The organism is Pseudarthrobacter sp. AB1, from assembly GCF_014926485.1.
Taxonomy (GTDB): domain Bacteria; phylum Actinomycetota; class Actinomycetes; order Actinomycetales; family Micrococcaceae; genus Arthrobacter.
This window is the reverse complement of the sequence record NZ_PZKO01000058.1, coordinates 1-56,996: the sequence shown is the minus strand read 5'-3', so window position 1 is coordinate 56,996 and position 56,996 is coordinate 1. Positions and strand designations below refer to the sequence as shown.

The window sequence follows — 56,996 nt, the reverse complement described above, 5'->3', positions numbered from 1 at the left end:
AGCGGCCAAGGCCGTACCTCCAGCAACCGGCTCAGCGAACCCACGGAAGACCAGCCCGGCGATGGCCGCGCCCGCCAGGGGAGCAACCCAGAAAAGCCACAGCTGCTCAAGGGACCAGCTGGAGCTGAAGAGGGCCGAGGCAGTGGCGCGGGCGGGGTTGAACGGTGCGTTGCCCACGGAGAGGCCCAGCTGCAGCAGGACGGCGACAGCGAGGCCAACAGCAACTGCAGCTGCCGTTTTGTTGATGTTGTTGCGCGCGGTGGTGCCTAGGAAGACTGCGACCAGGATGGCGGCGCCGAGTACTTCCAACAGGAGCACGCCAGCGAGGGGCGCCTGGATGATGGAATGTTCGCCGAATCCGGCGGTCACGGTGTCGAACGCCGTGCGGCTGTCCTGGATGCCCGGCAGGGTCCGCAAGATGCCGAAGAGGGCGAGGGCACCGAGGAGCCCGCCCACCAACTGCGCGCCGATGTACGCGGCCGCGTCACCGAGCCGGATCCGGCCGGCGACGGCGTGGCCAACAGTCACCGCCGGGTTGAAGTGTCCGCCGGAAACATAGCCGAAGGCCAGCATCGCCGCGGTCACCGCGAGGCCTGCTGCGAGCGCGGCAGGCAGCGGGCTGGACTGCGGGATGGAGAACAGCGGGACGCCCAGCCCTGCCACCACGATGAAAAGGCTGCCGAAGGCTTCCGCAGACAGCCTGGACACCAGCCCGTGCCGGATCTCGGCACCGCTGCCGGCAGTCAGCCCGGAGGCGGGAACACGGTGGACGGGCACAGGCGTGGTCATGGTGGGGCAATCCTTATCGTTGGGGTTGGGTGCCTTTGCATTCTGCCAAGGGAGTCTGGGCGTTGGCTGAGTCCGAGCTTAGTGGACGGACGGCGTGGCACCTCCGGCGCGTTCCACCGCCGCCCCACGGTAAATTTACTGTCATGAGCATTGAACCGGGCGCCGTTGCCGCACCCCCGCTGAAGTCCCGCATCCACGGCTGCCTCCTGGGCGGCGCCTTAGGAGACTCGCTGGGCTACGCGGTGGAGTCCGACTCAATCGAGGCCATCCGCCGGCGCTTCGGCCCGGCGGGCCTGACGGACCTGGCAGGGCTCGACGGCGGCAGCCACTTTTCGGACGACACGCAGATGACGCTGTACACCGTGGACGGACTGGTGGAAGTGCTCGAATGGGCCAATGACGGCGTGGGCGCCGATGCGAACGCCTGCGTGTGGCTGGCCTATCTCCGCTGGTTGGATACCCAGGGTGAGTCTGCGCCGCCGCATGCTCCGGCGCAGCCGCCGCGGTGGATCGACGGCAACGAGGTGCTGCGGCACCGCCGCGCGCCGGAAGAAACGTGCATCAGCGGGCTGGCCACCGGTGAAATGGGAACGGTCTACCGGCCCGTGAACTCGGACTCGAAGGATCGCGGAACGGTGATGCGGTCCGCACCGTTCGGCCTGATTCCCTACATCGCGTCCGACGCCGTCTATAAGTTGAGTGCCGACGCCGCCTCTCTGACACACGGCCATCCATCCGCCCGGCAAAGTGCCGGCAGCTTCAGCCTGTTGATCCACCGGCTGGTGGCCGGTGACACGATGGCGGACGCCGCGACGGCGGTCCTGGAGGAGGTGCGTGGCCTGAAGGATGTGGCGGCGGAACTTCCCGAGCGGCTTTCAGCGGCCATCCGCTGCGCGGGAAAAGGCATCCTTACACCGGAGGAACTGGTTCGGCAGCTCGGCGGGGGCCGGGCCGCGGAGGAGGCGTTCGCCGTCGGGCTTTACGCGGTCCTGGCGACAGCGCCTGGTGCGGACTCCACACTGTCGCCGCAAGACCATTTCCGGGCGGCGATTGCCTTGGCCGTCAACCACAGCGGTGGCAGTGATTCCACGGGATCCATCGCGGGAAACATCCTGGGCGCCTACTACGGCGAAGAGTGCCTGCCCCCGGAATGGCTCGACGCCCTCGAAGGGCCGGACGTCATCCGCGGCATGGCCGATCTGCTGGTGGGCGTTACGGCCGCCTAAGCTGGAGGTTGTTGCAGGCCTCGCAGATGTCCTCCGGGATCAGACCCCGGCGCTGCAGGACTCCGAAGATGACGCAGCCCAGGCAGAATCCGGCGAAGGCCTCCAGCGAGGCAGCCGCAATGAGAATCGCGAGCGTAATCCAGGCTGCGGGGGCGGCGCCGGAAAGGAACAGGATCAGCGCCGTGGTGGACACCACCGTTCCCACGCCCTGGGCAAAACGCTTGGGCGGTCCGGGAACCAGGCGTGCGCTGCCCAGCCGCGGCGCCAGCACCTTGACGGAGAGCAGGGCCAGCGGCGAGATCCGTGGCCCGAAGAGAACCCGCAGCCAGAAACCTGCGGCGATCACCACCAGTCCCCACACGGACCCGCTCAGCATTGTGGCGCCTGCCAGCAGCACCACCAGGCCGGCGGTGATCCGGGCGGCGTACTCGTTGACGGGGTTGGGAAAGGCGAACACGGCGGACCAGTTGATTCCGGTTGTTTGGCCGTGCATTAGTTTGCTCATCCTGTAAGGCTAGGAGCCGGGCCTCCCGCAGGGAAGATTTGTTGCGCCGGATGAACGCCGGGCCGGGCCGCGCAGCCAAAATCTCCGCAGGCGGACGACCAGTGCGGCTCAGCCGCCCACCATCTGCAGGAACTCGCCTTCGGAGAGCACTTCAATGGGCTGGCCGCGGTCGTGGAGCTCCAGGACGCGCCGTGCCTTGCCGGTCAGCCTGCCGGACCTCAGGTCCGCGGCCACAAAGCCGTCACCCACCACCAGCACCGTGGTGCGGGCCGTCACCCGGCTTTCCGGCCGGGCACCCAGCTCGGCTGAACGCACCTTCGCTTCCGGCCGGGCCATGGAGAGCTCGCCGGTGAAGACAACGGTCTGGCCGTACAGCGGATGGGAGGGTTCGGCGTCGGCATTGGGCACTGGGTTGTCGCCCTCCTCCGGCCACCCGGACAGGAACGGGCGGACCAGCGCTGCGCTGTTTCCACCAGCGGCGCCGGCAAGTGCGGTAAGGCTGGCTTTGGACAGGACATCGTGCGCCGGGTCAAAAGCCTCCTGATGCGGCAGCACCAGACCCAGCGACAGGTAGAGCTCGGCGATGCTGTTGGCATTGTTCCGCCCAGCGATATCGATCAGGATGCCGGCGCAGGCCCGGGCGTCCTCTGCAGCGTCGTGATGGTTGACCAGCGGCACGCCGGCTTCCTCCGCGGCGAACGGCAAGGAATTGGAGACCAGGGAGTAGCAGCGCCGGGCCAGCATCACCGTGCAGACGTAGTCGTAGGCAGGCCCGGGCAGGCCGGAGACCTCAAGCCCGGACCGGATCACGCCCAGGTCAAAGGCCGCGTTATGCGCCGCCAGGATGTCGCTCCCGATAAAGGCACCAATCTCCGGGAACAGCTCACCGAAGCGGGGACGGCCGGCCACGTCCGTGGCCTTGATGCCATGGACCCGGACGTTGTGGTACTCGAAGTGGTCGTGGTTGACCGGCGGACGCATCAGCCACGACGCCTCATCCACCACCCGCCCGCCCCGGACTTTAGTCAGGCCAACAGCGCACGGTGAACCCCGGAAGCCATTGGCCGTCTCGAAGTCGATCGCCGTAAAGTCCAAACCCACGGCCCATACTTTACCGCCGGACAGGGCCGCTCCGTGTCACCGGGGCGGCCCTGTCGCGCAGATCACGCGTCCGACGCCGGGACGCCCAGGTGCGTCAAGTACCCTGAGGAGGTGAACTTTCTTGCGATCAGCGACCTTGCCGCGCCCATGCTGGGTGGTGCAGGACCGGTCCAGCCGCAGCTGGCCTCCTTCCTGCCCGACTGGCTGAACCCCCAGATTTTCCTGGCCGATCCCGCACTCGCGCCCTGGGTGGTGCTGCTGGTCTGCGGAATTGTCTTCGCGGAGACGGGCCTGCTGGTGGGATTCTTCCTTCCCGGGGACTCGATGCTGTTCACGGCAGGGCTGCTGGTGGCAACGGACACCATCCAGTTCAATGTCTGGCTCCTGGCGCTCCTGATCACCATTTCCGCCATCATCGGCAACCAGACCGGCTACCTGATCGGCTCCAAGGCCGGCCCCGCCATCTTCAACAAGCCGAACTCCCGCCTCTTCAAGCGCGAAAACGTTGAGAACGCCCACGCTTTCTTCGAAAAGCACGGCGGCAAGGCCCTGATCCTGGCCCGCTTCGTGCCGATCATCAGGACCTTCGTGCCTGTGATCGTCGGCGTGGCGCAGATGGACAAAAAGAAGTTCTTCCTGTTCAACGTGATCGGCGCGGTGCTGTGGGGCAGCGGCGTCACGCTGTTGGGCTACCTGCTCGGTGACAGGGTCCCGTGGGTCCGGGAGAACCTGGACATCATCTTCATTGCCATCGTGCTGGTCTCCGTGATTCCGATCGGCATCGAAGTACTTCGCGGCCTCTCGGCCAAGCGCCAGGCCGCCACATTCGGCACCGATGCCGTCGACGAATTCATTGAGGAACACGCTCCCCACGAAGAGCGCAAGACTAACCTGGACTAGCTTCCTTGCAGCGCTGCCGGGCGGCGCTGCATCCAAGGCAAAGCTAAGGGAGCCCCACCATAGTGGGGCTCCCTTAGCTGTTAAGGCGTTTTCCGGTAGGGCTTTACTGCCGCCCCAGTGCGTCGACGATGGCCGGCAGGAGGGCCCGGAAGGCCTGTCCTCGGTGGCTGATCGCGTTCTTTTCAGCCGCCGACAATTCAGCGCAGCTGCGGTCCTCACCGGCCGGCTGCAGCACGGGGTCGTAGCCGAAGCCGCCCTCACCGCGGGGTTCGCGCAGGAGGGTCCCCTCAAGCTGGCCGTACTCCACCACTTCGCTGCTCCCGGCACCGGGTCCCGGAACCGCCAGGGCCGCAGCGCAGACAAACGCGGCCCCCCGGTGCCCGTCCGGGACATCGGCGAGCTGGTCCAGCAGGAGCCTCAGGTTGGCGGCGTCGTCACCGTGCCGGCCAGACCAGCGCGCGGAAAAGATTCCCGGCGCCCCGCCCAGCACGTCCACGGCCAGCCCCGAATCATCGGCAATGGCCACCAGGCCTGTAGCCTCGGCCACGGCCCGCGCCTTCAACAGCGAATTCTCGGCGAACGTCACACCGGTTTCGACGACGTCGGGCGCCCCTGCCGCCGCGGCGTCCACCACCTGGGTGTCGACGTCGAGCCCGGGGACCTGCCCGCGCAGCAACTCTCGGAGCTCCTTGAGCTTGCCCTTGTTGTGCGTGGCCAGGACGAGGCGAAGCACTGGCGCGCTAGCGGATTCTGCGTTCACGGCGTTCGGGTTCACAGTGCGTCTGCGAGAGTTTCGCGCTGGATCGCCGCCAGCGCCGTGGTGCCCAGGAGGGCAAGGTCCAGCAGCTGGTCCAGCTCGTCGCGGTCGAAGGGTGCGCCCTCGGCGGTGCCCTGGACTTCAACGAATTTCCCGGAGCCGGTGACCACCACGTTCATGTCGGTTTCGGCGCGGACGTCCTCAACGTAGGGCAGGTCCAGCATGGGCACGCCGTCGATGATGCCCACCGAAACGGCTGCGATCGTGTCGATCAGGGGCTGGGCGTTCCTGGCGATCAGTTTGTTGTCGCGGGCGAACCGGATGGCGTCAGCCAGGGCCACGTAGGCGCCGGTGATGGCCGCGGTGCGGGTTCCGCCGTCGGCCTGGAGGACGTCGCAGTCCAGGACAATCGTGTTTTCGCCCAGGGCCTTGGTGTCAATGATGGAACGCAGCGATCGTCCGATCAGCCGGGAAATCTCGTGAGTCCGCCCGCCGATTTTCCCCTTGACGGACTCGCGGTCCGAACGGGTGTTGGTGGCCCGGGGAAGCATGGCGTACTCGGCCGTGACCCAGCCGCGGCCTTCACCTTTGAGCCAGCGCGGCACTCCCGCCGTCAGGGACGCCGTGCACAGGACCCTGGTGTTGCCGAACTCGATGAGGGCCGATCCCTCGGCCTGCTTGGACCATCCGCGGGTGATGCTGATGGGGCGGAGCTGGTCGGGGGCGCGGCCATCGGCGCGCACTACGGGCACTGCGGTTGATTCAGAAGTCATGCCTTTAGCTTATCGACTCGCGGCGAGCAGCCCCGCCGCAGCCAGGGCAGCCGACCACGCAGGGCGGCGGACCGGAGAAGTATTGGATCAGACGGTGTAGTGCACACCGGCCACGGCAACGGCCACATCGCCGCCGAATACGGGGCGCGCTTCGGCCATAACAGTGGTGGGCGATGTCCAGACGGGGATGTGCGTGAGCAGCAGCCGGCGTGCGCCTGCGCTCTCCGCCGCCTGACCGGCGCGCTTTCCGGTCAGGTGGACGTCCTTGATGTCGTCGTCGCGGCCTTCTTCAAACGCGGCCTCGCACAGGAACAGGTCAGAGTCCTTTGCCGCTTCCTCCAGCCCGGCACATGAATCGGTATCCCCGGAATACGTCAGGACCCGGCTGACCGGGTTGCCCTGCTTGTCCGGTTCGGTCACTTCCACCCGCAGGGCGTAGGCCTCCTCCACGGGGTGGTTCACCGCGAACGGCGTCACCGTGAACGGCCCCACGGTGACGGACTCCCGTTCAATCCAGTTCGTGAAGTCGAATTCCTCGCGCATCCCCGGATCCAGCTCCAGGCCGTAAGCGGTGGCCATCCGGTCCGCCGTCGCGGCCGGCCCCCAGACCGGAATCCTGCCGCGTCCCCAGCCGCCGGGCTTCCAGCGGACCGCCACGTGCAGCCCGCACAGGTCCATGCAGTGGTCCGGGTGCAGGTGGGTGAGGAAGATCGCGTCGATGTCTTCAAGGTCTGTGTAGCGCTGGATGGCGCCCAGCGCTCCGCTGCCCAGGTCCATCACGATCTTCCAGGTCCGCTCGCCGTCGGTGGCGGTCAGGAGGTAACAGGACGCCGGCGAGCCGGGGCCGGGAAAGGAGCCGGTGCAGCCGACGATGGTGAGCTTCACAGGACAGGACCTCCGGCGCGGCGGGCGCCGACAAAGTTCGAAATCCTGGGTCCCGACGACGACTGCCGGGCGCTGGCGGCCTGCGCGGCGGCGATCATCTCGGGGGTGATCCGCGCCAGGCTGCCGGTGGGGTACTGGGCCGCCACGTGGTCCACCTGCCGGACGGACAGGACCTCCGGGCCCAGGAACCGGCGGGCCAGCGTTTCGAACTGGCCAGCGTCACCGGTGGCGATGAAGTGGTGTTCCGGGGGTGTCGCGGCGGTACGCTGAAGATCGTGGGTGGCAAGGGCCCGGTACACGTCCTTGGCCGTTTCCTCGGCGCTGGACACCAGAGTTACGGCGTCGCCCATCACGAAGGAAATGACGCCGGTCAGCAGCGGATAGTGCGTGCAGCCCAGCACCACGGTGTCCACGCCGGCTGCCTTCAGCGGCGCCAGGTATTCCTCGGCGATGGCCAGCAGTGCGGGTCCGGTAGTGATCCCGGCCTCCACGTAGCTCACGAACTCCGGGCAGGCCACGGACGTGATCGCCAGATCCGGCGCGGCGGCAAACGTGTCTTCATAAGCCCGTGAACCAACGGTGGCAGAGGTACCGATGACGCCGATACGCCCGCTCCTGGTGGCGGCGACGGCCCGCCGGACGGCCGGCTGGATCACCTCGATGACGGGAATGCCATACTTCGCGGTGTACCGCTCGCGGGCGTCCCGCAGGACCGCGGCCGACGCCGAGTTGCAGGCAATGGTCAGCAGCTTGACGCCGGAGTCCACCAGTTCGTCCATCACGCCGAGCGCGTTCGCACGGACTTCGGCGATGGGCAACGGCCCGTAGGGTCCGTTGGCGGTATCCCCCACATAGAGGATGGACTCGTTGGGGAGCTGGTCGATGATGGAACGCGCCACAGTCAGTCCGCCGACACCGGAATCAAAGACGCCGATGGGGCGGGACCCCACCTGGCCGGTGGTGCTGCTGGCTGCAGAGTCCGATGCGACTGCGTCTGACGGATCCATGCTCGAGGCTGTAGTCATGATTATTCGAGGATAGGTCTTCCCCGGGGCCTCAGCCATCACATTGTGGCGTCCGACTCATGTCAAATTTGTCACATTGGCGGTGCTATCCCGGAACGGGACAGCAGCTCAGGCCCGGGAATCCAGGGACTGGAGCATGGCCTGGACGAGGGATTCCTGCAGCCACGTGGTGAAGTTGTACACCAGGGCGAGGTAGCTTTCCACGTCCTCGGCCTGGGACCAGTCCTGCATCAGGTGCACGTGCTGGGCGTCCTCTTCATCCCGGATGTCCAGGCGCTCCGCCAGCACCAGGCGCACATCGTTCAATGCCATGGACCAGAGCCCGGCCCCTTCTGCGGTGAGGACCACCTCGTCCTTGTCCAGGTCCAGCGCGGCGGCGCGCAGCGCGCCGATCTTGGTTTCCCGCAAGGAGCGCTCGGTGAGCTGGCGGAACTCCAGGGACGCACCGTCGTCGTTCTTCATCACGTTGGGCAGCAACCGCTTAACCGCACGGTCCGTCGGTTCCTGGACGTCCATGTCCAGTCCGATCAGGGCGGCCAGCGGATCCTGGCTGGCGTGTTCGGCCGGCTGGAGCATGGAGATGACGTCATCGATCAGGCTGCGGAGCAGTTCACGTTCGGCGGGTTCCAGGAACCCGGTGATGCCTTTGAGCCCGTATTTGAATGCCTTAGCCACGTTTCCCCTTGCCCTGCCCGGACCCGCCGGATTTTCCTGTGTTTCTGGAGTTTCCACCATTCCCGCCGGCGGCCTTCTCCACGGTGGCCCAGAGGCCGAAACCGTGCATGGCCACGGCATGCCGCTCCACCTGTTCCTTGCTGCCGTGGGCAACAATGGACCGGCCCTTTTTGTGGACTTCCATCATCAGCTTGTTGGCTTTGGACTCGGAGTAGCCGAAATAGCTTTGGAAGACATAGCTGACATAGCTCATCAGGTTGACGGGATCGTTCCAGATCACCAGGTTCCAAGGGATGTCCGGGGCGGTCAGGGAGTCGGTGGACGACTCTGTCCCGGTCCGGGTGCCCTCCTGTGTATCAGGGCCGAGCGCAACGCTTAAGGTCATCTGTCCATTCTATGGGGAGTATGGGCCCACGCCGGATGGGCCCACGCTGGCGAGGGCCCCGCGGCCAAGCGAAGCGAGACGGGGGAGCCGGTGGGGAGGGCCCCGCGCGGCCAAGCGAAGCGAGACGGGGGAGCCGGTGGGGACTAGAGTGAATTTCGTGAGTACCTCCGCCGGCTGGGACCATCCCCGCACGTCCTTTTACACAGACCACTACGAACTGACCATGCTGCAGGCGTCCCTGCATTCGGGCGCCGCGCACCGCCGGTCCGTCTTCGAGGCCTTTGCCCGACGCCTGCCCGACGGCCGGCGGTACGGGATTGTGGCAGGGACGGGCCGCCTGCTGGAAGGCATCGCCGACTTCCGGTTCGGCGAAGCGGAGCTGGACTTCCTGGGCCGGACCGGCGTGGTCAACCAGGACACCCTGGACTACTTGGCGAACTACCGGTTTTCCGGTGACATCTGGGGCTACCCGGAGGGCGAGGCATACTTCCCCAACTCCCCCATTCTGATTGTCGAATCAACGTTTGCCGAAGCCTGCATGCTGGAGACGTACCTGCTTTCGGTCCTGAACCATGACAGTGCCATCGCCTCCGCCGCATCCCGCATGATCACCGCGGCCGGCAATCGGCCCTGCATCGAGATGGGGTCCCGCCGCACGCACGAGGAATCGGCAGCCGCGGCCGCCCGCGCCGCCGTCATCGCCGGCTTCGACAGCACCTCCAACCTCGAGGCCGGCATCCGCTACGGCATCAAAACGGTGGGCACCGCCGCGCACTCCTTCACACTCCTGCATGACACCGAGCGGGACGCCTTTGAGGCGCAGATCGCCTCCCTCGGTCCCGGCACCTCGCTGCTCGTGGACACGTACGACGTCGAAGCGGCGGTGCGTGCCGCCGTCGAGTTGGCGGGCCCCAAACTGGGCGGCGTCCGGCTGGACTCCGGGGACCTCGTGGCCCAGGCCCAGTGGGTCCGGCAGCTGCTGGACGAGCTCGGCAATGTGAACACTAAGATTGTGGTTACCTCGGACCTGGACGAATTCGCCATCGCCGCACTGCAGTCCGCACCGGTGGATTCGTACGGGGTGGGCACGTCCCTGGTCACCGGCTCCGGGGCACCCACAGCGAGCATGGTCTACAAGCTCGTCAGCCGGACCGACGACGCCGGCAACTTCGTCTCCGTGGCGAAGGCGGCCAAGAACAAATCCAGCAAGGGCGGACGGAAGTATGCACTGCGCAAGCTAAACGAGCGGGGGGTGGCTACCCAGGAAATTGTGGGCATCGGCCACCGTCCCGAAGACGACGGCAACGACCGGCCGCTGCTTCAGCAGTTTATGAAGAACGGCGAACTGCTGCCGGGCTGGACCGGACACGAGGGTGTGGTCCGCGCCCGCCAGCGGCACGCGGACACCATGGCCGAACTGCCCGGCGTCGTCAACCGCCTGCAGCGCGGCGAACCTGCTATCCCTACTCTCTATGAAGAAAACTGAGGAGAACTGATGTCCCGCGCCCTGATCATCGTTGACGTGCAGAACGACTTCTGCGAGGGCGGCTCCCTGGCCGTGGCCGGCGGTGCCGATACTGCCGGGGCCATCAGCGAGTACGTGGACGCCCACCACAACGAGTTCGACCACATTGTTGCCACCCAGGACTGGCACATCGATCCCGGGGCACATTTTTCCGACACGCCCGACCTCAAGGACAGCTGGCCCCGGCACTGTGTCGCCGGCACGCGCGGAGCCGAACTCCATCCGGACCTGGACACCGAATACATTCAGGCCTACTTCCAGAAGGGCCAGTTCACCGCGGCGTATTCCGGCTTTGAGGGCCTGCTGGCCCCTGAGGACGCCGTCCCCACCGGCGAACGCCAGCCTGGTGCCATGCCCGCTGACGCAGCTGCCTACGCGCCGGCGGAGAACGCCATCGGGCTGGACGACTGGCTGCAAAGCCATGACGTTGAGGATGTTGTCGTAGTGGGGATCGCCACCGACTACTGCGTCATGGCCACCTCGTTGGATGCGGTCCAGGCCGGCTACTCCGTCACGGTCATCCGTTCACTGACCGCCGGCATCGCCGAGGACCTGGAGGATGCCGTCGCCGAGATGGAGCTCGGCGGCGTCGAAGTCTCCTGACGCCTGGCACCAGCCGCCTGATACAGGACCTACAACAAGCGTGGCCCGGGATGCAGAGCACCGGGCCACGGCTGTCTCTTGGGCCGCTATTTCCGGCCGATGAACCAGTCCTGGAGCTTGCGCAGCCTGGACTGGAGCTGCTCCTCGTTCGCCTGCGCCACCGGCGGGCCGCCACAAACCGTCCGCAGCTTCGTGTGCACCACACCGTGCGGGGTTCCGGTCCGCGCCGACCAGGCCGCAACGTTTTTGGCCAGCTCGTTGCGCAGGTCCATGAGCATCCGGTGGTCCGGTATGGCCGGAGCCGCGGCGGCCGGCTCGGCTGCCGGTGCGCGCCTGTTTTTGCGGTTGAGCTGTTCGTGCTGTCGCTGCCGCAGCAGCGTCCCCACCTGTTCGGCGTCCAGCAGCCCGGGGATGCCCAGGAAGTCCAGTTCGTCTTCCGAGCCCACCTCTCCCCCGGTGCCGAACTCGCCGCCGTCGAACAACACGCGGTCGAAGGACGCCTGCGAGTCGAGGGCCTCGAACGTGCCCTTGGTGAGGCTGTCGGACGCCTTGTCCTCCCGGTTGGCCTCTTCCATCAGTGAGTCCTCGGGATTGAACAGGCCGTCGCTGTCCTCTTTCTCGGGGCGGTCCAGCGCGTGGTCGCGTTCGGCCTCCATCGAGTTGGCCAGGGCCATCAGCGTCGGCACAGACGGCAGGAAGACCGAAGCCGTTTCGCCGCGTTTCCGGGCACGCACAAAGCGGCCCACCGCCTGGGCAAAGAACAGCGGCGTGGAAGTGGATGTCGCATAGACGCCGACGGACAGCCGGGGCACGTCCACACCTTCTGACACCATCCGGACGGCAACCATCCACCGCTTCTCGCTCATGGTGAATTCCTCGATCTTGCTGGAGGCCTTGGCGTCGTCGGAAAGAATCACAGTTGGCGATTCGCCGGTGATCCGTTTCAGCTGCCCGGCATAGGCCCTGGCGTCGTCGTGGTCCGTGGCGATGACCAGCCCGCCAGCGTCCGGAACCGTGCGGCGCACTTCGCTTAGGCGTTTGTCCGCCCCCGCCAGGACAGCGGGAATCCATTCCCCGGCCGGGTTCAGCGCCGTCCGCCACGCCTGCGACGTGATGTCCTTGGTGACCGCGGACTCGCCCAGGGAGGCCGCCATCTCCTCTCCGGCACTGGTTCGCCAGCGCATCTGGCCCGAGTAGGCCATGAACATGACCGGGCGCACCACGTGGTCACGCAGGGCGTTGCCGTAGCCGTACGTGTAGTCAGCTTTCGAGCGCCGGATGCCGTCCTTGTCCTGTGCGTATTCAACAAACGGGATGGGCGAGGTGTCGGAGCGGAACGGCGTCCCGGTCAGGGAGAGCCGCCGTGCCGCAGGGTCAAACGCTTCGCGGAGACCGTCGCCCCAGGACAGGGCTTCGCCGCCGTGATGGATTTCGTCAAGGATCACCAGCGTGCGGGCGGCCTCGGTCTTGGCCCGGTGCAGCATGGGTTTGCTGGCCACCTGGGCGTAGGTGACAGCCACGCCAACAAAACCGCGGCCGTGCTGGCCGTCGGAGTTCTTGAAGTTGGGGTCGATGGCGATGCCCACCTTGGCCGCGGCGTCGGCCCACTGCCGTTTCAGGTGGTCCGTGGGTGCCACAATGGTGACCCGGTTGACCGCCCCGGATTCGATGAGCATCGAGGCCACGCGCAACGCGAAGGTGGTCTTGCCGGCGCCGGGAGTTGCTACGGCCAGGAAATCGCGGGGATCGGTCCTGAAGTAGAGGTCAAGGGCTTGCTGCTGCCAGGCACGGAGTTTCTGGGCGGTTCCCCAGGCTGCGCGTTCCGGATAAGCCGGTGGCAGGGTGGGGCCGCCAAAGAGCGTCTCCGTCACTATTTGTTGTTGCCCGAGTCCCCTCCGGGACCCTTGCCGCCGTCGTTGCCCGGGCGGAGGCCGTCATAAACCTCTTTGCACATGGGGCACACCGGGAACTTCTGCGGATCCCGGCCCGGCGTCCACACTTTGCCGCAGAGGGCAATGACAGGATCACCCGTCAGCGCGGATTCCATGATTTTTTCCTTGCGCACGTAGTGCGAGAAGCGTTCCCGGTCACCGGGCTCCACTTCCTGGCGCAGCTCTTCGCGCTCGATGGTTGCCGTGGACGTTCCAGCCCCGGAAAGCTCGCGCATCGGGTCGTTCTCGAGAGGGTCCGTCATGCTAGTCATGGCATCCATCTTAGCGTCCCGGGAGGGCTGACGTTCGACGGCGGGAGGACCGTTTTGCACTCACCGCACCGTCCGGCGTCGCCCGTTCCGCGCAACGCCGGTACCCGCCCGCCCGCGGTGTGTGGCCGGAATTACAGCTCCTGCCAGTCAGGTTTGTGTTCGTACGTGTGCCGGTAGAAGTCGGCGAGCTTAAGCGACGACGCCGCCGCCTCATCCACCACGATGGTGGCGTGCGGGTGGAACTGGAGGACCGAAGCCGGGCAGATGGCGGCAACGGGTCCTTCCACGAAGTCGCGGACCGCCGGCGCCTTCTGCGCCCCGGTAGCGATGAGGACAACGTGCCGTGCCTCAAGGATGGTGCCCAGACCCTGGGTGACCACGTGGTGCGGCACCTCTGCCAGGCTGGTGAAGAACCGGGCGTTGTCGCGGCGGGTCTGCTCGATCAGCGTTTTGATGCGGGTCCGGGATGCGAGCGAGGATCCGGGCTCGTTGAATCCGATGTGGCAATCCGTACCCACGCCCAGGAGCTGCAGGTCCACCCCGCCCGCTGCCCGCATGGCATCTTCGTAGACCCGGCAGGCGGCGGCCAGGTCCTCGGCCGCACCGTCGGGAGTATGGACGTTGCCTTCGGCGATGTTGACCCGGCTGGTGAATTCCCGCCGTATGACTTCCCGGTAGGACTCCGGATGCCCGTGTGCCAGCCCCACGTATTCGTCCAGGGCAAAGGCATGGGCATTGCTGAAGTCCAGCCCGTCACGCTGGTGCCTGGCCGCCAACTCGTCGTAGACGGGCAGCGGCGATGACCCCGTGGCGAGGCCCAGTACTGCGGCGGGCTTGCGCCGGAGCAGGGCCTCGATGGCATCGGCGACGAGCGGTCCGATCTGTTTGCTGCCCTGGACGATAACGACTTCCATGTCCGGCCGCCTTTCTGTTGCTTTACGGAATCAACGGTTGACGGTCAGTTGGGCCAGCATTTCCGGGCCACGGGCCTCGAGCCAGCGGCCACCTACCCTGATGCCGACCACAAAAAGTACCAGTCCCAGGACGGGGCCTATGGCAAGGTTCAGCCATCCGAAGACGGGGTTTCCAGTCACACTTTGGGCAATGATCAACCCGGCTTCCGGAAGCACCAGGAGGGACAGGACCCCCATGCCGCCAAACTGCACTGCCATGGTCTGGCCGACGCTGCCGGGTGGCTTCTTGAACGGACTGTCTCCGGGCAGTGGCACTGCGACGTTGTACCGCGCCGAGACTACCGACGAGAGGCCAAGACCGGTCAGCAGAATTCCCACCGACAGTCCCAGCACGCCGGGCAACCATTCCCAGCTGCCGGTGAACATAAACGGCACCACTGAGAAGGCGAGCACCACCGGTACGGCGAGAATCAGGCACGCCAGGGCCCGGCCCAGCCTGTCCGGGACACCCCGCACGCCGGCGGCAAGGTGGAGCGCGAACGCGGTGTTGTCGTAGGAAACATCGGCGGAGATTGACCAGGCCATGAGGAAAGCGGTCAGGGGGCCCAGCATCGTGAGGATGCCGAAGCTGTCCCCCTGGCTCGCCTGGAAGAACATCACCACGGCCAGCAGCGGAATCACGAGGAGCGATCCGCCGTAACGGGGATCCCGCAGCCAGTAGGTCAGGGCACGAGCTGTGACGGCACCGGTGGGCGTGGCGGGCAGGAGCGAGAACAGCCCCAGCTTGCCGCCCTTCCGGCTCCCGCTCCCTTGATATGGCGGGTTAACCAGGGCACGCTCCAGAAGGACTTTCCAGCACCAGGCAAGTCCCGCGAGGGTGAGCAGTGAAATGAGCAGCTTCACGGCGGCTTCGAGGGGCCGTCCGGCGTCGACGTCTCCGCCCAAGGACCAGGCGGCGCCCAGCGGCGTCCAGGCAAGAGTCCGGGCAAATTCAGGCAGGAACCCGGCGGACGCTGAGATCCCCTGCAACACTCCTGCCACGATGGGGCCCATCAGGATCAGCGGAACCATAAAAACAACACCGCTGACGTCCTTGAAGCGCCGCGACGCCGCCAGGCTGGCCGTGGCGGTGGTGACCACTTTGGACAGCACAATGCACGTCATGACGCCGAGGGCTGCTCCCAGGAGTGCGGTCACGGCAGGAACGAAGCCGCGCGCCCACGTGCCCACGGTGGCCAGCGCCACAAGCGACGTGGCCACCCCCGGAATTCCGATCAGGCCGCCCAGGGCCAGGCCGGTCAGGAGCTGCCGCATGGGGACCGCAAATGTGGTGAAGCGGGCGGGATCGAGGGTCATGTCGGTGGCCGAAACCGCCACCGGGATGATCCCCCAGCCCAGGATGGCCGCGGAACCGCCAAGCACTACGGCCGTGTAGGCGAGCTCGTGGTTTTCCTGCCGCAGCATCACCAGGGCCACGACCAGCGCGCCCACGATTCCGAGCGCATAGAGGCCGCCGAACGCCAGGCCCACGAGCTGCCAGGGGCTGCGGCGGAGACCGTTCCGCAGCAGGGTCAGTTTGAGCCTTAGGAGGTGCGCAACCATTCCAGGCCCTCCGTGTGGTTTCGTCCGCCGACAAGCTGGACAAATCTTTCTTCCAGCGTTGCCCCGGCGCGTACTTCGTCCACGGTCCCGGCAGCGAGGAGCCTTCCGGCCGCCACCACGGCGACGTGGTCGCACATGCGCTGGACCAGGTCCATAACGTGGCTCGAGACGATCACCGTCCCGCCGGACGCTACATAACTGTCCAGGATGGACCGGATGTTGGCCGCCGAGACAGGATCCACGGACTCGAAGGGTTCATCGAGCACCAGCAGCCGCGGCGCATGGATCAGGGCCGAGGCCAGGGCGATCTTTTTGGTCATGCCGGCGGAATAGTCCACCACGAGGGTCCCGGCGTCCTGGTTCAGGTCCAAGGCGGACAAGAGCTCGCCCACGCGGGAGGCCACCACGTCTTTGTCCATGCCACGCAGCAACCCCGCGTAGGTGACCAGCTGTTCGCCGGTGAGCCGGTCAAAGAGGCGCACGCCGTCCGGGAGGATGCCCATCAGCTTCTTGGCCTCCAGTGGCCGGGCCCAGACGTCAACGCCGTGGACAATGGCCGTGCCGAAGTCGGGCCGCAGCAGCCCGGTGGCCATGGACAACGTGGTGGTCTTGCCGGCGCCGTTGGGGCCCACGATGCCAAAGAACGAACCCGCCGGGACGTCGAGGCTGATGCCGTCCACGGCGATTTTTCCGCCGAAACGCTTGGCGAGGCCGCGGATGGACAAGGCAGGAACGGGCCCGCTGTGCGCCACCGGATCAGAGTGGGGATCAGGATGCGGAGCAGTCATAACGCCAGCCTAGACCCAGGGCCCTGTCGACGGGGTCCACCCGCAGGAGTAGGGCCAAAGGCGTAGGGAAGCCTAGAACGAATGCCGCGGCAGGGCCCGTTCGTACTGTGGCGCCCAGGGGAGGTCATGCCCAAGTTCAAAAGCCGCCCGGAGCCACCAGTGCGGATCCCGGAGCGCGGCCCGGGCAATAAACACGCCGTCGGCCTGCCCGGTGGCCACGGCATGCTCCGCCTGGCCCGCGGTGGTCAGCAGGCCCACGGTGCCCGTGGGGACGCCGGCCTCCCGGCGGATGCGTGCGGAGAACTCCGTTTGATATCCCGGACCCGGATTGATGTCCTGATGGGCCACGGCATGCTCCGCCTGGCCCGCGGTGGTCAGCAGGCCCACGGTGCCCGTGGGGACGCCGGCCTCCCGGCGGATGCGTGCGGAGAACTCCGTTTGATATCCCGGACCCGGATTGATGTCCTGATGGGCCACTGCCCCTCCGCTGGAGACGTCGATGAGGTCCACCCCGCGCTTCGCCGCCTGGGCGGCCAGCCGGACCGAAGCCTGGGCATCGACGCCGCCCGGCGCCCAGTCGGTGGCTGAAATCCTGAGGAGCAGGGGCATGGATTCGGGGATGACGTTGCGGACGGCATCTACGACGGCGAGCATCAGCCGGTTGCGGCCAGCCTCGTCCCCGCCCCAAAAATCGGTCCGGGTATTGATCAGCGGGCTTTGAAACTGGTGCAGGAGGTAGCCGTGCGCGCCATGGATTTCCAGAGTGTCGAAGCCGGCGTCAACCGCCCGCACCGCGGCCGCCTCGAAATCGGCAATAACGTCATGGATCTGCGCCTCGGTCATCGCGACAGGTCCGGCGTAGCCGTCGAAGGCAAGCCCTGATGGTCCCCCCGTGGGCCAGCCGCCGTCGGATTCCGGGACGCTCCCCCGCTGCCCGGCGAACGGCCAGTAGGTGGACGCTTTCCGGCCGGCGTGCGCGAGCTGGGCACCGATCTTCGCTTCCGCGGCACCGTGCCGGTGCACAAAGGACGTGATCCGCTGCCAGGCCTCGGCCTGCTCGTCGTTGTACAGCCCGGCGTCACGGGGGCTGATCCTGCCGGCTGCATTCACGGCAGCCGCCTCGGTGAGGATCAAAGCGGCGCCGCCCGCGGCGAAGGAGCCCAGATGCATCAGGTGCCAGTCGTTGGGAACCCCCGGGGCGCCGTCGGGACCGCAGCTGTACTGGCACATCGGTGAGACCCAGCCGCGGTGCGTGAGCTTCAGGGAACGGAGCTTGAGCGGCTGGAAGAGGGCCGGCACTAGAACAGGACCCTGGCGAGTCCTTGGCGCGCCTTGGCAACGCGGGGGTCGGAGGTGCCCACCACGTCAAAGAGCTCCAGGAGCCGTACCCGTGCGGTCTCCCGTTCCGGACCGAAGTTCCGGCCGATGAAGCTGACCACGCGGCTCAGCGCGTCCTCCACATGGCCGCCGGACACATCCAGGTCCGCCACGCCCAGCTGGGCGGCCAGGTTGTCAGGCTCGTTGGCGGCGACGATACGCAATGCTTCCGAGTCCTCGGCGGACAGCGGCTGGAGCCGGGCCATCAGCTCCACCTGGGCCAGCCCGGCCTTGGCCTCGGCGTCTGCGGGCATTTCCAGCAGGGCCTGGCGGTAGGCCACGGCTGCTGCCTCGTAGTCGCCTGCCTCAATGGCGTCGAAGGCGGCCAGGTGCAGCGGCGGAAGGGGTGCCGGTTCGGATTCCGGCGGCGTACCGCCCCCGCCGAGGCTGCCCGTGACGCCGTTGGCGGCCGCCACTTTGAGCAGTTCATCCAGGAGGGGCCGGATCTGGGCTTCCTCGGCGCCGCCCTGGAAGAGCGGTACGGGCTGGCCCTTGAGCACGGCGACGGCGGTGGGGACGGCCTGGACCTGGAATGCCTGTGCCAGTTGCGGGAAGGCTTCAATGTCCGCCGCACCCAGAACGAGGCGGCCGCCGTAACCGTTGATGACCTGCTCCAGCGAGTCGAGCATCGCGGCGGATTCCGGCGAGTACGCCGCCCACAGCGCGAAGACCACCGGCACCTGGGCGGAAAGCTCCACGAGCTCCTGGAAATTCCCCTCGGTGACAGTGACCCGCAGCGGCGACGCGCCGCCGTCGGGCGCTCCGGCACCTGCCTCCGGGTTGGCGCCTGTGTCCCCGGGAACAGGCGAATTGCCGGGAGCGGCAGGAGGTGCCTGGCGCTGTTTCAGGGATGAAAGGTCGACGGCGCCACGCAAGTTAAGCAGGCTGGCAGCGGCTGGAGGGACTGGGCGGGAAGCTGGCGAACTCATGCTTTCCACTCTAGCCACTCCGGCCGCTGCCGGGGGTACTGCTTCAGGGTCTGGACCCTGCGTGCCTATTTGAAGCTTGCTCCTACCAGCCCGCGCGTCGCGGCCACCAGCTTGATGGGATCCGTCGAACCTGCCGGCGGGACGTAGACAGCCATTGATTCAGCAAAGTTCAGCACCATGCCGGTGGTGGTCTCCTTGCCGCCGGCGAGCGCCGCGGCGTCGTCACCGATGGTGAGCTTGTCACCGGAGGCCTTTGGCGTGCCGTCAAAGGCGAAGTTGATCCTGCCCAGCACCAGCGCCCCGCCGTCAGCCGTCCGGAACACCACAGTGCTTTCCGGCACCACCTTGTGAGTAAAGGAGAAGTTGCCGTTTTCTCCCGACTTCACTACCTCGGCCTGGTACGACAGCGTGTCGGCGATGTAAGGCGAAGAAGTGCCCTCCACCAGCTTGTCCTTGAAGCTCGACTCTGCGTTGCTCAGGCGGTCGGCCAGCCCGGCCAGGGCTTCTTCGCCGCTGTACAGCAGGCCTGATTTGTCATTGGCGGCCAGGGTATCGGTGCCGTCCCGGCCGATGGCGGGGAACGTGGTTCCCGGCTGCAGCGGGGTGGTCTCGGTGAGCTTGTAGTTCTCCCGGGGCGAAGGCTGGACCAGGGTGAGGAGCTGCGGGACGACGTTGCCTTCGCCCTGTGTGACCGCGAGGACAGAACGGGGCCAGGTCCGGTCGCTGGTGACCACGGTCGTGAGGAGCTTGGTGGAACGGACAGGCATCCGGGCTTCATAGGTACCCACCTGGGAACGGATCTTGTAGTTCTGGGTACGGACCTCAAGCTCCGTCCCTGCGACCCGCTCTGCAAGCTTGGCTGCATCCTTCGCGGCGTCGCCGGCGTCGGTGGCGCTGGAGACCTGCTCCAGGATCCTGCGGAACTGGGCATCCAGGAGGACCGGCGCGGCCGTCTGGGCGGCCTCCGGTGTCGCAGATCCGGTGGTGGGAGCCGGGGCGGGTGTGGTGGCCGCGTTCGCAGCAACACCCGTTCCGGCCACAACAAGGGCGGTCACTGCGGCGGTGACCATGCCGCCGGAAACCATGCCGAGCCGTGCGGAGGACTTTGCCTCGGCCTTGGCCCGGGCACGCCGGGCGAACAGGCTGCCCTGGCCGGTACCTTCACCGTCGCGCTTGCGGGCGGACATAACCATCAGGGCGATGCCGGCCAGGATCAGCAGGCCGCCAAGCGACATGAGCGGGATGGCCCACGGGGTGGAGGTGTCGTTGGGGAACGTCATTGAGATCGACGAGGGTGCGGGCTTGGTGCCATCGGACGCCAGCAGCAGTGACCATTCGCCGTCGGCCGGCGGCGTCCACGAGTACTCCAGCTCACCGCTCGAGTTCTCAGTGGAAACCCAGAGATCGGATCCGGACGGATTCGGCGCCGTGGCGTCGCCGTCGGTGTGCTCAACCTGCAGGGATTTGTTGTCCTCCGAAACCCCTGTGATGGTGTTGCGGGCCGTCGGGCCCACCCAGGCATCCACGTCGTCAGGCCGGCCGACCGCGAGCAGGAAGTTGCCGTCGCCTTCGATCTTGATCGTCACCGGTCCGCCCTGCGCGGTGCGCAGGTTCTGGTCGATGACGGTCAGTGGCGCCTCCGCGGCATCTGCCGGGGCGGAAGCCGTAAAGGTCTCGGAGGGAGCCCAAACTGTCTTCTGGCCGATTCCGGCCAGAAGTGTCAGGAGGCCGAGCAGCACGAGTGCAACTGCAGTCTTGAAGCGCAAAGGAAACACCTATCATTCGCGGGAGTTTACTTCCAATAGTAACCGTTTTGTTACCAGAACCCCCGTTCGGGCGCCGACGGAGTCCGAAAACAGCGTCGCCCGGGCGGCCCGGCGGGCGCCCACGCTCCTGTTGGCAAGGCTGCTGATAGTGTTTGCGATGATCATCACACCGGCCCGCAAACGCGGCGCCACGCACGGAACAGGCCCCATAAACCAGTGACTGACAAGACGGAAGAGTCCTCCCCGGGACACGAAAATCAACCGGCCGCTGACACTTTGGAATCCTCGCCGGACGTCCCTGCCGCGGCGAAGCGACGAGGGTCCGCCGCTGCGGCCCTTGGCCAGCTTGTGCAGCGCCTGCGCCAGCCGCTGCCGGGCGCCCAGCCCAGGCTCCGGTTTGAGTTCCCGCCGGAATACAACCACACGAAAGAATCTGCCGCTACCGAAGTCGACGAGACCGCCGGGACGCGCGAGCAGTTCGGCCGTCCGGGTCCACAGATGTCGATGCAACATCCCCTCTATATGGGCTTCATGGGAACTGTAGGCGTCGGCCTTGCCCTGCTGGTCTACTGGATCGGATCCAACACCACGCAGCTGCTGCTGTGGATTGTGGCTGCCCTGTTCATTGCCCTCGGCCTGGAACCCGTCGTCGGCTGGCTGGAGAACCGCCGCGTTCCCAGGCCGGCCGGCATTCTTCTTGCAGTCCTGGTCCTGGTAATGGCTGTAGGGGGGTTCTTCGCCACCCTGATCCCCACGATCGTGGAACAGGTCACCCAGATCGTGGTGCAGGCACCCACCTGGGTCCGGGACTTCATCGACTCTGAATTTTTCCGCACCGTGGACGACCAATTTGGTGTGCGCGACCGCATCAACGAGGAACTCGACAAGTTCGTCAAAAACCCTGATGCGATGGGCGGGATCTTCGGCGGCGTGGTGGGCTTCGGTTCCACCCTGGCCAATGGCCTCTTCGGCACGTTGATCGTCCTGGTCCTGAGCCTGTATTTTCTGGCAGCCCTTCCGGCCATGAAGAAGTGGGGCTACCGGCTTGCCCCACGGTCACGCCGGCACCGGGTGGAGGCCCTTTCCGGGGAGATCACCCGGTCCGTAGGCAACTACGTGATCGGGCAGGCCTGCGTGGCATTGCTCAATGCCACGTTTGCGTTCATCGTGATGTCCATCGTGGGTGTCCCGTTCGCCCTCTTGCTGGCCTTCGTGGTAGCCCTGCTGGCCTTTATCCCCCTGGTGGGCGGCATGATCGCCGGCGTCGTGGTCGTGCTGATCGCCTTGACGGTCGGGTGGCAGACGGCCGCCGTCTACGGCACCTGCTACTTCGCCTACCTCCAGTTCGAGGCCTACTTCATCTCGCCCCGCATCATGCAGAAAGCCGTGGCCGTGCCTGGAGCCGTCGCCGTCATCTCCGTGATTGCCGGCGGCAGCCTGTTGGGGGTCCTGGGCGCACTCATCGCCATCCCGACGGCGGCCGCCATCCTGCTCCTGATCAAGGAGATCTACATCGTCCGCCAGGACAAGCACTGACGGACAGAAACCAGTGCGAGCGTGCTAGGCGGCTGAGGTAGCCACCGGACCGTTCCACACCTGCGGCAGGCCCTCGGGACCGGAGCCTGCTTCCGTCACGTCATCCACGATTTCATTGAGCACGCGGGAAGCGTACTTTTCGCCCACCCAAAGGTGCTTGGCGCCGTCCACCCCCACCACCCTGGCCAGCGGCACCAGGCTGAAGCGTTCAGCGGCGGCCTCGGGCTGCAGGTAGTCGTCATGCTCCGGAACGAGCACGGTGAGCGGCTTCGCGGAGTCTGCCCAGAGGCGCAGGTGGGCGTCGGTGGCACGGTGCAGCGGCGGCGACAGCAGCACGGCCCCTTCAATTTGGCTGGCCACCGGCTCAACGGCACCGTACATCAGCGCCAGCTCGGTACCGAAGGACCAGCCCACCAGCCAGCGGTTGGGCAGTTGGCGTTCGACGGCGAAACGCACCGCCGCCTCAACGTCCTGCCGCTCGCCGATCCCCTCTTCGAAGGAACCCGCGCTGGTTCCCCGCGGCGAACCGGTCCCGCGCGTGTTGAAGCGAAGCACGGCGACGCCGGCGAGGGCAGGAAGCCGGTAGGACGCCTTGCGGTACACGTGCGAGTCCATAAAACCGCCGTGCGTCGGAAGCGGATGCAGGGTGATCAACGTCGCAGTGACCGGGCCGGACTCGGGCAGCGCCAGTTCCCCCACCAGAATGTGGCCATCCTCGGTGCGCAGCTCGATGTTCTCCCGCCGGGCCGGCAGCACCGTTGAAGCGCGGATGGGGGCGGGCCCTGTTGGCTGGCTGAATTCGTACGACGCCGGATCAAAAGTCATGCCTGCCAGCTTAGCGACTCCCAGCGTCCCCAGTCGCGGTGCTCCGGGCTGTAACGCGGCTTTTCCGGGGCGCCGTTCCGCGGGCTATTCAGAGTCAGCGGTAACGGTAGGTCCGGGACAGCCAACAGTTTGTGTGCCAGTGCCGGCGCTCGGCCAGGCCTGCCGCAGCACCGAAAATATGATCGTCTTTCCACACCACCAGGTGGGCGATGCCGGGGACAACAGCGGTGGAGCATCCGGGGCAAATGTATGTCTTTTCCGCGTTTCTGGCGGTCATCGTCCTGACCATCCACTCGCCGTCCGGCGCGCTTTCCCGCCGGGCGATTCCAGCCCGTGCCCGCTCCAAATCCAGCTCAGGAACGTCGCTGTTGCCCTTCTTGCCGGCCGGCTTTCCGGCAGCTACGCCCGGCCTTCCGGTGGCAGGTCGGCGGGGGCGGTTGGAACGCGGCATGCCTCCATTCTGCCCCAGCCCCGGTAGTGTGTAGGCGTGCGACTTGTCATAGCCAGATGTTCAGTTGATTATGTTGGCCGGCTCAAAGCCCATCTCCCCCTTGCCACCCGGCTCCTGCTGGTCAAGGCCGACGGCTCGGTGCTGGTTCATTCCGACGGCGGCTCGTATAAGCCGCTGAACTGGATGAGCCCGCCCGCCACCCTCCGGGTGTCCTCGCCGGAGGACATTGACCTGGAGCTTGGCGTCACGGAACAGTGGACCGTCCAGTCTGCCAAGACCGATGACCGCCTGATCATTAACATCCACGAACAGCTGCACGAGTCCTCCCACGACCTTGGGGTGGATCCCGGTCTGATCAAGGACGGCGTCGAAGCTGACCTCCAACGCCTGCTCGCCGATCAGATTGAGACCCTCGGCTCAGGCTTTTCACTCATCCGGCGCGAATACTTCACGGCCATCGGCCCGGTGGACATCCTGGCCCGCGACGCCAGCGGGGCCACCGTGGCCATTGAGCTGAAGCGGCGCGGCGACATTGACGGCGTGGAGCAGCTCACCCGCTACCTTGAACTCCTGAACCGGGACCCGCTGCTGGCCCCGGTCCGTGGCATCTTCGCTGCCCAGCAGATCAAGCCACAGGCCAAGGTGCTGGCAAACGACCGCGGCATCGACTGCATCACGCTGGACTACGATGCAATGCGCGGTGTGGACGACAGCGATTCCCGGCTTTTCTGAGGCCCGCAAACCGCATTTCTGACGCCGGGTCTCGGCACCGGCGCCGGGGTTCGGCCGCTGACAAGGGGATTCATCCGTCTTATCGGCAAAATTTGCGGTATTGACAGTTCAGGGGCGTTGACCTGACGGAATCGGCGTGAAATTCTTAGATCAGTCTTTGTGTAGGTGTTTTTCATGCTCGCAAGACATGTTGCGAGCGCGAAGCTCCTGCAGCGCATGTTCCCAGGAACGGCATTGAAGGATTCTTCTCGCGGAGTGACCGAGTCCGGCACGAGGTGTGCCGGACTTAGACAAGTTCCATAATGAGGAGAAATAAATGGCACAGGGAACCGTCAAGTGGTTCAACGCTGAAAAGGGCTTCGGCTTCATCACCCCGGATGATTCCGATGGCGATGTCTTCGTTCACTACTCGGAAATCCAGACCGGTGGCTTCAAGTCCCTCGACGAGAACCAGCGCGTTCAGTTCGAAATCGGCCAGGGTGCCAAGGGCCCCCAGGCTACCGGCGTAACGCTGGTGTAGTCCCCCGCCCAGCGGCCGCCATCTGCGCGGCCTCCAGCGAAGAGAAGATCCCCGGCATCCGTGCCGGGGATCTTTTCTTTGTCCACGGGTTCTTTGTCCACCGTGATTGTCCAGTCGCAAAAGTCGTTCGGGCCGCTGCGAGGATCAGCTTCCCTGGCCCACCAGGCCCCGAATCAGCCGGGCCCCCTGCCGCAGCGAAAGGCCGGGCAAATAGGCCCGAGTGAGCGCCCGTCCGATCGCCGGCAGCTGCAAAGGATCCTGATAATACAAGTAAAGCGCCCGGTACTCAGGTTTGAAGCGTGATTTGAAAGCGGCCAGGGACCGGAACCCGTAGACCGGTTCGAGGGCGTGGCCTACTACATCGAGGATCCGGACGAGGTTCTCTGCCTGCACCGGCTCCCCCGGCGTTTCGTCGCCGGGCCGGCTGGCGAGCGGGGACCCGGAGAGCGAGATCACCTCCACGGATTCGCGCAACTCCAGGACTGCCGACGCAATCAGGAACTCCATCACCCCGGGGAATCCGTCGGCACCCCGGCGCATGACGTCGAGCGTGCGGCTGACCAGCGTGCCGCCGTCGTAAACGGGCAACCAGCTCGTTACCCCGTGCACGTGACCCTCGCCGTCCACGGCGAGGCAGCAGAGCACTTCGTCGTCCATCAGCTCATCCATGCCGCCGAGCGTGAATCCCATTTCCGGAACTGATTTGCCCGCCGCCCATTCCTCCGACACTTCGCTGAGCCGGGCACGGAGGGCGGAGGGAAGCCCGTGGTAGGTACCCCAGACGGCTTTGACGCCCATCTTGGCGGCGCGGTTGCGCGCAGTCCTGACGTTCTGCCATTCCTTGCCGGTGAATTCGAGTTGCCTGACGGACAGCCTGGTTTCCTGCGCCACGGACACTCGCTGGAACCCCCGGTCCTGCAGGAGTGGCCACAGCGTGTCATCGCACGAGTAGAACGCCGGGCTGAGCGCGCGGTTGCCGCAATACGAGAGAAACCCTTCTGCGGTCTGCTGGCGGGCATCCGCCGCGCCGAAGGGGCCCGCCAGCGTCAGGGCAACACTGCCGTGCAGCTGGTAGGCCACCGCACCGCGTCCATCCGGGTTAAACCAGTACCGGTTGGGCTCCCAGAGGGCCATCCACGACAGCGAATCGCCGCCCTCGCGCAACAGCGTCCGCGCTGCCGTCCTGTCATCGTGGCCCGAATCACTCCCATGGTGCCGGCCCAGGAGCACGGACCAGACTCCGGCCAACGCAACAAGCCAGAAGACCGGTCCGGAGTAGCCAAAAATCAGGGACTCGAGGCCGTCCCGTTCAGCAAAAACCCGGTGGTAGAGATTCGGCAGTGGAACCGGAAGATACTGCCTGGAGAGTTCAGCAAGCAAGCCCAGCAGGCCGCCGTCGCGCGTCATTCCCCCAGCGGCAAACCAGACCACTGCATAGCTCCCGGCCAGCAGGAGCCAGACGCCGCCTACCACCGCCAGGAGCCGACGGCGGGCGGCCGGGATTGTCTCGACGCGGAACTGCAGGCGGTTGGCCCAGAGCAGGACCGCCAGCAGCAGTGGGACTATCACCAAAGGCAGGATGTGAACAAAGCCCGAACCCATGGCGGCAGTATGAGGACGCGCGGGGTAGTGCGGGATCAGCGCGAACAATGCCAGGTAGACGGCCGCCATCGCCGTGACCGCAACTTGGAGCGCCAACGTGATGCGCAGTGCCATGCGGCGGCCCCGGCGCATTCCGTCAGCACAGATGAGGAGCAGAACCACCGGTACTACTGCCAAAGCGAGGCCGAAGGGGCCGGCAAAGCCCGTCCGCCCCATCTCCAGGCAGGATGCCTCCACTGTTGCTCCACAGTTAGCTTCGAGTTGCCCGAGTGTGGGCATGGGGTTCAGCACCACATCCCGAAGCAGCGCCAGAGGGCCGGTGGGAGTCCGGGCAACGGCGGTAAGGATGGGGCCCACGGCGAACACAGCCACAGTCAGGGCGAGGAGGTTCCTGGTTTCCCTGCCGCTCAAGCGGGGCGGATGCAGCTGGCCGTGGTCGTCCTGGTTCCACCAGCTGGCTGCGAGACCCACCGCGGCACCTACCAGGCCGATGACGGTTTCCGCATGCCCCACGTACAGAACCAGCAGCAGCGACACCGAAAGCAGCGCCGTCCGCAACCGGCGCCGCCACAGGAGACCAATCCTGCCGCTCGCGGCGAGCGAAGCCGCCAGGACAGCGGCGTAGGGTCCGATCAGGCTGTAGTCCGCCATCAGCCCCAGCCAGCCGTCTCCCGCGTACCTCGCCAACTGGGTCAGGAGCAGAAAGACGGTGACAGCTGCAAACTGGCCACCGAGGAAAAACGCAGCCGTCTGAAGGGACCCAAGGTTCCTCTCGGCCAGGCCAAGCAGCAGCAGGATCATCAGCGACGCCACCAGGTAGGCCAGCGGATTCGTGGCAAAGAACAGTGACGTGACCAGAACCCACCAGTTGCCGGCCTTCAGGCCAGGGGCGCTGACGCCCGCGACGGAAAGAAGTTCCTCCGGCGGGCCGCTGAGGAAACTGCCGGTCGCCGCACCGACCAGCAGGAAAATACCGAGGATGCTGAGCGTCAGCGGCACCGACCGCAGATAGCCCCACATTCTTCCGCCAGCCGGACGCACGACCGTGGACCAGAGCAGGGCCGGCGCACGGGTTTCCCCAGCTTCCCTCATTTCGCCCAGCCCCAGTGTGCAGCCAGCAACTCAAGTCCGTTGCCCATACCGGGAGTCAGGACGTCCCACGAATGGCCGGTGCGCGCCACCACATCCGAGCCCACCGTGAAACCTGCGCCGCTGGCGGCTGCCTCAAGGGACCGCAGATTTGCCACGAACTCCGGATCTGTGGCCCCGGCCGCGAAGTAGGCGACGCTGCCAGGATACTTGCGCTCCTTCAACAGCGTCAGCGGTACCTGGGCATCAAACGCGGCAGTGTCGCCATGGAAGGCAGCGTCAACGGTCTTCTGGCGTTCCTTGGCCAGCGCGGGCTCGCTCTCGCTGGAAAAAGCGAGAACACCCGTGTACAGCTCCGGGTGGCGGGTGCCCATCTGAACTGCACACGTGGCCCCATAGCTGAAACCGCCGATGGCCCATTGCCGGTGATCGGTGTCCACGTCCAACATTCCTGAGATCCATGCGGGCACGTCAACGGCGAGGTACGTGTCCGCCTTGGCGATGGCGCTGTCCATGCAGAGGTTGTTCGCTGACTGGCTGCCGTTGGGATCAACCACCACAACAACGGGCGCCACTCCCCCGTGCCGGGCGGCGAAAGTATCCATGCGTGCCCTGAGCGACCCGCCGGTCAGCCAGTCGGCGGGACCGCCGGGCTGGCCGGGCACCAGAACCAGCACCGGAAGGCTGGGACGGTTCGAAGCAAAGTAGGCCGGCGGAAAGTAGATGTAGGAGTCGCGGGTCTGGAGGCCCGAGACGGTTCCTGGAATGGATGCAGTGCGGAGAACGCCATCGGCAGGGAGCTCAGTGGCCGGTTTCCATCCGTCCAGAGATATTGCCGGGCCGTTGGGCTGGCGCAGTAGCTCCTGTTCCAGGGCCGGGATGCGGCTCAGCGCCGTTCCCGTCAGGTCCGCAACTGTCCGGTTGAGGCCGAAATAGGCGTTGATCTGCACCGCGGCCAGCAGCACCACTGCCAGGAGGGCAAGCACATCCAGCGCACGGCGGCACCACGACGCCGTGCGAAGCCGGAGCACCACCAGCAGAAGTGCGGCCACAGCGGGAAACACCCACGCCAGGACGTCGAACGGCAGTTCTTCGGGGAAGGTCGAGGCCCAATAGATGAGGACCCAATGGACCAGGAGCACTGCGACGGCTGCAGCAGCCACTGAGGCGGCAACACTGAGGAACCAGCGGCGGCGGCCAAGGGCGCGCGGGCGCCAGATCAGGGACAGTGCGGCGGCGGCACCAAGGACCCAGGCGGCCCAGTACACCGGTCCGTCGGTCAACCGGATATCAGAAATCCAATCCACGTGGCTAGCGCCAGGTACCCACGCCGATGACCGGCCCGGCTTCCAGCCAGGAGGACAGTCCTGTGTAGGCATCGAATTTCATGGCCAGCCGCAGATCCTGGCCTTCGTATCGCAGCTCGACAATCACTACGTCCGGCTGGACCTTCACAGCCTCGGCCTCGGTGGGTTTGCGACGGCCCAGCAGCTCCAGGGAGCTGCGTTTGAACTTGTGTTTGGGACGCACGCTCAGGGAAAGCAGCCGGAACCACTCAAGGTCGTTGTCCTGATAACGACAAACCCCCATCTGCCAGCTGTTTCCAGCGATGCAAATGGAGGCGTCCACCGTGCCGAGGGCGCGCCGCAGATTGAAGCGGCGCACCCCCGAAAGGCACAGTGCGAAAATCAGCAATCCGAAAACGATTGCCAAGGCGATGAACGTAAAAGTCGGCGCGTCCATCAGGGTCGTGCTAGCGGATCCCAGCAGTAGCCGCGTCACCCAGTTGGGCGTTGTCAGCAACAATCACCACGCGGTTGTTGTCGACGGAGAAGAATCCGCCGTCAACAGCCACGGCAATGCGGTTCCCGGAAACCGGCTCAATGGCCAGTTCACCTTCGGCCAGGATCGCAAGCAGGGGCGAGTGGCCGGGCATGATTCCGATCTCACCATCGCTGGTGCGGGCCTTGACCATCTTGGCCGCTCCGGACCACACGAAGTGATCCGCTGCGACAATCTCAACCTCAAGCTCAGCCATATTACTTGGTCTGTTCCTGGATCTTGGCCCACTGGCGCTCAACATCGTCCAGGCCGCCGACGTTGAAGAACGCCTGCTCTGCAATGTGGTCAAGCTCGCCGTCGCAGATAGCGGTGAAGCCTTCAACCGTGTCCTTGATGGTGACGGTAGAGCCCTCGACGCCGGTGAACTGCTTGGCGGTGTAGGTGTTCTGGGAGAGGAACTGCTGGATACGGCGTGCACGCGACACAACGATCTTGTCCTCTTCCGACAGTTCGTCGACACCGAGGATGGCGATGATGTCCTGGAGTTCCTTGTTCTTCTGCAGGATCTGCTTCACACGGACAGCCGTGTTGTAGTGGTCCTGACCGATGTACTGCGGGTCCAGGATGCGGGACGTCGACGTCAGCGGGTCAACGGCCGGGTACAAACCACGGGAAGCAATTTCACGGGAAAGTTCCGTGGTTGCGTCGAGGTGTGCGAAGGTCGTCGCCGGGGCCGGGTCGGTGTAGTCATCTGCGGGAACGTAGATGGCCTGCATCGAGGTGATCGAGTGGCCCTTGGTTGACGTGATGCGCTCCTGGAGGAGGCCCATCTCGTCAGCCAGGTTGGGCTGGTAGCCCACGGCCGACGGCATGCGGCCGAGGAGGGTGGAAACCTCGGAGCCTGCCTGCGTGAAGCGGAAGATGTTGTCGATGAAGAGCAACACGTCCTGGTTCTGCACATCGCGGAAGTACTCCGCCATGGTCAGGGCAGACAGTGCAACGCGCAGACGCGTTCCCGGCGGCTCATCCATCTGGCCGAAGACAAGGGCGGTGTCCTTGAGGACGCCCGCCTCTTCCATTTCAACCCAGAGGTCGTTACCTTCACGGGTACGCTCGCCAACACCGGCGAATACAGAGGTACCACCGAAGTTACGGGCCACACGGGTGATCATTTCCTGGATCAGAACCGTCTTGCCCACGCCGGCGCCGCCGAACAGGCCGATCTTTCCACCCTTGATGTACGGGGTGAGAAGGTCGATGACCTTGATGCCGGTTTCCATCATCTCGGTGGAACCCTCAAGCGTCGCAAAGGCCGGGGCCTTGCGGTGGATGGGCCAGCGCTCGGTGATCTCGAGTTCGGCCTCCGTCACGTCAAGCGGCTGTCCGAGGACGTTGAAGATGTGTCCCTTGACGACGTCGCCGACGGGCACGGAGATCGGGGCACCGGTATCCACCACAGCGGTACCGCGGACGAGGCCGTCGGTTGCCTGCAGGGAGATGGCGCGAATCACGTTGTCGCCGAGGTGCAGGGCAACCTCGAACGTGATGGTCTTGGTCTCACCGTTGAGGGTAATCTCGGTGGTGAGTGCGTTGTAAATCGAGGGGATTGCGTCAGCCGGGAATTCGACGTCGACAACCGGGCCAATAACACGTGCAATACGGCCGGTAGCACCGGTCGTCGCGGCTACGTGTTCGGTAGCAGTGGCAGTCATCTCTCTCACTTCACTCAGTAGATGGCGTGGGGTTAAGTTTGTTCTTTAGTGCAGGTACAGCTGGACCGGACCGGGCTAGGACGCGTTCAAGGCGTCGGCACCGGCAACGATTTCAGAAAGCTCCTGCGTAATTTCAGCCTGTCGGGCTGTGTTGCGCAGACGCGTGTACTTCTTGATAAGGTCCGTGGCGTTGTCGCCGGCAGACTTCATCGCCCGCTGGCGGGCTGCAAGCTCGGAAGCTGCGGCCTGCAACATGGCGGCAAAAATGCGTGACTCGATGTAGCGCGGCAGCAGGGCATTAAGGACATGCTCCGCCTCCGGCTCGAATTCGTAGAGCGGCAGGAGGTCCGACTCGGACGCCGCCTGCTCTTCAACAACCTCGAGCGGAAGCAGACGGATAACCGTCGGCTCCTGCATCACCATGGACTTGAAGCGGGTGTAAACGACATGGATCTCGTCCACGCCGCCCTCTTCATAGTCTGTCGCGAAGGCTTCGAGCAGTGCCGCGCCGACTTCACGTGCAGTTCCAAACTCGGGCGCATCGGTGTTGCCGGTCCACACCCGCTCGTAAGGAAGGGTGCGGAAGTCAAAGTACGCCTGCGCCTTGCGGCCCATCACATACGTCTTGACTTCTTTGCCCTCTCCGCGGAGCAGCTCGTTGAGGCCAACCGCCTGCTTAAGCACGCTTGCCGAGTAGGAACCGGCAAGGCCGCGGTCAGCACTGATGACCAGGACGGCGGCCCGGCGGATCTGCTCCGGTTCGGTGACCAACGGGTGGTCGATTTCGCTCTGGCTCGCGACAGCAGAAACGGCACGCGTAATCGCGTTTGCGTAAGGCAGTGAAGCCGCTACGCGTGCGCGGGCCTTGCCAATGCGCGAGGTAGCGATCAGTTCCATCGCCTTGAAGATCTTGCGCATCGACGTGGTCGAGCTGATCTTCTGGCGGTAGACCCGAATCTGGGCTCCCATACTTTTCCTTTCCTAAGATCCCGATGGCCGGGACTGCCGGAACCTCAAAGGTCCCGGCAGTCCCTGCCAGCGAAACTAGCGCTTCTGCTTGACGATTTTTTCCTGGTCAACGTCGCCCTCGGAGATAGCGTCGTGCTCCTCGTGGCCGGCGCCTACCAGGCGGTTGTCACCTTCACCAAAGAAGCCCTTTTTGAAGGCCACGATTGCAGTCTTCAGTGCTTCGGCGGTGTCATCGTCCATAACGTTGGTCTGCGCCAGCGTGGTCAGGATGGAGGACTTGTGCTTGAGGTGCTCCAGGAATTCGGTTTCAAAGCGGTTGATGTCCTCAACCGGAACCTCGTCGAGGTAGCCGTTGGTACCGGCCCAGATGGACACAACCTGGTTCTCGATCGGGAACGGCGAGTACTGGCCCTGCTTGAGCAGTTCCATCAGGCGGGCACCACGGGTCAGCTGCTGGCGCGATGCGGCATCGAGGTCCGATGCGAACATGGCGAAAGCCTGCATGTCGCGGTACTGGGCCAATTCCAGCTTCAAAGTACCGGAGACCTTCTTCATGGACTTGACCTGTGCAGCACCACCAACGCGGGACACAGAGACACCCACGTCGACAGCCGGACGCTGGTTGGCGTTGAAGAGGTCCGACTGCAGGAAGATCTGGCCATCGGTAATGGAGATCACGTTGGTCGGGATGTAGGCAGAGACGTCGTTTGCCTTGGTCTCGATGAGCGGCAGGCCGGTCATCGAACCGGCACCGAGCTCGTCAGAGAGCTTGGCACAACGCTCCAGCAGGCGGGAGTGCAAGTAGAAGACGTCGCCCGGGTAGGCTTCGCGTCCCGGCGGGCGGCGCAGCAGCAGTGACACTGCACGGTAGGCCTCGGCCTGCTTGGAGAGGTCATCAAACACGATGAGGACGTGCTTGCCGCCGTACATCCAGTGCTGGCCGATGGCCGAACCGGCGTACGGTGCCAGGTACTTGAAGCCTGCGGGGTCAGACGCGGGGGAAGCCACAATGGTGGTGTATTCCAGTGCGCCGTTGTCCTCAAGGGTCTGACGGACAGCCGCAATGGTGGATGCCTTCTGACCGATTGCCACGTAGATGCAACGCACCTGCTTGGTCACGTCGCCGGAAGCCCAGTTGGCCTTCTGGTTGATGATGGTGTCGATCGCGATTGCCGACTTGCCGGTCTGGCGGTCACCGATGATCAGCTGACGCTGGCCGCGGCCGATCGGGATCATGGCGTCGATAGCCTTCAGACCGGTCTGCATCGGCTCGTGGACCGACTTACGCTGGGTCACGCCGGGCGCCTGGAGTTCCAGTGCACGGGTGGTTTCGGCCTTGATCTCGCCGAGGTCGTCGATGGGCTGGCCCAAGGGGTCAACCACACGGCCGAGGAAGGCGTCACCTACCGGTACGGACAGAACCTGACCCGTACGGTGGACTTCCTGGCCCTCTTCGATTCCGGTGAAGTCACCGAGTACGATGACACCGATCTCGCGGACGTCAAGGTTCTGGGCCAGGCCCAGGGTGCCGTCTTCAAAGCGAAGCAGCTCGTTCGCCATGACCGAGGGAAGGCCCTCAACACGGGCGATGCCGTCACCTGCGGTTGTTACACGGCCAACCTCTACGCGCTCTGCGTTTCCGGGTTCGTAGGACGCCGCGAACTCGTTCAACGCATTACGGACGTCGTCGGCGTTGATGGTCAATTCGGCCATCTGCAGTCCCTGCTCTCCTGTTTTCGTGATCATCGTTGCTCACGATGACCGGGGTTTCGTTTCGTTAAGTTGTGCTTGTCCGGCTAACCGGCCAGTTGGCGGTGAAGCTGACCCAGCCGGGTGATAACCGAAGCGTCAAGCACTTCGTCACCGACCTGGACGCGGATTCCACCGATCAGTTCAGGATCAACGGTGATGTTGATCTTGAGCTCGCGACCGTACAGGGAATTAAGCCCTGACTGGAGGCGGGCGAACTGCGTTTCCGTCAAGGAACGGGTGACGCTGACCGTTGCAATCCAGCGCTGCTGCCGCTTGGCTGCCAGCTCGGCGAACCGGGCCACCAACCTGGTCGGCTTGATGCCGCGGGGCTGGGAAACCGCCTGCGCAATGAGGACGTTTGCTTCCTCGCCTGCGCCGGGATTCAGCTTCCTCGCCAACCCGGTCTTCGCTGCAGCACTGGCCTGCGGCTCCGACAGAGCACGTTGTACCTCATGGTTGGAGGCAACGGCCTGGTTGAAGGAGAACAGATCGTTCTCCAGCTCTTCCAGCCCAGAGATTCCGGAGGCAGAAACGGCCGACTTGTTTTCAGCAACGGCGATAACCACCGTTGCGGCAAGCGTCTCGAGTGCATCGCCGATATCTCGGGCCGATGCCCAGCGTGAACTGGCCAGTCCGCCCGCGATGTCCGCAGCCTCAGCGGAGACTTTTCCGCCAACAAGCTGCCTGACAAGCGCCGACTTTTCGGCACCGGTGCGGGACGGGTCAGTCAGGGCGCGGCGCAAGCCAGCCGAGCTGTCCACCGTTCCCAGGATTCCGAAGAGTTCCTTAGCCAACTGCAGCGAGGCCACCGGAAGCTTTGCTTCCAGTTGGGTCAGCGCCGTGGTCAGCGATTCGCTCGATACACCTGACATTACTTAGCTGCACCTGCGTTCTGGTTCTCCAGATCTGCCAGGAAGCGGTCAACCACACGGGCAGAACGCTCGTCATCGTTGAGTGCTTCGCCAACGATGCGGCCTGCCAGCGTGGTGGCCAGCGTGCCTACCTCGGAGCGCAGAGACACAACTGCGGCCTGGCGCTCCGATTCGATCTGCACGTGTGCCTGTGCCGTGATGCGGGCAGACTCAGCGCCAGCCTTTTCCTTCAGATCTGCAAGGATCTGGGCGCCTTCAGCACGGGCTTCCTCGCGGATGCGGTTGGCCTCGGCACGGGCATCGGTCAGCTGCTGCTTGTACTCTTCGAGTGCTGCAGAAGCCTCTGCCTGCGCCTTTTCTGCTTTGGCAATGCCACCTTCAATGGCCTCGGCACGCTCTGCAAACGTCTTCTCGAACATCGGGACAACGAACTTGACCACGATGTACATGAGGACAGCAAAGCCGGCGAGAACGACGCCCATTTCCCAGACGTTGGGAACGAGCGGGTTGGTCGCCTCGGCGCCTTCCACGGCGGCTGAGATGATCGTTTGATACATAATTCACCCGTCCTTATCTACTCGGTTCTGGATGTTCGCTTGGTTCTGAAGTCAGACTAGAGAACGAAAGCGAAGACCAGGCCGAGGATGGCGAGGGCTTCAGTCAGCGCGAGGCCGAGGAATGCGATCGGCTGCAGGACGCGCTGGGCTTCCGGCTGACGTGCCACGCCGTTGATGTAAGCAGCGAACACGAGGCCAACACCGATACCACCGCCGATTGCGGACAGTCCGTAGCCGATGAGGTTGAGGGAGCCGTTGATGGTGCCTTCCATTTTTCTTCCTTTCAAGATGCCATCTATGTGGCAGGTTGTTTGGGTTGCTTCATCCCCGTGAGGGGAAGTTTGTGGGTGCCTAGTGGCTGTCCGCGTGCAGGGCGCCTTCGATGTAAATGGCGGTCAGCAGCGTGAAGACGTAGGCCTGCAGGGCCATGATCAGTGCTTCCAGCATGTACATGGCAACTGCGCCGGCGATGACCAGAAGGGAGGTTCCCTTGAGCAGGATGTTCTCCTGCATCACCAGGAACTCAATGCCGGAACCGGCGATCATGACGATCAAGTGTCCTGCCAGCATGGTGGCAAAGAGACGGAGGCTGTGTGTGACCGGCCGGACCAGGAAGTTCGAGATGATCTCGATCGGGATCACAATCGGGAGAATGTAGACCGGAACGCCGGACGGCACGGTGGCCAGCTTGAAATACTTCAGGCCGTTCTTCTTGATGCCGATGGCAATCCAGGTGACGTACACAATGCCCGCGAGGACATAGGCGCCGCCAACGTGCGAGAAGCTTGGGAGCTGGATCACGGGAATGGCGCCGTAGATGTTGTTCACCAGAATGAAGAAGAAAAGGCTGAACAACAGCGGGACATACTTCATGAAATCTTTGCCGCCGATAATGTCTTTTGCAATGCCGTTTCGGACAAAGCCATAAGCCATTTCACCAGCGAACTGGAGCTTGCCGGGAACAAGCTGCTGCTTCCGCGCAGCTAGCAGAAAGAATGTGGCGATAATGACGACCGACAGGATTACCAGCAGCATCTGCTTGGAGAATCCGTCAGCCACCCCCCACGGCAGGATTGCCGGCAGGTGCATTTCTTCAATTCCAGGAGGATTGAACTCTCCTGAATCTTGGGCCGGGAGCGCAAGCGCGATCAACGCGTTTCCTCTCTGCAGTGTCCATCATTGGGCGTTGGTCGAGGACCCGCGGAATTGTGCTCCGCAGCTCCCCCTGTGAAATTATTTGGCATTTGTGTTTCCGTCCGCGGACGGGCCGCTGTCTGCGCCGCTCTTACCTGCCGTGGTTCTGGAACTGGTAAGGCCATGCATGTGGGAAAGATAGAAACCTCCGAGAGCTCCAAGCAGAGCGCCTGCGAGCACGATCCAGCGGGTTCCCCACAGATAATCCAGACCCCACCCTATCAAACTCCAGACGATGATTCCGCCAATAATGTAGCTAAAGACGGCCATTCCGGCGTTGTATCCGCCGTCGTTGTTTTCGGCTGACACCCCCGGCGTGGGCGCAGCGTTCTTGGGCACGGAGGAACCGTTTTTCGCTGTTCGTTTCCGATCAGGCATCGTTCTGCTCCTTGGGCTCGGGGTCGTTGTAAATCTGCAGGCGCGCCGTGCTGAAGCCATAGATTTCGGCAGCCTGCCAGAAGACAACAGTGGCAACGGCACCAATCAGGAACCATCGGTCGTGAAGCCAGGCAGGTGCTCCGATCACAAACAGGACAACCGCGAAACCCACGACCTTGACAAAGTAGGTGGCCGCGAACATTCCGATGGCACCGGAGGGGTTGTTGCGCCCCACGAAGTGGCCCACGAGAAGACTGATGGCGAAGAAGAGCATCACCAGGAGGCCGCCCAAAGTACTGGACAGGACGCCGCTGGGGCCGTTCAGGATCACAGCCGGGATGCCCGCCAGGATCAGCGCCCCTGCAGCGGCAGCTGAACTGAGCGCGAGGAGGCGAAGCCACAAAGACCGCGTGGGACCGGAAACACCAACGGGTCCGCTGCCGGACGCACGTCCGGATTCGGCGTTGGAGGTCATAAGATCCCAATCGTCGGCGCCCTGGGGCTGGTTTGGAGGGGCAGCTTGGGCTGCCCTCAAATTCTACACGAGATAGAAATATATCCGAACGCTGTTACGCCGGCGACTGGTCGCTGTGGCGGCGCAGGTAGGGCCAGGCCGTGATCAGGCCCATGACCAGCGTGGCGAAGATGTCCGCGGCCAAGACAACTTGCCAAGGGAAGACGGCAAAAGCCAATCCCCCGAAGGACAGGATGGCGGTCCAGAGGTACATCAGGATCACGGCCGTCCGGTGCGAGTAGCCGATATCCAGCAGCTTGTGGTGGAGGTGCCCGCGGTCTGCGGACCACGGTGAACGTCCCCGCGCCGTCCGGCGGACCACGGCGAGGCCCAGGTCAAGCAGTGGCAGGAACAGCACGGCGAACGGCAGGAGGATCGGAATGACGGTGGAGATACCGTTGGCGCGGTCGTACAGACCGGACGTGATCTGACCGGTGGAGACGATGCCCGCCGAGGCCATCAGCAGTCCGAGCAACATGGCCCCGGAATCGCCCATAAAGATCTTGGAGGGGAACCAGTTGTGCGGCAGGAAACCGATGCAGCTACCCACCACCACGGCGGTGAGGAGCGTGGCCAGGTCGGAGTAGTCCAACAGAGTGGCGTTTCGGTGCACCCAGTATGCCGTGAAGAAGAAGGCAGTTCCACCGATGATGGCCACGCCGGCGGCCAGCCCGTCGAGGCCGTCAATGAAGTTGAAGGCGTTCATGGTGGTGACTATGAGACCGGCCGTCAGCACCACCCGGAGCGCTTCGTTCTCCAGGTAGATCGGCTCCGGAATCCACGGGACAATGGTCATCCGGACTCCCCAGATGGCCACCACCATGGCGGCGGCGCTCTGGCCGATGAGTTTGACCCACCACCGGATGTCCAGGAGGTCGTCCGCGATCCCCACGAGCACGATCAGCGCCGCGCCCGCCAAGACGCCCCATGGCGAGAAGTTGTTCCGGTATATGTCCTTGACGAAGAAGGACTGGCTGGCCACGACGAGGGCCACCAGCACGCCAAGAAAAATGGCCACCCCGCCCAGCCGGGATACCGGCGTCGAATGCATGTCTCGGCTGCGGATGGGGGCATGGAGTTCGAGCCGGTTGCCGATGACCCTGGCAACCCATGTGGCCCCGTAGGAAACCATGGCAGCAGTCAGCCCCATCAGGAGGTACATGATCATGCGAGAGCGGCCATTTCGTCGGTGTGCGGCGCAACCCAGCGGGTGCGCACAGGCATGGACAGCAGCCCGAACAGGTGGTCCTCGATCGATGGGCTCACTGGCCGGGGATCTGACTTTCGATAAATGAAACTACTCCGTCGCCGGGCGGACAGCAGGCAGTGCTTGGTGCCTGACAGGGCTGTATTACAGTGGACTCTAGTCAAGATACTAGCGTCAATAGCTCCATGGCTTCGCGCCACAGTGGCGCATTGCGAGCGGGGAATCCCCTGAAGGCCATGCTGAAAGGAATCCCCAATGACCGTCCGGGTTGCAGTTGCCGCCGTGACATTTAACCGTCATAAAGAGCTGTCCGTCCTGCTGGACGCCGTGAATGCGCAGTCCGCGGCGGTAGACACCATCTGCCTCGTCGACGGCGGTTCGGATCCTGCCCGTGATGTCGCCGCGCGGCACGCGAACGTCGATTACGTCCGCTCCGAGGCGAACCTCGGAGGGGCAGGCGGCTTTGCCCTCGCCGCGTTGAAGGCAGTGGCCACCGGTGCCAAATGGATCTGGATGATGGACGACGACGCCGAGCCGGCAGATCCTGAATGCCTCGCCACGCTGCTCCGTGAGGCTGAAGCGCGTGACCTTGAAGCCGTCGTCCCGCTGGTGGTGGCGCCGGGCGATCCCGACCGGCTTTCCTTCTTTTTCCGGCTGGACGGAAGGGTCACCCATGACCGGGCCGAACTGGAAAAAGTGGGCTTCCTTCCGAACGACGGGCACTTCTTCAACGGTGCCTTGATCCGGTCCGACGTGTTTTTCAAAGTGGGCCTGCCGGACATGCGCCTCTTTATCCGCGGCGACGAGGTGGACTTCACCATCCGCCTGCGCAAGGCGCGCATCCGGTTCGGCACGGTGACCACCACCGCCATTACCCACCCCCATGCGTTCGACGAGACGCAGCACGTCTTTGGTGCCCGCTGGCATGTGATCGTCCCGGACTCTGCCTTCAAGCGCTACTACTACTACCGGAACCGCGGCTACCTGATCCGCCGCTACTTCCGGGTCAAGTCGTTCGTGGCGGACGTGGGTGGTTACGTAGGCTACTTTGCGCAACGCCGTGACCTTCCCGGTTTCCTGTCCTGGGCAAGGTCCTTCACAACGGGACTCCGGGCCAAGGGGTTCGCGCCGCTGGAGGACCAGAAGTTCTAGGCGTGGCCCCGGAGGCGTCGGCGGGCCAGGAGCCACAGGAGTACCCACGGCTCGCCGAAAACGCGGTACGCAACCCGGCGCGGATGCAGCAGTAGGCGCCACGCCCACTCCAGCCCGAGCCTTCCCAGCCAGCGCGGTGCCAGTTTTTGCACGCCCGCCAGCTGCTCGATGGCGCCGCCCACCGTGCAGTAGATGGCCGGCGGGAGCATATCCAGGCGGCGCTGCAGCACTGATTCCTGGAGGGGCATGCCCAGCCCGAGCAGGACGAGCTGGGGTTGATGCTCCGCGAGCCAGCCCACCGCGGCGGTTTCGACGTCGTCGTTCCAGCCTTCGCCAGGGAACCCTGTCACGGTGGCGGCCGGGGCAATGCCCTGGATCTGTTTGACCGCTTTGGCGTTGGCCTCCGTGCCGGCGCCGACCACGGCGATCCGTTCAAGGCCGTCCACCCGACCCAGGGACGGCAGCCAGTCGGTGGACCCCAGCCGGTACTCCATCAGCGGGCTGACAGCGTTTCCAGTCCTGCCCCACAACCACAGCACCGGTGCACCGTCCAGGAGCACGACGTCGCTGTTCTCGTACAGAGCGCGGAATCCTGCGTCGGAATTGGTCAGCGTCACGCTGTGCAGGTTATGTCCGACGACGGTGCGCCGGGTCCCGTCGTCGACAAACCCGGAGAGCACCTCAACCAGTCCGTCCACCGTCAGCGGAGTGGCATCGACGCCGAGGACAGGGATGTTCTGGCGTGCCAGGCTCACCCGTCAGTCTCCCGGACCGGTGCGGCCGGCCCGTCGACAGATGTTTCAGGGGCAGGCGCATCAGATGCGGCACGTTCGGCGTCAGATTCGACGTTTGATTCGACTTCTTCAGCTGCTTCCTCGGGCTCAGCCATCGGAATTTCGCCCAGGCCCAATACGCCCGGAACCTGCTCCCTCAGCTGTTCCAGGGACACGGCGCCGTTGCGCACCACTCGCAGGAGCGGACCGGTGGCGTCCACAATCGTAGAGGGCACGGCGTCAGTTCCTTCCACCGGCCGGAAACCGCCTTCGAGGTAGACCTCCACGGACTCCGCGAGCTGGGCTCGTGCCTCAGCGGCGGTCTGCGCCGGCGGCTGGCCGGTCCGGTTCGCGGAGGACACAGCCAGCGGACCCGTCAGTGTCAGTAGTTCCTGGGCAACTTCGTCGGCGGGCATGCGCAGGGCCACTGTTCCCTGGGTCTCGCCCAGGTCCCAGTCCAGTGACGGCTGGGCGTGCAGGATCAGGGTCAGGCCCCCCGGCCAAAACGCCTCGGCGAGTTTGCGGGCATCAGCGGAAATATCCGTGGCCAGCCCGTCCAGGGCATTGATTCGGGGAATCAGAACCGGCGGCGGCATGGTGCGGCTGCGTCCTTTGGAGGCCAACAGCATGGTGACGGCCTGCGGCGAAAAGGCATCGGCGGCAATCCCGTAGACCGTGTCTGTGGGGAACACCACGCACTTCTTCTCGCTGATGGCACGCTGGGCATGCTCCAGGCCAAGGGCGCGCTGATCCTCTGACGTGCAGTTGTAGGTTGTGGTCACTGGCCTATTCTTTCATCACTCGTGGTGCGGACCGGCAAGGACAGCGCTGGTGGCGCGTTCTTTGCCGTTGAGGTCCAAGTGCGTGGTGATCTCCGACCAGACACCCGTCCGCTGCATCATGCCGGCGATCCAGCCGGCCTGGACTTCCGCGTGTTCCATTACGAAGTAGCCGCCGGGAACCAGCAGCCGGGCAGCCGAGGCGGCCGCCGCCGTCGGAAGCTCCATGCCGTCCGCTCCCCCGCCGTACAGGGCTTCGGGAGGATCGTGCAGGGCAACTTCGGGTTCATTCGGGATGGCTTCGGCGGGAATATAGGGCGGGTTGGAGATTACGACGTCGAAGGTTCCGTTAAGTTCCGGCAGCGCGTCGCGGAGGTCCCCCAGGATCAGCTTGACGCCCAGCGGCGCCAGGTTCGTGGCTGCCCACGCGTGCGCGAACGGGCTGTACTCCACGGCGTGGACTTCGGCGCCGGGCACTTCGTGGGCGATGGAGCCGGCAATCGCGCCCGAGCCCGTGCCCAGGTCGACAATCCGCGGGTGCACCATGCCCTGGACGTGGTCGATGACCAGTTGCACCACGGACTCTGTTTCCGGCCGGGGGATAAAAACGCCGGGCCCGACCGCAAGCTCCAGATACCGGAAGTGAGCCACGCCGGTGATGTGCTGCAGCGGGATCCGCTGGGCGCGTTCAGCAACAAGTTCAGCATAGCCATCGGGCGCTGGAGTGTCCCCCAGCATCATCGCCCGGAGCCTGCCGAGTCCCACGCCGAGCAGGTGGTCCGCCAGAAGTTCCGCGTCGATGCGGGGGCTGGGGACCCCTGCGTCCAGGAGGATCGCCGTGGCCTCGCTAACGGCAGCCGCGAGGGACTGCTCCGACCCGAGTGTCATGGCGCCCGGGCTAGTCGCCGATGGCGTCCAGGCGTGCCTGTTCGTCCATCTCGATGGCGGACTGGATGACCGGTTCCAGGTCACCGTTCATGACCTGGTCCAGGTTGTATGCCTTATAGCCGGTGCGGTGGTCCGCTATCCGGTTTTCCGGGTAGTTGTACGTGCGGATGCGCTCGGAACGGTCCATGGTGCGGATCTGGGACTTACGCTGGGCCGAGTTCTCGGCGTCGATGATTTCCTGCTGGTGCGCAAGGATTCGGGCACGGAGCACGCGCATGCCTGCTTCGCGGTTCTGCAGCTGGGATTTCTCGTTCTGCATGGCCACCACGATGCCGGTGGGGAGGTGGGTGATACGGACAGCGGAGTCCGTGGTGTTCACGGACTGGCCACCGGGACCCGAAGAGCGGTAGACGTCGATCTTGAGATCGTTCTGGTTGATGTCCAGCTCTTCGGGCTCATCGACCTCGGGGAGGACCAGGACACCGGCGGCAGAGGTGTGGATGCGGCCTTGGGATTCCGTGACGGGCACACGCTGAACACGGTGGACGCCGCCTTCGAACTTGAGCCGTGCGTAGACACCTTCGGCGGGATCGTTCGAGCTGCCCTTGACGGCCATCTGGACGTCCTTGTAGCCACCGAGATCGGATTCGTTGGCTGAGATGAGTTCAGTCTTCCAGCCGCGGGATTCCGCGTACCGTGTGTACATCCGCAGGAGGTCGCCGGCGAACAGTGCGGCTTCGTCGCCACCTTCACCGCCCTTGACCTCGAGGATCACGTTGCGGGCGTCGTCAGGGTCCCGCGGGATGAGGAGCCTGCGCAGCTTCGCGGAAGCCTGCTCCAGCGCTGCCTCCAGCACGGGAACTTCGGCAGCAAATTCAGGGTCCTCCGAGGCCATTTCCTTGGCCGCGGCGAGGTCGTCCTCCAGGGCATGCCACTTGTTGTATGCCTCCACGATGCCATTGAGCTGCGCGGACCGCCGCCCCAGCTTCCGGGCCAGCCGCTGGTCAGCATAAACAGCAGGGTCACCAAGCTGCGCCTGGATAGCATCATGCTCATCAAGCAGGCCCTGTACGGACTCAAACATTTCAAAACCTCTTTCGACTTTTACAAGTCTAGTTTCATGGGACTTAACGACGAACCGCCCAAAATATGCCGGCCATCAGGCCGGCATATTTTGAGCGGTGAGCGCAGCTACTTGTCGTTATCCGACTTCGCACCAAGCGTTGTCTTCTGGACCTGCATGAGGAACTCGACGTTGCTCCCGGTCTCCCGGATCTTGTTGGTCAGCAGTTCAAGGCTCTGCTGCGTTTCGAGTCCGGAAAGGACGCGGCGCAGCTTCCACATGATCTTGACTTCCTCGGGGGAAAGCAGGTTCTCTTCGCGGCGTGTGCCGGACGCGTTGACATCCACAGCCGGGAAGATGCGCTTGTCCGCCAGCTGGCGGGAAAGGCGGAGCTCCATGTTGCCGGTGCCCTTGAACTCTTCGAAGATGACCTCGTCCATCTTGGAACCGGTCTCCACGAGAGCGGTTGCCAGGATAGTCAGCGAGCCGCCGTTTTCGATGTTGCGGGCTGCACCGAAGAAACGCTTCGGCGGGTACAGCGCGGCGGAGTCGACACCACCGGACAGGATTCGGCCGGAGGCCGGTGCTGCCAGGTTGTAGGCGCGGCCCAGGCGGGTCATGGAGTCCAGGAGGACCACCACGTCCATGCCCATTTCCACGAGGCGCTTGGCGCGTTCGATGGAGAGCTCGGCAACGGTGGTGTGGTCATCGGCGGGACGGTCGAAGGTAGAAGCAATGACCTCACCCTTGACCGTGCGCTGCATGTCCGTGACTTCTTCGGGACGCTCGTCAACGAGCACCATCATGAGGTGGACTTCAGGATTATTGATGGTGATGGCGTTGGCGATGGACTGCAGGATGAGCGTCTTGCCGGCCTTCGGCGGGGAGACGATCAGACCGCGCTGGCCCTTGCCGATCGGGGCAACCAGGTCGATGACGCGGGGGCCGATCTTCTTGGGATCCGTCTCGAGGCGCAGGCGCTCGGACGGGTACAGCGGAACCAGCTTGGCGAATTCGACGCGGTCCTTGAGCTCTTCCGGCGTCTTTCCGTTGACGGACGTGACACGGACCAGGGCGTTGAACTTCTGGCGTGCGGTCTGCTGGCTCCGGTCTTCGCCTTCGCGCGGAGCACGAATGGCACCGACGCAGGCGTCGCCCTTGCGCAAGTTGTATTTCTTGACCTGCGCCAGCGAGACGTAGACGTCGTTCGGGCCCGGCAGGTAGCCGGATGTGCGGATGAACGCGTAGTTCTCCAGCACGTCCAGGATGCCGGCGACGGGCAGCAAGACGTCGTCCTCAGTGACCTCGACGTCGTCGACGTCCGGTCCCTGGGTGCGTCCCCGACGGCGGTCGTTCCGGTCGCGGAAACGGTCGTTACGGTCGTTGCGGGAGTTGTCCCGGCTGTCCTGGCCGCCACCGGAGCGGTCATTGCGATCGTTCCGGTCCCTGCGGTTGCGGCGGTTCCGGCGGCTTCCGCCGTCAGTGTCGTCGCCATCGCGAGCGTTGTCGCGGGTGTTATCGCGGTTGTCATCGCGGCGGGCACCATCACGCTGGCCGGCGTCGCGGCTGCCTGCGTTGTCGCGGCCACCATCGGTGGTCTCGCGGGCGCTGGTGTCACGAGACGTGCTCTCGCGGGCAGAGGTTTCACGGGCGGTGGTGTCCCGGGCTGCGGTGTCACGGGCTGCGGTGTCACGGGCGCCACGGGTGCGGCCGCTCTCACGGCGTTCAGCACGCTGGACGTCGCCTGCTTCGGTAGCCTGGGAATCGGCACGCTGCGTTTCGGTGCGATCAGCCTGGCGCTGTTCAGCGGCGGGCTGCTCGGCCGGAGCCTCAGTTTCTTCTGCCTGCGTTGACGTGCCTGCCGCATCGCCGCGGCGGCGGTTGCGGGTACGCGGCTGGCGGCGTTCCCCTTCAGCGGCGGCCTCGACGGGCGCCGACGCCGGAGCCTCAGCGGGTGCAGCGGCCGGAGCTTCGACGGCAGCTGCCGTAACTACTCCGTCGCTGACAGCGCGGCGGCTGCGTCCACGGCCACGTGCACGGGTCCCCTCAGCGGCCGGAGCCTCCGAGGTTTCGCTTGCGGCAGCCACCGGTCCGGCGGCGGCCGGCGCCACGTGGTTTTCGGTCGCCTTTTCGGCAGCCTTGGCCGGAGCCTTGCTGGCTGACGTGCCTGCACGATGGGCGGAAATGGCGGTCACCAGATCCCCCTTACGCATGCGGGATCCACCGGAAATCCCCAGCTGGCTGGCAAGTGCCTGCAGCTGGGCGAGCTTAAGGCCGGCGAGGCCACTGCTCTTGGCGGGTGCGGCCGTTGACGATCCGGCAGCAGAAGTTGATGGTTCCACAGCTGAAGACAGCTCAGTGGTTTCGGTCACGAAGGATCCTTCCCCCTCGACGGCGTCCAGACTGGGAGCTGGACGCGATGATTTTGATCTGGGCTGCAGTTCAGATCTGCAGCCGACATTTTCGGTCTTGCCGGTTGGATTTCGGCCAGCAGGGCCGGATACTGATTCACCTCACGCACCGATTAATGGCGGGGCGCCGGACTGACGGTTCAGGGGCAGACAATTCAGCTGCAGATTCCTGCGACAGACCAAGCAGGCGGCACCGGAAAATATTTCGCAGTAGGAGATCACTAACAACTGAATGCAGCTGCCGATCAGATAGGCGGGATTACCGCCGGTGCAAGTCCACCTTAGCACCTTCGACGTCCACTGCCAGCTTCAGGACGCGCCAGCCGATGCCCGGCGTGTTCGCCTCAGTAAAGGACTCAATAAACCCAAGCACCTCGGCGGCTTCGGCGTCGCCGTCCGCGAGAACCAGGACTGTAGGCCCGGCACCCGACACCACTGCCGCGTGGCCGGCGTTGCGCAGCGCCCTGATCAGGGCCGCACTGGGGCGCATTGCCTCGGCGCGGTAGCTCTGGTGAAGGTAATCCTCGGTGCCGGCGTGCAGAAACTCGGGCTTCTGGGTCAGTGCATGGATCAGCAGCGCAGCCCGGCCGGAGTTCATGGCCGCGGCATGATGTCCCACAGACGCCGGCAGCAGGGCGCGCGCGGCCTCGGTGGACAGTTCAAAATCCGGGACAGCCACGATGGGGACGACCGAACCAACAACTGTGGCGCATGTGCTCCTGTACTGCTCACTGTCCTGCCATGACAGCGCCAGTCCGCCGAAAATCGCGGGCGCGACGTTGTCCGGATGGCCTTCCATCTCGCTGGTCAGCTGCAAGATCCAGTCCCGCCCGCGACGCGCCGCTTCTGGCACCATGGCGTTGGCAGCCGAGACGGCCGCCACCACGGCCGATGCCGATGATCCCAGACCGCGGCCGTGGGGGTTGACGTTCGTCGCCGTGATCCTGAGTCCGCCGTGGCGGTAACCAAGCCGGAAAAAGGCGGCCTCCATGGCCCGGACCACGAGGTGGCTGGCGTCGCGCGGCAGGCTGTCCGCCCCCTCGCCGCTGAGCTCGAACAGGAGCTCAGCGGTTTCGAGGCTTTCCACCGTCAGGGTGTCGTGCAGCGCCAGGGCGAGGCCCAGGCTGTCGTAACCCGGTCCAAGATTGGCACTGGTGGCCGGGACCCTGACGGTGACACGCTGTCCTGCCTCGATGACGGGCAGGTCAACGGCGGTGGTCGAGGTGGTTTCCAAGGCTACTTTTCTTCCAGTCCCAGTTCAGCTGCGACGGTCACGACGTCGTTGGAGACCTTGACGGGCTGCACTTCGCTGCCGTCCTCGGTCCGGAGGGCCCACTGGGGGTCCTTGAGGCCGTGGCCGGTAACGGTGATGACGATCGTCTTGCCGGCAGGAACTTCACCGGCGGCGTGCTTCTTGAGCAGGCCGGCCACCCCGGCGGCAGAGCCGGGCTCCACAAAAACGCCTTCGCGGGCGGACAGCCAGCGGTGGGCATCCAGGATCTGCTCATCAGTCACGGCATCGATAAATCCGCCGGACTCGTCGCGGGCCGCGATGGCACCGTCCCAGGATGCCGGGTTGCCGATCCGGATGGCCGTGGCAATGGTGTCCGGCTCCGTGATGGGGTGCCCCGCGACGAACGGTGCCGCGCCGGCTGCCTGGAAGCCCCACATCTGGGGGGTTTTAGTGGACACGGCGGGCAGGGTACCGGCTGTTTCGGATTCGAACGGCGCCGAGTATTCCTTGTAGCCCTTCCAGTACGCGGTGATGTTGCCGGCGTTGCCGACGGGCAGGACGTGGATGTCCGGAGCATCGCCGAGCGAATCGACAATCTCAAACGCGCCCGTCTTCTGGCCCTGGATGCGGGCCGGGTTGACGGAGTTGACCAGGAACACCGGGTAGGACTCCCCCAGCTTCCGTGCAATGTCCAGGCAGTTATCGAAGTTGCCGTCCACCTGGAGCAGCGTGGCGCCGTGCGCGATGGCCTGGCTCAGCTTGCCCATGGAGATCTTGCCTTCAGGGACCAGCACCGCGCATTTCAGTCCCGCTGCCGTGGCGTACGCCGCTGCGGAAGCTGAGGTGTTGCCGGTGGACGCGCACACGACTGCCTTTGCACCGGACGCAACAGCGGCCGTCATGGCCATGGTCATGCCGCGGTCCTTGAAGGAACCGGTGGGGTTCATCCCCTCGACCTTCAGGTACACGGTGGAACCCGTGAGCTCGGAAAGCTTCTGCGCGTGGACCAGCGGAGTGCCGCCCTCGCCCAGCGTGATGACCCGGGTGGACTCCGTGACAGGCAGCCGGTCAGCGTATTCGCGGATAACGCCGCGCCATTGGTGAGCCACTTAGACTCCTTCTACCCGCAGAACGGATGTTACTGAATTGATGACGTCCAGGCCTTTGACGGCCTCGACGGTGGCTGCGAGCGCAGCCTCTGATGCGCGGTGCGTAACGATCCGCAATTCGGCCGACTCCACCTTGGACTCTGCGTCCCGGTGGATGGTCTGCCGCATGATTTCGATGGACACGCCATGCTCCGCAAAGAGCTGAGCGATCCGGGCCAGCACGCCGGGCTGGTCAGCCACATCCAGGCCGATGTAGTAGCTGGTCATGACCGCGTCGATGGGCAGCGCGGGGACGTGGCCCGTGGTGGTCTCCGTGCGGCCGGGACCACCCAGCACAATGCGGCGGGCGGCCGAAACGAGGTCACCCAGCACGGCAGATGCCGTCGGAGTTCCGCCGGCACCCTGGCCGTAGAACATCAGCTCGCCGGCGTTTTCCGCCTCAATAAAGACCGCGTTGAACGCGCCACGGACGGCGGCCAGCGGGTGCTCGCGCGGCAGCAGCGTGGGGTGAACGCGCACGGAGACGCCTTCTCCGCCGTCGGCATCGGTGAGCTTTTCGGCGATGGCCAGCAGTTTGATGACAAAACCGGCGTCCTTGGCCGCGGCGATGTCGGCGGCGCTGACGGAGGTGATGCCCTCGCAGTGGACGTTCTCCAGGGCGAAGCGTGTGTGGAAAGACAGCGAGGCCAGGATGGCGGCCTTGGCTGCGGCGTCCTGGCCTTCGACGTCGGCGGTGGGGTCAGCTTCCGCGTAACCGAGGCGCTGGGCTTCGGCGAGGGCGTCCGCGAACTGGGCGCCGGTGGAGTCCATCTGGTCCAGGATGAAGTTAGTGGTGCCATTGACAATGCCCAGCACCCGGGTGATGCGGTCACCGGCCAGGCTGTCCCGGATGGGGCGCAGGATGGGGATGGCACCGGCCACGGCGGCTTCATAGGACAGCTGCACGCCGGCCTTGTCGGCCTCTTCGTAGAGGGTGGGGCCGTCCTGGGCGAGCAGGGCTTTGTTGCCGGTGACAACGCAGGCTCCGTTGCGCAACGCGGAGAGAATCAGCGTGCGGGCAGGCTCGATCCCGCCCATCAGCTCGATCACCAGGTCGGCGTCCTTGACCAGGGTATCGGCGTCGGTGGTGAAGAGGTCCTGCGGCAGGTCCACATCCCGCTTGGCATTGACGTTGCGCACCGCGATGCCGCTGAGCTGCAGGCGCGCCCCGGAACGGGCGGCAAGGGCGTCTGCGTCCTCAATGAGAATCCGCGCAACCTGGGCCCCAACGTTGCCACAGCCCAGGAGGGCTACTTTCAGGGTTCGCAATTCAGTCATTCGGCACTCCCATGTCGCGGTTAAGCAGATCTTCTTCGGTTTCCCCGCGGACAATCAGCCGGGCAGATCCGCCGCGCACCGCGACAACGCCCGGCCGGGCCAGATAGTTGTAGTTGCTTGACAGGGCCCAGCAGTAGGCGCCGGTCCCCGGTACAGCAAGCAGATCACCGGCTGCCACGTCCTCGGGCAGATATACATCTCTAACAACTATGTCGCCGCTCTCGCAATGTTTGCCCACCACGCGGGACAGTTGCGGGGCCGCGGCCGACGTGCGCGAGGCCAGAATCGCCGAATAATCCGCGTCGTAGAGCACCGGGCGGGCGTTATCGCTCATGCCGCCGTCCACTGACACATACCGGCGGGGATGCGTAACGTTCTCCTGCCCTGCGTCGCCGGCCGGGGCATCCACCCGCACGGTTTTCAGGGTGCCCACCTCGTACAACGTGAAGGTAGTGCTGCCAACAATCGCACGTCCGGGTTCGATGGAAATCCGGGGTGACGTGATCCCCAGCTCGGCACACGTGGAACGCACGACGGCGGCCATCGCCTTCGCGATCTCAGCTGCGGGACGGGGCGTATCCACCGGAGTGTAGGCAATGCCATAACCGCCGCCAAGATCCAGCTCCGGCATAACAATGGAGTACTTTTCCTGCATGGCCGCGTGGAAACGCAGCAGCTTCTGCGCCGCGAGCTCGAAGCCGTCCGGCTCGAATATCTGCGAGCCGATGTGGCAGTGCAGGCCCAGCAGTTCGATGCTGGCGTAGCCTGTGGCCGCCGCCACGGCTTCCTCCGCGGCTGACAGCCCGGCCTGCTCGGTGGAATCCCCGGCCATGGAGAGGCCGAACTTCTGGTCCTCGTGGGCGGTGGCGATGAACTCATGGGTGTGCGCGTGCACGCCCGGCGTCAGGCGCAGCATGACCTTGGCGATGTCGCCGCGACCCGAGGCGATCTTGGCCACACGGTCCAGTTCGTCGAGGCTGTCCACCACGATGCGGCCCAGCTTCATATCCAGCGCACGGTTGATCTCGGCGTCGGATTTGTTGTTGCCGTGCAGGCCCAGGTTTTCGCCCTTGATACCGGCCCGGGCGGCTACAGCGAGCTCGCCGCCGGAACAGGTGTCCAGCCGGAGCCCTTCGTCCGCCACCCAGGCAGCTACTGCGGTGCACAGGAAGGACTTGCCCGCGTAGTAGACGTCCACTCCCCCACAGATGTCAGCAAACGCGGCGTCAAAGGCGTCCTTGAAGGAGCGGGCGCGGGCCCGGAAATCGGTCTCACTCATCACAAAGAGCGGCGTGCCAAATTGTGCCTTGAGCTCGCTGACAGCGATGCCATCGATGGCGAGCTCACCGGCGTCGTTCTTCTGCACATCCTGCGCCCACATTGGTTCGTGGAGCGCGTTCAGGTCCGCGGGAACGGCGAGCCATTCGGGTGCCAGCGGGGATGCGGTGGTGGTGTCCTGCGCTGGCTTGCCCTGAGCTGAAATTTCCTGTGCCGGCATGGGTCTTACATCCGTTCCGGCGCGGATACGCCCAGCAGGTCCAAACCGTTGGCCAGCACCTGACTGGTGGCGTCGTTCAGCCACAGGCGCGTTCGGTTTACATCGGTCACCGGTTCGTCACCCATGGGTGCGATGCGGCAGGCGTCGTACCACCGGTGGTAAGCGCCGGCGATGACCTCAAGATGGCGGGCCACGCGGTGCGGCTCACGCAATTCTGCGGCCTTGGCCACGATGGACGGGTAGCTGCCCAGGTAGGAGAGCAGTTCGTTTTCCGTGGCATGGTCCAGAAGGGAGGCCTCGAAGGCGCTGCGGTCCACACCTGCAGCCACGGCATTGCGGGCCGCGCCGCGGGTACGCGCATGGGCGTACTGGACGTAGAAGACCGGGTTCTCGTTGCTGTGCTTCTTCAGCAGGTCAGGATCCAGGGTGAGCGGAGAGTCCGCCGGGAAGCGGGCCAGGGAGTACCGCACGGCGTCCTTGCCCAGCCAGTCGATGAGATCCTTGAGCTCGATGATGTTACCGGCCCGTTTGGACAGCTTGGCGCCGTTGACGGACACCAGCTGGCCGATCAGCACCTCGATGTTTACGTCGGGGTCATCGCCGGCACAGGCAGCGATGGCCTTAAGCCGGTTGATGTAGCCGTGGTGATCGGCGCCGAGGAGGTAGATCTTCTCGGTGAAGCCACGGTCCTTTTTGGACAAGTAGTACGCGGCGTCAGCGGCGAAGTAGGTGGGTTCGCCGTTCGCGCGGATCATCACGCGGTCCTTGTCGTCGCCGAAGTCGGTGGTGCGCAACCAGACCGCACCGCCGTCGTCGAACACGTGGCCCTGCTCGCGAAGGCGGGCCACGGCACTTTCGATCGCGCCGGCGTCGTGCAGTTCCTGCTCCGAGAAGTAGACGTCGAAGGCCACACCAAAATCGGCGAGCGTGTCCTTGATGTCCTTCAGCTGGGCCTTGTAGGCGGCAGCGCGGATGACGGGGAGGGCGGCGACCTCGGTGAGCTCGCGGATATCGGGGTGCGCGCTCAGGACGTCGTGGCCGAGGTCTGCAATGTACTGGCCCGGGTAGCCGCCCTCCGGCACCGGAAGTCCGTGCAGCCTGGAATAAACAGAGTTCGCAAACACATTCATCTGCGAACCGGCGTCATTGATGTAGTACTCGGCGGTGACCTCCGCGCCTGAAGCACGCAGAACGCGGGCGATGGCGTCGCCCAAGGCGGCCCACCGGGTGTGGCCGATGTGCAGCGGACCGGTGGGGTTCGCCGATACAAACTCCATATTCACCACGTGGCCGGCGAGCGTGGTGGTGGTGCCGTATTCCCGGCCAGCTTCCACAATTGCTTTCGCCAGGGTACCCGCTGCGGCCGCGTCCACCGTGATGTTCAGGAAACCGGGGCCGGCGATATCGACGGCAGAGACGCCGTCAATGGACTTCAACCGGGCGCTGAGGATGGTTGCGAATTCACGCGGGTTGGTGCCGGCCTGCTTGGAAAGCTGGAGGGCTATGTTGGTGGCCCAGTCTCCGTGCTCCCGGTTCTTCGGTCGCTCCACGCGCACCTCATCAGGGACAGCTGATGCAGAAAGCGCGATCTCGCCAGCGGCGACGGCGTCTTTCAGGCAGGCGGATATGGCGAGGGAGAGTTCTTCGGGAGTCACCCCTCTAGCCTACCGGCGGCTGCCACATGGACGAATTTCGGCATGGTGCGTGACTGTTTTTCCTCACAGCGGACGCACGGCTGGTGCGGAGGGTGAACCAATTTGCTGGTTCCGACGTTGAGTACACCGTAAGCACCCAGCCCACGAAACGAGCCCCAATATGAGACCGTCAGTCCGCAAGAGTGTTTTCGTCGGCATCGCCGGCCTGTCCCTCGCCGGAACAGTGGCGGGCTGCGCGCCGTCGGCCACACCCGCCTCAACATCCGAGAACACCTCCGGGGCATCCACCGCCCCTTCCGGCCCAGCATCAACGACAGCCAGCAGCGGCTCGCACTATGTAGACGGCACCTACAGTGCCGACGGCACCTATGTGTCCCCCAATGGCACCGAAACCGTCGGGGTGGAGCTGACGCTCGCCTCCGGCACGGTCACGGCCCTCAACATCACCCAGCACCCTTCGAACCCGAATACGCGGAAATTCCAGGGCGAATTCGCCGGCGGGATCGCGGCGCAGGTTGTGGGCAAGAGCATCGATGAACTCAAGGTCTCCAAAGTGGCCGGGTCCTCGCTCACCAGCGGCGGCTTCAACCAGGCCCTGGACAAGATCAAAGCCGAGGCCCAGTAGGCCGTGCCGGACCCGGAGGACTTCCGCTTCGACGGCATCGGTACCCGGTGGGAAATCTCCACGCCCCGTCCGCTCGATGCCAGTGTCCGGGCCCGACTGCTCGCCTTGGTGGAGCGGTACGACGGCGACTGGTCCCGGTTTAGGTCCGATTCGACAGTCAGTGCCATGGCCCGCGAGCCGGGGCGGTATGAGCTGCCGGCGGAAGCCGCCGACCTTGGCCGGCTGTACCGCTCGCTGTATGACATCACCGGCGGAGCGATGACGCCCCTGATCGGCGGCAGCCTGGAGCGCCTCGGGTACGACGCCGCATATTCCCTCCGGCCTGTAGGGTCCGCACTTCCGGCACCCTGCTGGGAGGACGTCCTGACGTGGAACGGCCAGGTTCTGACCACCTTCGCTCCCCTGGTTCTGGATATCGGTGCTGCTGGGAAAGGACAGTTGGTGGACCTTCTCGCTGTTGAGTTGCGCGACTGTGGCGTGGATTCCTTCGTGATTGACGCCAGCGGCGACCTGCTTCACCGCGGGCCTGATCCGGTGTCCGTGGCATTGGAGCACCCGTACGATCCGGCGAGGGCCATCGGCACTGTGTCGCTGGCTGGCAACGCCTTGTGCGCCTCAGCCTCAAACCGACGGGCATGGGGCGACGGCCTGCACCATGTGCTCGATGGCACCACAGGGCTGCCCGTCAGCACCACGGTAGGCACGTGGACCATGGCGGAAAGCACCATGGTTGCCGATGCTTTGGCCACAGCCCTGTTCTTTGTCCCCGGCAGCGAGCTGGAACAGACATTCGATTTTTCCTGGCTGACGGTTTTTTCTGATGGCAGTGCTGCCTACTCAGCCGGATTTGAAGGGACACTGTTCTCATGAGCCCCGTTGACGCCCCTAAGGCAACCGCCGTATTCACCGCCGGCCGGCTGGACGCCCTGTTGGGCAAGTACACGATGTACCGGCTGATCCTCCTGGTACTGGCTGCCCTTGCCGCGTACAGCCTTCTGCTGAATGCCCTTGGCTGGTTGACGTTCGGCATCCCGCAGATGCTGGCCCACCTGGCGCTGTGCCTTGGCCTAACCTATGTGTCCAACCGCGGGCTGGCCGCCCTTTTCCACGTCCGCCCGCATTCCGAGTCGTCGCTGATCACCGGCCTGCTGCTGTATTTCCTGTTCTGGCCCTCCTTTGTGCCCCTGGATATGGCGGGGGTGGCCCTGGCTTGTGTGCTGGCCTCCGCCTCCAAATACGCGGTGGCCTGGCGTGGCCGGCACATTTTCAACCCCGCCGCTGCCGGAGCGTTTGTGACCGGGCTGACCGGGTTGAACATCGCGACATGGTGGGCGGCGACCCCCGCCATGCTCTGGCTGCTGGTCCCGGGCGTCCTCCTGGTCCTATACCGGACACGGAAGTTGCTTATGGCGGCCTTGTTCCTGGTGGTTGCCACGGCGATTGTGAGCGCTGAGCTGCTGCAGGCAGGGCTCACCCTGGGCAGCGCACTCTGGCAGGCACTCGCCCAACGGCCGCTGCTGTTCTTCGTCGGCTTTATGCTGACAGAGCCTCTCACCCTCGCGCCACGCCGTTGGCAACAGCTCGCACTCGCTGCCGTCGTTGGTGCACTCTTCGCACTCCCCTACAACTTCGGCTTCATCGCCAACTCGCCGGAACTGGCACTACTGACCGGCAACCTGCTGGCGTTTCTCGTGGGCCAGCGGGGCGGGCTCAGGCTCCGGTTCACTGGCTCCCGACCTTTGACGCCGAGCACCACGGAGTTTGCCTTCGAACCGTCCCGGCCCGTCCGCTTTGTGCCGGGACAGTATATGGAACTGGATCTGCCGCACGCGAAGTCAGACGGTAAAGGCCGACGCCGGGTGTTCAGTTTGACCAGTACCCCCAGTTCGGAGACGGTGACGTTTGGCGTCCGGACCGCGGAGCCCCTGTCCGCGGCGAAGAAAGTCCTGCTGGACCTGAAGCCTGGTGATGAGGTGGCAGCCACGTCCGTGGGCGGAGATTTTGTCCTGCCCCGCGATCCTCGGTCCCCCGTCCTTCTGATCGCGGCGGGCATCGGAATCACGCCTTTTCTTGCCCATCTGTCTTCCGGCGCGGCCCAGGACCGGGACGTGGTGCTGCTTCTGCTGGCGCGCAATCCTGCGGAAATTGCCTATGCGGCCGAGCTGCAGGCGTCCGGGGCGCGCATCCTGGCTCGCCTCGCGGACGGTTCCGTCCCGCCGTCGTTCATCACCGATGCCGGGACGCTGGCGTCCGGGGGTGCCGCCGCTGGACGGCTGGACGGAGATTCCCTGAAGGTCCTGGTGCCCGACATTGCCGACCGCGCTGTCTACATCTCCGGGTCCCCTGCGAGCGTCGCTTCGCTGCGCCGTGCAGCCCGGAAAGCCGGCGCTCGGCGGGTGCATGTTGACTCATTTGCCGGCTACTGAAGCCGGCCGTTTTTCCTTGCAGGCACCTTCCTGCTAAGCTCTAGGACGTCCCGCTGGCAACGGCAGGATCCCTGAATTGCCCTCGTAGCTCAGGGGATAGAGCGTCTGCCTCCGGAGCAGAAGGTCGTTGGTTCGATTCCAATCGAGGGCACAAATGAAACCCCCGCCGCTTGCAAAAGCGGCGGGGGTTTTCTACGTTCCGCCGCCGGGCGCGAGCAGACACTTGAGGCCCTACCAACATGGCGCTTGCTGATACCTGGGGCGCTACCGTCCAGCGCCAACGGACTCTTGACGCCCACGCGAAGTTGCACGCGCGGATATCGGCCACACGTGTACAGCCGCACGTCGGCTCGTCCGACTCCTCGCCTGACCCTGCCCCTGGATTCATGACCCGCGATACTGCCCGGAATTTCGTCTTCGGGCACTCCTCAATCTGCACGGGGCGCCAGCGCTGACCATTTTCCCGACTGTTGTTGTGGCCAGTGGGGTGGTTCCCAGTCCTGCCGTTCGCTGGTGTAGTGGCGTCCGGTGGGTGATGTCCAGCCGGGTGGGTTATTTTTGGTAGCCGCAGTGGGTGTCCAGGCTGTGGTGTGGCGGAGTCTGTGGTGTTTGTGGCAGGGCTGGCCGAGATTTGAGATGCCGGTGGTGCCGCCGTGGGCCCAGGCGAGGATGTGGTCGGCTTCGTTGTCCAGGGAGTGGTTGCTGCAGCCCGGGAACGGACACTTCCCGTCGCGTAGGCGCAGCCATTGGCGCTGGGCTTTTGTGAGCCGGTAGCTGGTCCGCCCGATCTCCAGGGGTGCACCGTCCCGCGGGTCGGTCAGGACGCGGTGGAAGGACTCCGCACCGTCGGCTATCAGTTGCCGGGCCATGGACGGCGGGATCGGCCCGTATCCGTCGAGCATGGCAGGTTCATCCGTGACACCCAGGAGCGAGAACACAGGGACGGTGACGAGGACCTGTGCCCGCGGCGGCGGAACGCCGTCGCCCGCTGCCATGCCTGTTTCGCCCTTGCCGCCGGACATTGCCGTCATGCCACTGGCGCCGGCGGCGGCGATGGTGTTGGTCAGGAGCCAGGTCGCGACGGTGTCTGCGCGGAGCTGGCTGAGGGTCCGGTCCTCATGAGGTCCCTGCAGCGCTCGGGCTGCGGTGGTGGTCCGGTTCCAGATCCCGGCGGCCTGATCGGCGGGGAGGTAGGCGGAGAGCCAGGCCATGCCGTCGCGGTCCGGGGCATACTCCACCCGCCGGTCCTGGACACCACGTAGGTGGCGTTGTTCGATGCTGACCGGGTGATGGCGTTCCCGCCAGGTGCGGGCCTTGTGCCGGAACCGGCCGGGGATGAGCTCACCGGCCGGGCCACGTGCCGGATTCATCGCGTGGGGGTCCAGGAAATGTGCCTCCAACGCCTGCGCTCCCGCGGGGTTTAGGTTGGTGGTTTCGTCGACCATGATCCTCGCGTGCTGCCACGAGATCGTCCCGGCCTGCAACGCCGCGAACGTCAACGGCAGGGCCGTGGTCAGCGCGTGCGCCTCAGAAAGCAGAGCACCGGCGGAGCGTTCGCTGACCGTCAGCACGCACGCGACCTCAGCGATCACAGCCATCTCCTGACCGGCATGGTCCTGCGGCGACGCGGAAGGGCCCGCAAGGGC

The 56,996-nt window shown here is 65.0% G+C and carries 55 protein-coding genes and 1 tRNA gene (1 of these 56 running past the window's edge); 12 read left to right on the top strand and 44 right to left on the bottom strand.

Annotated features, from left to right (window positions below; all coding sequences use genetic code 11):
* A protein-coding gene (locus tag DAD99_RS16250) for an aquaporin (protein ID WP_193342355.1) crosses the window boundary here: on the bottom strand, positions 1–789 show its 5' portion. It extends 207 nt beyond the left edge of the window; only the first 789 of its 996 coding nucleotides appear in the window; its start codon is at positions 787–789; the stop codon falls past the left edge of the window.
* 143 nt (positions 790–932) lie between these two features.
* Between DAD99_RS16250 and DAD99_RS16245 the strand changes: the two genes are divergently transcribed.
* Positions 933–2,015 carry an ADP-ribosylglycohydrolase family protein gene (locus DAD99_RS16245; RefSeq protein WP_193342354.1) on the top strand — a complete coding sequence of 361 codons (1,083 nt, stop codon included), beginning with the start codon at positions 933–935 and terminating at the stop codon, positions 2,013–2,015.
* Here the strand turns inward: DAD99_RS16245 and DAD99_RS16240 are convergent.
* Together DAD99_RS16240 and DAD99_RS16235 are read right to left on the bottom strand one after the other, a co-directional pair.
* Complete coding sequence (locus tag DAD99_RS16240) at positions 2,002–2,520, bottom strand: DUF4395 domain-containing protein (RefSeq protein WP_193342353.1); 519 nt, start codon at positions 2,518–2,520, stop codon at positions 2,002–2,004. The genes DAD99_RS16245 and DAD99_RS16240 overlap by 14 nt on opposite strands.
* Positions 2,521–2,628: 108 nt before the next feature.
* A complete protein-coding gene (locus DAD99_RS16235) occupies positions 2,629–3,621 on the bottom strand; it encodes an exonuclease domain-containing protein (protein WP_193342352.1) in 993 nt (330 codons plus the stop codon).
* A gap of 126 nt (positions 3,622–3,747) precedes the next feature.
* Between DAD99_RS16235 and DAD99_RS16230 the strand changes: the two genes are divergently transcribed.
* Positions 3,748–4,521 carry a VTT domain-containing protein gene (locus DAD99_RS16230; RefSeq protein WP_193342379.1) on the top strand — a complete coding sequence of 258 codons (774 nt, stop codon included), beginning with the start codon at positions 3,748–3,750 and terminating at the stop codon, positions 4,519–4,521.
* Between the two features lie 103 nt (positions 4,522–4,624).
* Here the strand turns inward: DAD99_RS16230 and rdgB are convergent, their stop codons facing one another.
* The 6 genes from rdgB to clpS form a co-directional block, all read right to left on the bottom strand.
* Entirely contained in the window at positions 4,625–5,281 is a 657-nt protein-coding gene (gene rdgB, locus DAD99_RS16225; protein ID WP_193342351.1) for an RdgB/HAM1 family non-canonical purine NTP pyrophosphatase, read from the bottom strand.
* 11 nt (positions 5,282–5,292) lie between these two features.
* Positions 5,293–6,051 (bottom strand): ribonuclease PH, encoded by a 759-nt coding sequence (rph, locus tag DAD99_RS16220; protein WP_193342350.1) that lies wholly within the window; start codon positions 6,049–6,051, stop codon positions 5,293–5,295.
* An 87-nt stretch (positions 6,052–6,138) separates the two neighbouring features.
* Positions 6,139–6,936: an MBL fold metallo-hydrolase gene (locus DAD99_RS16215; RefSeq protein WP_185260901.1), complete on the bottom strand. Its 798-nt coding sequence runs from the start codon at positions 6,934–6,936 to the stop codon at positions 6,139–6,141.
* Positions 6,933–8,000, bottom strand: a complete 1,068-nt coding sequence (murI, locus tag DAD99_RS16210) for a glutamate racemase (protein ID WP_193342349.1) — start codon at positions 7,998–8,000, stop codon at positions 6,933–6,935. The genes DAD99_RS16215 and murI overlap by 4 nt, the downstream gene beginning before the upstream one ends.
* A 69-nt stretch (positions 8,001–8,069) precedes the next feature.
* Positions 8,070–8,636 (bottom strand): DUF2017 domain-containing protein, encoded by a 567-nt coding sequence (locus DAD99_RS16205; RefSeq protein ID WP_193342348.1) that lies wholly within the window; start codon positions 8,634–8,636, stop codon positions 8,070–8,072.
* Complete coding sequence (clpS, locus tag DAD99_RS16200; protein WP_193342347.1) at positions 8,629–9,021, bottom strand: ATP-dependent Clp protease adapter ClpS; 393 nt, start codon at positions 9,019–9,021, stop codon at positions 8,629–8,631. Before clpS ends, DAD99_RS16205 begins: the two co-directional genes overlap by 8 nt.
* 157 nt (positions 9,022–9,178) lie before the next feature.
* On the opposite strand from clpS, the gene DAD99_RS16195 reads away from it, so the two are divergent.
* Both DAD99_RS16195 and DAD99_RS16190 read left to right on the top strand, forming a co-directional pair.
* Positions 9,179–10,507, top strand: a complete 1,329-nt coding sequence (locus DAD99_RS16195; RefSeq protein WP_193342346.1) for a nicotinate phosphoribosyltransferase — start codon at positions 9,179–9,181, stop codon at positions 10,505–10,507.
* Positions 10,508–10,516: 9 nt separating this feature from the next.
* Positions 10,517–11,149 (top strand): isochorismatase family protein, encoded by a 633-nt coding sequence (locus tag DAD99_RS16190; protein ID WP_193342345.1) that lies wholly within the window; start codon positions 10,517–10,519, stop codon positions 11,147–11,149.
* Positions 11,150–11,235: 86 nt separating this feature from the next.
* Here DAD99_RS16190 and DAD99_RS16185 read toward each other — a convergent pair whose 3' ends face one another.
* The 8 genes from DAD99_RS16185 to DAD99_RS16150 all read right to left on the bottom strand — a co-directional run bounded on the left by DAD99_RS16185 (position 11,236) and on the right by DAD99_RS16150 (position 20,728).
* Positions 11,236–13,020, bottom strand: a complete 1,785-nt coding sequence (locus tag DAD99_RS16185) for a DEAD/DEAH box helicase (RefSeq protein ID WP_193342344.1) — start codon at positions 13,018–13,020, stop codon at positions 11,236–11,238.
* Entirely contained in the window at positions 13,020–13,361 is a 342-nt protein-coding gene (locus tag DAD99_RS16180; RefSeq protein WP_056349372.1) for a DUF3039 domain-containing protein, read from the bottom strand. Before DAD99_RS16180 ends, DAD99_RS16185 begins: the two co-directional genes overlap by 1 nt.
* A 122-nt stretch (positions 13,362–13,483) precedes the next feature.
* Positions 13,484–14,266: a glucosamine-6-phosphate deaminase gene (nagB, locus tag DAD99_RS16175; RefSeq protein ID WP_193342343.1), complete on the bottom strand. Its 783-nt coding sequence runs from the start codon at positions 14,264–14,266 to the stop codon at positions 13,484–13,486.
* A 30-nt stretch (positions 14,267–14,296) separates the two neighbouring features.
* The gene (locus DAD99_RS16170) at positions 14,297–15,868 is read right to left on the bottom strand and encodes a transporter (protein ID WP_193342342.1); all 1,572 of its coding nucleotides are present in this window, start codon (positions 15,866–15,868) and stop codon (positions 14,297–14,299) included.
* Positions 15,850–16,656: an ABC transporter ATP-binding protein gene (locus tag DAD99_RS16165; RefSeq protein WP_185260910.1), complete on the bottom strand. Its 807-nt coding sequence runs from the start codon at positions 16,654–16,656 to the stop codon at positions 15,850–15,852. The genes DAD99_RS16170 and DAD99_RS16165 overlap by 19 nt, the downstream gene beginning before the upstream one ends.
* Before the next feature lie 72 nt (positions 16,657–16,728).
* Entirely contained in the window at positions 16,729–17,955 is a 1,227-nt protein-coding gene (locus DAD99_RS16160; protein ID WP_309233328.1) for an NADH:flavin oxidoreductase/NADH oxidase, read from the bottom strand.
* Positions 17,955–18,962, bottom strand: a complete 1,008-nt coding sequence (locus DAD99_RS16155; RefSeq protein ID WP_193342341.1) for a tetratricopeptide repeat protein — start codon at positions 18,960–18,962, stop codon at positions 17,955–17,957. Before DAD99_RS16155 ends, DAD99_RS16160 begins: the two co-directional genes overlap by 1 nt.
* A 65-nt stretch (positions 18,963–19,027) precedes the next feature.
* Positions 19,028–20,728 (bottom strand): hypothetical protein, encoded by a 1,701-nt coding sequence (locus tag DAD99_RS16150; protein WP_227008122.1) that lies wholly within the window; start codon positions 20,726–20,728, stop codon positions 19,028–19,030.
* Between the two features lie 216 nt (positions 20,729–20,944).
* Here DAD99_RS16150 and DAD99_RS16145 point away from each other — a divergent pair, with 216 nt between their 5' ends.
* On the top strand, positions 20,945–22,264 hold the full coding sequence (locus tag DAD99_RS16145; RefSeq protein WP_193342340.1) for an AI-2E family transporter: 1,320 nt from the start codon (positions 20,945–20,947) through the stop codon (positions 22,262–22,264).
* A 24-nt stretch (positions 22,265–22,288) separates the two neighbouring features.
* On the opposite strand, the gene DAD99_RS16140 is transcribed toward DAD99_RS16145, so the two are convergent.
* Complete coding sequence (locus DAD99_RS16140; protein WP_193342339.1) at positions 22,289–23,089, bottom strand: alpha/beta hydrolase; 801 nt, start codon at positions 23,087–23,089, stop codon at positions 22,289–22,291.
* A gap of 94 nt (positions 23,090–23,183) precedes the next feature.
* Positions 23,184–23,540, bottom strand: coding sequence for an ATP/GTP-binding protein (locus tag DAD99_RS16135; protein WP_193342338.1), 357 nt, complete (start codon positions 23,538–23,540; stop codon positions 23,184–23,186).
* A gap of 36 nt (positions 23,541–23,576) precedes the next feature.
* Here DAD99_RS16135 and nucS point away from each other — a divergent pair, with 36 nt between their 5' ends.
* A complete protein-coding gene (gene nucS / locus DAD99_RS16130; protein ID WP_058933052.1) occupies positions 23,577–24,272 on the top strand; it encodes an endonuclease NucS in 696 nt (231 codons plus the stop codon).
* A gap of 316 nt (positions 24,273–24,588) precedes the next feature.
* Entirely contained in the window at positions 24,589–24,792 is a 204-nt protein-coding gene (locus DAD99_RS16125) for a cold-shock protein (protein WP_193342337.1), read from the top strand.
* Between the two features lie 144 nt (positions 24,793–24,936).
* Here DAD99_RS16125 and DAD99_RS16120 read toward each other — a convergent pair whose 3' ends face one another.
* The 14 genes from DAD99_RS16120 to DAD99_RS16055 form a co-directional block, all read right to left on the bottom strand.
* Positions 24,937–27,486: a DUF2156 domain-containing protein gene (locus tag DAD99_RS16120; RefSeq protein WP_193342336.1), complete on the bottom strand. Its 2,550-nt coding sequence runs from the start codon at positions 27,484–27,486 to the stop codon at positions 24,937–24,939.
* Positions 27,483–28,766: an alpha/beta hydrolase-fold protein gene (locus DAD99_RS16115; RefSeq protein ID WP_227008121.1), complete on the bottom strand. Its 1,284-nt coding sequence runs from the start codon at positions 28,764–28,766 to the stop codon at positions 27,483–27,485. Before DAD99_RS16115 ends, DAD99_RS16120 begins: the two co-directional genes overlap by 4 nt.
* 28 nt (positions 28,767–28,794) lie before the next feature.
* Positions 28,795–29,226 (bottom strand): DUF2550 domain-containing protein, encoded by a 432-nt coding sequence (locus tag DAD99_RS16110; protein WP_185260918.1) that lies wholly within the window; start codon positions 29,224–29,226, stop codon positions 28,795–28,797.
* A 10-nt stretch (positions 29,227–29,236) separates the two neighbouring features.
* Positions 29,237–29,521 carry a F0F1 ATP synthase subunit epsilon gene (locus DAD99_RS16105; RefSeq protein ID WP_193342334.1) on the bottom strand — a complete coding sequence of 95 codons (285 nt, stop codon included), beginning with the start codon at positions 29,519–29,521 and terminating at the stop codon, positions 29,237–29,239.
* Between the two features lies 1 nt (position 29,522).
* The gene (gene atpD / locus DAD99_RS16100; RefSeq protein ID WP_185260919.1) at positions 29,523–30,977 is read right to left on the bottom strand and encodes a F0F1 ATP synthase subunit beta; all 1,455 of its coding nucleotides are present in this window, start codon (positions 30,975–30,977) and stop codon (positions 29,523–29,525) included.
* Between the two features lie 75 nt (positions 30,978–31,052).
* Positions 31,053–31,946: a F0F1 ATP synthase subunit gamma gene (locus DAD99_RS16095; RefSeq protein WP_193342333.1), complete on the bottom strand. Its 894-nt coding sequence runs from the start codon at positions 31,944–31,946 to the stop codon at positions 31,053–31,055.
* A 75-nt stretch (positions 31,947–32,021) separates the two neighbouring features.
* Complete coding sequence (atpA, locus tag DAD99_RS16090; RefSeq protein ID WP_185260921.1) at positions 32,022–33,659, bottom strand: F0F1 ATP synthase subunit alpha; 1,638 nt, start codon at positions 33,657–33,659, stop codon at positions 32,022–32,024.
* Between the two features lie 83 nt (positions 33,660–33,742).
* Positions 33,743–34,570 carry a F0F1 ATP synthase subunit delta gene (locus DAD99_RS16085; protein ID WP_193342332.1) on the bottom strand — a complete coding sequence of 276 codons (828 nt, stop codon included), beginning with the start codon at positions 34,568–34,570 and terminating at the stop codon, positions 33,743–33,745.
* Positions 34,570–35,127, bottom strand: a complete 558-nt coding sequence (locus DAD99_RS16080; protein ID WP_193342331.1) for a F0F1 ATP synthase subunit B — start codon at positions 35,125–35,127, stop codon at positions 34,570–34,572. Before DAD99_RS16080 ends, DAD99_RS16085 begins: the two co-directional genes overlap by 1 nt.
* Positions 35,128–35,183: 56 nt before the next feature.
* Entirely contained in the window at positions 35,184–35,399 is a 216-nt protein-coding gene (gene atpE / locus DAD99_RS16075) for an ATP synthase F0 subunit C (RefSeq protein ID WP_056349415.1), read from the bottom strand.
* A 79-nt stretch (positions 35,400–35,478) separates the two neighbouring features.
* Complete coding sequence (gene atpB / locus DAD99_RS16070) at positions 35,479–36,279, bottom strand: F0F1 ATP synthase subunit A (protein WP_056349417.1); 801 nt, start codon at positions 36,277–36,279, stop codon at positions 35,479–35,481.
* Positions 36,280–36,360: 81 nt separating this feature from the next.
* Positions 36,361–36,699 (bottom strand): hypothetical protein, encoded by a 339-nt coding sequence (locus DAD99_RS16065; protein WP_227008120.1) that lies wholly within the window; start codon positions 36,697–36,699, stop codon positions 36,361–36,363.
* Positions 36,692–37,174, bottom strand: a complete 483-nt coding sequence (locus tag DAD99_RS16060) for a hypothetical protein (protein ID WP_193342330.1) — start codon at positions 37,172–37,174, stop codon at positions 36,692–36,694. The genes DAD99_RS16065 and DAD99_RS16060 overlap by 8 nt, the downstream gene beginning before the upstream one ends.
* A gap of 94 nt (positions 37,175–37,268) precedes the next feature.
* On the bottom strand, positions 37,269–38,381 hold the full coding sequence (locus DAD99_RS16055; RefSeq protein ID WP_185260925.1) for an MraY family glycosyltransferase: 1,113 nt from the start codon (positions 38,379–38,381) through the stop codon (positions 37,269–37,271).
* Positions 38,382–38,675: 294 nt separating this feature from the next.
* Here DAD99_RS16055 and DAD99_RS16050 point away from each other — a divergent pair, with 294 nt between their 5' ends.
* Positions 38,676–39,572 (top strand): glycosyltransferase, encoded by an 897-nt coding sequence (locus DAD99_RS16050; RefSeq protein WP_193342329.1) that lies wholly within the window; start codon positions 38,676–38,678, stop codon positions 39,570–39,572.
* On the opposite strand, the gene DAD99_RS16045 is transcribed toward DAD99_RS16050, so the two are convergent.
* The 10 genes from DAD99_RS16045 to argS all read right to left on the bottom strand — a co-directional run bounded on the left by DAD99_RS16045 (position 39,569) and on the right by argS (position 52,299).
* Positions 39,569–40,327, bottom strand: coding sequence for a WecB/TagA/CpsF family glycosyltransferase (locus DAD99_RS16045; RefSeq protein WP_193342328.1), 759 nt, complete (start codon positions 40,325–40,327; stop codon positions 39,569–39,571). The genes DAD99_RS16050 and DAD99_RS16045 overlap by 4 nt on opposite strands.
* Positions 40,324–41,127, bottom strand: coding sequence for an L-threonylcarbamoyladenylate synthase (locus DAD99_RS16040; RefSeq protein WP_193342327.1), 804 nt, complete (start codon positions 41,125–41,127; stop codon positions 40,324–40,326). The genes DAD99_RS16045 and DAD99_RS16040 overlap by 4 nt, the downstream gene beginning before the upstream one ends.
* 15 nt (positions 41,128–41,142) lie before the next feature.
* Positions 41,143–42,012, bottom strand: a complete 870-nt coding sequence (gene prmC, locus DAD99_RS16035) for a peptide chain release factor N(5)-glutamine methyltransferase (protein ID WP_193342326.1) — start codon at positions 42,010–42,012, stop codon at positions 41,143–41,145.
* A 10-nt stretch (positions 42,013–42,022) separates the two neighbouring features.
* A complete protein-coding gene (prfA, locus tag DAD99_RS16030) occupies positions 42,023–43,096 on the bottom strand; it encodes a peptide chain release factor 1 (protein ID WP_193342325.1) in 1,074 nt (357 codons plus the stop codon).
* A 107-nt stretch (positions 43,097–43,203) separates the two neighbouring features.
* Complete coding sequence (rho, locus tag DAD99_RS16025; RefSeq protein WP_193342324.1) at positions 43,204–45,447, bottom strand: transcription termination factor Rho; 2,244 nt, start codon at positions 45,445–45,447, stop codon at positions 43,204–43,206.
* Between the two features lie 298 nt (positions 45,448–45,745).
* On the bottom strand, positions 45,746–46,720 hold the full coding sequence (gene thrB, locus DAD99_RS16020; RefSeq protein WP_193342323.1) for a homoserine kinase: 975 nt from the start codon (positions 46,718–46,720) through the stop codon (positions 45,746–45,748).
* A 2-nt stretch (positions 46,721–46,722) separates the two neighbouring features.
* On the bottom strand, positions 46,723–47,829 hold the full coding sequence (thrC, locus tag DAD99_RS16015; protein WP_185260933.1) for a threonine synthase: 1,107 nt from the start codon (positions 47,827–47,829) through the stop codon (positions 46,723–46,725).
* Positions 47,830–49,146: a homoserine dehydrogenase gene (locus DAD99_RS16010; protein WP_193342322.1), complete on the bottom strand. Its 1,317-nt coding sequence runs from the start codon at positions 49,144–49,146 to the stop codon at positions 47,830–47,832.
* The gene (lysA, locus tag DAD99_RS16005) at positions 49,139–50,644 is read right to left on the bottom strand and encodes a diaminopimelate decarboxylase (protein ID WP_185260935.1); all 1,506 of its coding nucleotides are present in this window, start codon (positions 50,642–50,644) and stop codon (positions 49,139–49,141) included. The genes DAD99_RS16010 and lysA overlap by 8 nt, the downstream gene beginning before the upstream one ends.
* 5 nt (positions 50,645–50,649) lie before the next feature.
* Positions 50,650–52,299 carry an arginine--tRNA ligase gene (gene argS, locus DAD99_RS16000; RefSeq protein WP_193342321.1) on the bottom strand — a complete coding sequence of 550 codons (1,650 nt, stop codon included), beginning with the start codon at positions 52,297–52,299 and terminating at the stop codon, positions 50,650–50,652.
* A gap of 160 nt (positions 52,300–52,459) precedes the next feature.
* Between argS and DAD99_RS15995 the strand changes: the two genes are divergently transcribed.
* The 4 genes from DAD99_RS15995 (at position 52,460) to DAD99_RS15980 (ending at position 55,501) form a co-directional block, all read left to right on the top strand.
* Positions 52,460–52,924 (top strand): hypothetical protein, encoded by a 465-nt coding sequence (locus DAD99_RS15995; RefSeq protein ID WP_193342320.1) that lies wholly within the window; start codon positions 52,460–52,462, stop codon positions 52,922–52,924.
* A gap of 3 nt (positions 52,925–52,927) precedes the next feature.
* Positions 52,928–53,794 (top strand): FAD:protein FMN transferase, encoded by an 867-nt coding sequence (locus DAD99_RS15990; protein ID WP_185260938.1) that lies wholly within the window; start codon positions 52,928–52,930, stop codon positions 53,792–53,794.
* Entirely contained in the window at positions 53,791–55,350 is a 1,560-nt protein-coding gene (locus tag DAD99_RS15985; protein WP_193342319.1) for a ferredoxin--NADP reductase, read from the top strand. The genes DAD99_RS15990 and DAD99_RS15985 overlap by 4 nt, the downstream gene beginning before the upstream one ends.
* 78 nt (positions 55,351–55,428) lie before the next feature.
* Positions 55,429–55,501 (top strand) — tRNA-Arg (locus DAD99_RS15980).
* Positions 55,502–55,778: 277 nt separating this feature from the next.
* On the opposite strand, the gene DAD99_RS15975 is transcribed toward DAD99_RS15980, so the two are convergent.
* Positions 55,779–56,996, bottom strand: a 1,218-nt coding sequence (locus DAD99_RS15975; protein WP_193342318.1) for an HNH endonuclease signature motif containing protein, incomplete at its 5' end; no start/stop codon positions are given.

Bases quoted from the DNA above. Each gene is read 5' to 3' on its own strand.
- DAD99_RS16245 (WP_193342354.1), top strand. From the start codon at position 933: ATGAGCATTGAACCGGGCGCCGTTGCCGCACCCCCGCTGAAGTCCCGC.
- DAD99_RS16240 (WP_193342353.1), bottom strand. From the start codon at position 2,520: ATGAGCAAACTAATGCACGGCCAAACAACCGGAATCAACTGGTCCGCC.
- rph (WP_193342350.1), bottom strand. From the start codon at position 6,051: ATGACTTCTGAATCAACCGCAGTGCCCGTAGTGCGCGCCGATGGCCGC.
- murI (WP_193342349.1), bottom strand. From the start codon at position 8,000: ATGGCTGAGGCCCCGGGGAAGACCTATCCTCGAATAATCATGACTACA.
- clpS (WP_193342347.1), bottom strand. From the start codon at position 9,021: ATGACCTTAAGCGTTGCGCTCGGCCCTGATACACAGGAGGGCACCCGG.
- DAD99_RS16190 (WP_193342345.1), top strand. From the start codon at position 10,517: ATGTCCCGCGCCCTGATCATCGTTGACGTGCAGAACGACTTCTGCGAG.
- DAD99_RS16180 (WP_056349372.1), bottom strand. From the start codon at position 13,361: ATGGATGCCATGACTAGCATGACGGACCCTCTCGAGAACGACCCGATG.
- nagB (WP_193342343.1), bottom strand. From the start codon at position 14,266: ATGGAAGTCGTTATCGTCCAGGGCAGCAAACAGATCGGACCGCTCGTC.
- DAD99_RS16170 (WP_193342342.1), bottom strand. From the start codon at position 15,868: ATGGTTGCGCACCTCCTAAGGCTCAAACTGACCCTGCTGCGGAACGGT.
- DAD99_RS16165 (WP_185260910.1), bottom strand. From the start codon at position 16,656: ATGACTGCTCCGCATCCTGATCCCCACTCTGATCCGGTGGCGCACAGC.
- DAD99_RS16155 (WP_193342341.1), bottom strand. From the start codon at position 18,962: ATGAGTTCGCCAGCTTCCCGCCCAGTCCCTCCAGCCGCTGCCAGCCTG.
- DAD99_RS16140 (WP_193342339.1), bottom strand. From the start codon at position 23,089: ATGACTTTTGATCCGGCGTCGTACGAATTCAGCCAGCCAACAGGGCCC.
- DAD99_RS16135 (WP_193342338.1), bottom strand. From the start codon at position 23,540: ATGCCGCGTTCCAACCGCCCCCGCCGACCTGCCACCGGAAGGCCGGGC.
- DAD99_RS16125 (WP_193342337.1), top strand. From the start codon at position 24,589: ATGGCACAGGGAACCGTCAAGTGGTTCAACGCTGAAAAGGGCTTCGGC.
- DAD99_RS16120 (WP_193342336.1), bottom strand. From the start codon at position 27,486: ATGAGGGAAGCTGGGGAAACCCGTGCGCCGGCCCTGCTCTGGTCCACG.
- DAD99_RS16110 (WP_185260918.1), bottom strand. From the start codon at position 29,226: ATGGACGCGCCGACTTTTACGTTCATCGCCTTGGCAATCGTTTTCGGA.
- DAD99_RS16105 (WP_193342334.1), bottom strand. From the start codon at position 29,521: ATGGCTGAGCTTGAGGTTGAGATTGTCGCAGCGGATCACTTCGTGTGG.
- atpD (WP_185260919.1), bottom strand. From the start codon at position 30,977: ATGACTGCCACTGCTACCGAACACGTAGCCGCGACGACCGGTGCTACC.
- DAD99_RS16095 (WP_193342333.1), bottom strand. From the start codon at position 31,946: ATGGGAGCCCAGATTCGGGTCTACCGCCAGAAGATCAGCTCGACCACG.
- atpA (WP_185260921.1), bottom strand. From the start codon at position 33,659: ATGGCCGAATTGACCATCAACGCCGACGACGTCCGTAATGCGTTGAAC.
- DAD99_RS16085 (WP_193342332.1), bottom strand. From the start codon at position 34,570: ATGTCAGGTGTATCGAGCGAATCGCTGACCACGGCGCTGACCCAACTG.
- DAD99_RS16080 (WP_193342331.1), bottom strand. From the start codon at position 35,127: ATGTATCAAACGATCATCTCAGCCGCCGTGGAAGGCGCCGAGGCGACC.
- atpE (WP_056349415.1), bottom strand. From the start codon at position 35,399: ATGGAAGGCACCATCAACGGCTCCCTCAACCTCATCGGCTACGGACTG.
- DAD99_RS16065 (WP_227008120.1), bottom strand. From the start codon at position 36,699: ATGCCTGATCGGAAACGAACAGCGAAAAACGGTTCCTCCGTGCCCAAG.
- DAD99_RS16060 (WP_193342330.1), bottom strand. From the start codon at position 37,174: ATGACCTCCAACGCCGAATCCGGACGTGCGTCCGGCAGCGGACCCGTT.
- DAD99_RS16055 (WP_185260925.1), bottom strand. From the start codon at position 38,381: ATGATCATGTACCTCCTGATGGGGCTGACTGCTGCCATGGTTTCCTAC.
- DAD99_RS16050 (WP_193342329.1), top strand. From the start codon at position 38,676: ATGACCGTCCGGGTTGCAGTTGCCGCCGTGACATTTAACCGTCATAAA.
- prmC (WP_193342326.1), bottom strand. From the start codon at position 42,012: ATGACACTCGGGTCGGAGCAGTCCCTCGCGGCTGCCGTTAGCGAGGCC.
- prfA (WP_193342325.1), bottom strand. From the start codon at position 43,096: ATGTTTGAGTCCGTACAGGGCCTGCTTGATGAGCATGATGCTATCCAG.
- DAD99_RS16010 (WP_193342322.1), bottom strand. From the start codon at position 49,146: ATGACTGAATTGCGAACCCTGAAAGTAGCCCTCCTGGGCTGTGGCAAC.
- lysA (WP_185260935.1), bottom strand. From the start codon at position 50,644: ATGCCGGCACAGGAAATTTCAGCTCAGGGCAAGCCAGCGCAGGACACC.
- DAD99_RS15995 (WP_193342320.1), top strand. From the start codon at position 52,460: ATGAGACCGTCAGTCCGCAAGAGTGTTTTCGTCGGCATCGCCGGCCTG.
- DAD99_RS15985 (WP_193342319.1), top strand. From the start codon at position 53,791: ATGAGCCCCGTTGACGCCCCTAAGGCAACCGCCGTATTCACCGCCGGC.